Here is a 57,671-nt window from a genome sequence, read left to right as displayed (position 1 = left end):
GTCGCAGCGGGTTTCACCGCTTTCGGCGCGCCGTCGGCCTGCGGCTCGCTGGATGATTTCGTGGGAGCGCTCACAGTGTCCTCTTCACGTCCTTGTGGGTCCTGGGGTTCCTGGGCAAGAAAAAACCCCCGTCAGCTCTTGCTGCACGAGGGTTGCGCGTTGGGCTGGATAGCTTGAAATGCTAGTCAGGCACCAACGCGCCGACAAATTACTACGAGCATTCCGGGCTTTCCGGCGGTATTCATAGCGTCCGACGGTAGCCTTCGCACAGCTCAGCCGTCAAATCCGGGATGTGCTTGGCCGAGTGTGCGCTGGTGGCTTTCGATGTGTATCCAGGGTGACGACACGCCGCCGACGGCCGCCATCAGCGCACACGCGACGCCGCGACTGCTCGACTCGCGGCGATGCGATGATGCGAGGGTGGCTACTCAAGCGCCGGTAGTGATCAAGGTGTCGCCGATGGCACACTTCGCGGTCGGCTTTTTGACCCTGGGGCTGCTGGTGCCTGTCCTGACCTGGCCGGTGAGTGCCCCGGTATTGGTGATCCCGCTGCTGTTGTCGGCGATGATCGTGCGGCTTCGTACGGTCGCCGACGATCGGGGCGTGACGGCGCGGACACTGCTGGGCAGCCGGACGGTGGCCTGGGAGGACATCGATGGGCTGCGGTTTCACCGCGGGTCCTGGGCACGCGCCCGGCTTAAGAGCGGCGAGGATGTGCGGCTGCCCGCGGTGACCTTCGCGACGCTGCCGCAGCTGGCCGAGGCCAGTGCCGGGCGGGTGCCTAACCCTTATCGGTGAAAGGGCCAGGTCAGGCGAGCGGATTCACGCCGTTGAGGAACACCCAGACGGCGACACCAGCGGCGATGCCGACGAGCAGCGCGACGAATGACCCGATGAACGGCCGGTGCGCCCACCCTCGGCGCGCGTCGAGGCCGTAGCGACCCGGGCCGCTCAGGATGACGGCGACGGCCATCGCGACCAGCGTGATCTGGTATTCGTGCCCATTGGGCAGGAAGTAGGTGAAGGGGTGCGAATGCTGGGCCGACATGCTGGCCAGCAAGCCATTGATGAGGAAGGCCAGTGCTCCCGCGGCCGCCAGCGGGGTGAACAGCCCCAGCACCAGCAGCACTCCAGCGACGATCTCACCGCCGGCACTGACGTAGGCGAGGATGTCGGCGTGCTGGTAGCCGATGTCGGATAACGAGTGCCGGAATCCGGTCAGCCCCTGCCCGTCCCACCAGCCGAACACCTTCTGCAGTCCATGGGCGACCAGCACCGCACCCAGGCCGATCCGCAGGATGAGCAGACCGAAATTCTGGGTACCGCGCCGGCCGGCGGCCCGCAGGCGGTCTTCCTCTTCGTCGATGTCGATGGCGGCTGGCGCCGCCGGAATCTGCCGGCCGGCCGCCTGCGGCTGAACGTAGGGCAACGGCTCCTGAGCATCGAGCGCGTGGTACACCGAGCTGGCCGCCGTACTCGAGTTGTTCGGGTCGTACGGCGGGATGATGGTGGTGGTTCCGGTACCGGTGCCGCCGAAGTCACTGGAAAACCTGGCCGGAGTCAAGTCCTCTTCGGGGTCGACCAGGCTTGCCGAGACCGGTCGCCCCGCGGATGGACCGGGGGAATCGCCCGGCCGCTGCCAATGTGAGTCACTCGAACTGGTCACGGGTGTCAGGGTAAGGGCATTTTCGCCTGAATCGGGGATTTAGGCGGCGCTTCCGCCTGTTAAATCCGCAGTTCGCCCGCCAAATGGTTCCGATGCGCCGCTACGACCGGCTCGCCGGAGCAAGAATCCCCCCGTGGTTCAGGCAACGCGGTTGTCAGAGGCCCCCGCCACCACTGCCGCCGACGCCGCCGCCGGCGGTGCCGCCTGCCCCCTTGGTGTCTCTCGATAATCGGTTGCGCGATGACCTTGACGGCAGGTGGCCGGACGCCCGACAGGTAGCCTGTCGATCATGCGGATAAGGCGCTCGGTTCGATCCGGGCTCGCTGCACTGTGTGCGGTGATGCTGGTATCGAGCGGCTGCGCGCGCTTCAACGACGCACAGTCGCAGCCGTTCACCACCAACCCCGAACTCAAGCCACAGCCCAGTTCGACGCCTCCCCCGCCGCCGCCGTTGCCGCCGACACCGTTCCCCAAAGCCTGCCCGGCACCCGGGGTCATGCAGGGGTGCCTAGAGAGCACCAGCGGACTGATCATGGGCATCGATAGCAAGACCGCGTTGGTCGCCGAGCGCACCACCGGCGCTGTCAAAGAGATCTCCGTCAGCGCCGAGCCCAAGGTGAAGCTGGTCATTCCGGTAGACCCGTCGGGCGACGGCGGCTTGATGGACATCGTGTTGTCGCCGACGTACTCCCAGGACCGGCTGATGTACGCCTACGTCAGCACGCCCACCGACAACCGGGTCATCCGGATCGCCGACGGCGACGTCCCCAAGGACATCCTGACCGGAATTCCCAAGGGCGCCACCGGCAATACCGGCGCGCTGATCTTCACCAGCCCCACCACGCTGGTCGTGCTCACCGGCGATGCGGGCAACCCGGCGATGGCGGCCGACCCCAAGTCGCTGGCCGGCAAGGTGCTGCGCATCGAACAGCCCACCACCATTGGGCAGGCGCCGCCGACGACGGCGCTATCCGGCGTCGGGTCGGGCGGCGGGTTGTGCATCGATCCGGTCGACGGGTCGCTGTACGTCGCAGACCGCACGCCGACGGCGGACCGCCTGCAGCGCATCACCAAGAAATCCGAGGTGTCCACGGTGTGGACCTGGCCGGACAAGCCCGGCGTGGCCGGCTGTGCGGCCATGGACGGCACGGTGCTGGTCAACCTGATCAACACCAAGCTGACGGTGGCGGTCCGGCTTGCCCCATCGACCGGTGCGGTCACCGGTGAGCCCGACGTGGTCCGCAAGGACACCCACGCCCATGCCTGGGCGTTGCGGATGTCGCCGGACGGCAACGTATGGGGGGCGACGGTCAACCGAACCGCCGGTGACGCCGAGAAACTCGACGACGTGGTGTTCCCGCTGTTCCCGCAGGGTGGCGGCTTCCCGCGGAACAACGACGACAAGACGTAGCGGGCCCGTTGGTCACAGCCGTCACACCAGTACCAACGAGAGTTCGCCCACCCAATCTAGAAACTCGATAGCGCCCGCGATATCAACTCTCGGGCGCCGGTTAGGGCACGTCGAGGGTGAACCTCATGCCGTAGCGGCGCGCCTCTTGGGCCCGTTCGTTGGTGTAGAGCCGCTGCGGCGCTTCCTGGCCTGGCTCGAAGTCCTCGTCCATATCGGAGAGGTACAGCAAATCCTCCGACGACTCGGGCGCCCATACCGCGATGGGCTCCAATAGGTATGCCACGTGATCCCCGACCTCGCTTCGGCTCGCTATCCTGCCCAGCAACCAGGCGAGCGCATCGTCGAGAATCGGCATCCCCATCGGACCACCGCGCCACGAGCATTGCGCGAATTGGCTGGTCTGGTCCTCGGATTGGCTACTGAACAGCTGGGCCAGCACCTGTTGGCGGCGCGGCAGGGCGTGCACTGCCATATATTCGGACCGGCTCGCGACTTCGACGGTGTGACTGCTCATCGGCAGGCTGACCATGAAGCTGGGCGGCTGCACGCTCGTTTGGCTGGCGAACGTGACCACGCAACCCGATGGCTGACCGTCGGCCTGCGTCGTCACCACCAACACCGGAGAATCCAGCATGTCCATCAAGTCGCCGAACGATTCATCGATCACCTCACCATGATGGATGCGGACGGCGTCGTTGTGTTGCAGAACCGAATTACGGCTCGTGGCCCGGTTCGATCTCGATGACGTCGCAGAGGTGAATGAGGTCGTGGGATTCGTCGGCGAACCATGCGTCGGCGGGCTCGAGGAGATAGCCCAGATGGTCACCGAGGTCGATCCGCTGCACCGTCTTGCCGACGAACCACGCCGTCGCTTCGTCGAGTATCGGCATACCTTCTGGTCCGCTGTGCCATCGGCAGTGATTGAACTTGTTGATCTCGTCGCCGGTTTGACCACCGAATAGCTTGGCCAGGCTCAGGTTCCGGCGCGACAGCACGTGTACGGCCAGGTAATCCGATCGCCGCGCCACCGTGAACGTGTGGTTGGTCTGGGATAGCCCGACCAGGAACCTCGGCGGGTGGATGCTGGCCTGGGTGGCGAAACCGACCAGGCAGCCCGAGGGCTCACCGTCGGCCTGAGTTGTCGCGACGAGCACCGGGGCGTTCAAGATCCCGGTCAGCCGATCCAGCACTAGGTCTGCCCGCACGCCGCCAGGACGAGTTCGCGCACGCGCGCCGCGTCGGCCTGCCCGCGGGTGGCCTTCATCACCGCCCCCACGATGGCGCCCGCGGCGGCCACCTTGCCGCCGCGGATCTTTTCTGCCACATCGGGATTGGCGGCCAGGGCCTCGTCGACGGCGGCTTGGGTCAGTGAGTCGTCGCGGACCAGGGCCAAGCCGCGAGCGGTCATCACCTGCTCGGGCTCACCTTCGCCGGCCAGCACGCCCTCGACGACCTCGCGGGCCAGCTTGTTGGACAACTTGCCCTCCTCGACCAGCGCGATCACCGCGGCGACCTGGGCAGGGGTGATGGACAGCTCGTCGAGTTGGACGCCGGCCTCATTTGCCTTCTGCACCAAGAAGTTTCCCCACCAGGACCGGGCGTCCTTGCTGGGTGCGCCGTGCCCGATGGTGGCCGTCACCAATTCGACCGCCCCGGCGTTGACCAGATCGCGCATCACCTCATCGGAGATGCCCCATTCCTGTTGAATCCTCTTGCGGCTCAACCACGGTAGCTCGGGGATGGTGGCGCGCAGCCGTTCGACCAGCTCGCGGCTGGGTGCGACGGGCTCCAGGTCAGGTTCCGGGAAGTACCGGTAGTCCTGGGCGGTTTCCTTGGCCCGGCCAGGGCTGGTGTAGCCGGCCTCGTGAAAGTGTCTGGTCTCCTGGATGATCTGGCCGCCGGACTCCAACACCGCGGCCTGGCGCTGCATCTCGTAGCGGACGGCGACCTCGACGCTTTTCAGCGAGTTGACGTTCTTGGTTTCGGTTCGCGTACCGAATTCTGTTGTTCCGGTTGGCATCAGCGACACGTTGGAGTCACAACGCATCGAGCCCTGATCCATCCGGACGTCGGATACATCCAAGGCGCGCAGCAGGTCTCGCAATGCCGTCACGTAGGCGCGGGCGATCTGCGGTGCGCGTTCTCCGGCCCCCACGATGGGCTTGGTGACGATTTCGATCAGCGGCACACCGGCGCGGTTGTAGTCGATCAGCGACGTCGTCGCGCCGTGGATCCGGCCCGTCTCGCTGCCGATGTGGGTGAGTTTGCCGGTGTCCTCCTCCATGTGCGCCCGTTCGATCTCCACCCGCCAGGTGGTGCCGTCTTCCAGGGGAGCTTCTAGGTAGCCGTTGATAGCGATGGGCTCGTCGTACTGCGATATCTGGTAGTTCTTCGGCATGTCGGGGTAGAAGTAGTTCTTTCGCGCAAAGCGGCACCACGGCACGATTTCGCAGTTCAGCGCGAGGCCGATACGGATCGCCGATTCCACGGCGACCTCGTTGAGCACGGGCAGTGAACCGGGCAGGCCCAGGCACACCGGACATACCTGGGTGTTGGGTTCGGCGCCGAAGGCGGTCGCGCAGCCGCAGAACATTTTTGTCACGGTGGATAGCTCGACGTGCACCTCAAGGCCGAGCACTGGATCAAAGCGCGCCAGTACCTCGTCGTAATCCAGCAGGTCGGCCTCCGCAGCAAGACTCATGGCCTAGATCCTAGTGGCGAAGCGGGTCGCCACTAGCGCGACGCGGAGTGCCCGTCGACCACCCGCAGGTGACGCTCGAGGTGGTTGCCGGGAAACAGGTCAGCCAGCGCGGCGGCCAGCTCCAGATAGCAGCGCCGGCTCTTCCGGCTCAGCCGGTCCAGTCCGATCTCTTTGCCCAGCTGTACGTGCCGGTCGAACGGCAGCACCACGGTTGCGGCCACCTGAGCCGACAGTTGCTCGAGTTCCTTGCACGACAAGATGTCGAGTCCGCCGGGGGCAGTGTGGTTGATCGCCAGCACCGTCGACGCGACCAACTTCTGATATCCGTTGTGCCGCAACCACTCCAGCGTGGTCCTAGTCTTTCTGATGGCGTCGATGGAGGTGCCCGTCACCACCACGAGAGCCTGCGATTCCGGCAGCACCGCTTCCATCAAACTGGACTTGAGCGCCTTGACACAGTCCACCATCACTACCGAGTAGTGCTTGCGCAGTATCGAGAACGTCTTGACGACGTCGGGCCGCTCCACTCGCCAATTCGTGTGCGCATAGTCGGGCGGACCGAGAACTTCCAGTCCTGAGCTGTTCATGTAGGTATGCGCCCGCACATCCGGATAACGGGTGACCGAATAGTCGTTGAGCAGGTCGAACATGCTCAGCCGGCTGCGCCGACCGTGCCGTTCGGACAGGTCCCCGCCGTCGAGGTCAACGGCGATCACCCGATCGTCGCGCGCGTCGGCGAAAGTGGAGGCAAGCGCCTCGACCACTGTGGTCTTGCCGACTCCGCCTTTGAGGCTGAGCACGGCTATGGGAAATGCACTTCCGAGCGGGGCGCGGATGCGGTCGCGCAGCTCTAGCTCGCGGCCCTTGCCTGAGCCGACGTCCCTGCGAATGACGCGCGATACCAGCTCACGCCAGCCCGACCGGGTGGCGTCGTCGGCCTCCTCCTGGGTCAAACCGTCGAGCGCGGTTCCACCCGGGACCCGCTCTGGCCGGACCACCGGCATCCGCGGCCGTAGCGCCGACGGCGTCGGCGTGGATGCCGATTGCGGCTCTGGAGGCTGGCGGTGGACTGGTGCCCGGTAGATCTCGGGCACCGTGGTGGACGTCCAGTCCGATCTGCCGCGCCAGTTGGGCCGATCTCCCGATGGAGCGAACTGCTGAAAGTCTTCGCGCAAGCGACCGCGGTCACTCATACCCACCGGTATAGCCGATTCAGAGCCCCCGAAAACCCGGCAAACGTGCCGAATTCCGCAAACCCCCAGGACACCACTGCGGGCGCCACGCGGAATTCAGCTATTCGACAATTTCACGCCATCCGGGGTTCAACCGGAACGCGGATACGCGCCGATTTCGGCGACGGCATTTCGCTCCACGGCGCTGCTGGCGGCCAGGTCGACCAGCACCGCAGCCAGCTCGAGATAGCGGCGCCGGCTCTTGCGGTTCAGCCGCTCCAGAACGATCTCGGCGCCCTCGCGTACATGGCGATCGAACGGCAAAATGAAGACCGCCCCCACCCGACCGGACAGCTGGGCGAGTTCGGTGTTGGCCGCGGCTCTCGGCCTGGACCGGTCGGTGCGGTTGACCACCAGCACCGCCGATTCCAACAGTCGCTGATATCCGTTGTCGCGCAACAAGTTCAGCGTGGTTCGGGTCTTTCGCAGCGCGTCGACCGATGCACCGCTGACGATGACGAGAGCGCGGGACTCCACCAGGACCGCTCGCATCACACCGGAGTTCACCGACTTCAGGCAGTCAACCAGCAGTACCGAGTAGCTCTTTCCCAGCTTGGACAGCCCGCTGACGAAATCGTCGTGCTCACGTCGCCACTCACTGGGCGAGTATTTGGGCAGTCCCAGCACGTCCAGCCCCGAACCGTTGCGGTATGCGTGCGCGCGCTCGTCCAGATACGGGGGAACCGAACCGTCGGCGAGTGTCTCGGCCATGTTGATCTGGCGGCGCCGCCCGTGCCGTTCGGCGAGATCGCCGGTATCGAGGTCGATGGCGATGACGCCGCCGTTGCGGACGTCAGCAAGGGTGGACCCGAGCGCTTCGACGACCGTGGTCTTGCCCACGCCGCCTTTGAGGTTGAGAACCGCGATCGGGTAGGCGTTGCCTACCGGTCTGGAGGCCCGGTCGCGCAGCCAGTTCAGGTACAGCTCGTCGCGGCTCGGCCGGGAACGGATTTGCCTGATGCGCTCCAGCAGCCGCCGCCAGTCGAACCTGCCGGACCTCCAGGCCGGACTCGCGTCGAAATCGGGCGCTGCGCCGGACGCGACTTTCTCCGGTCCGGTGGACGCGGGCGTCGGCACCCGCCGGAATGGAGCGGTGGCCGGCCCGCCCGTCGCCATGGCCTGCCGTTGATAGGCGGGATTACTGAGCTGCTGAACCCGGCGCGGCACGGTCGCTACGTCGACCTGCTGGCGCACCCGCCTGTCTCGCCAGCGTGGCCGGGGCGTCGGAGGGCCTAGTGCCGCGGGCGACGGTAGCGATTGCGGAGCTGCCTCGCGATATGGATCGCGGTTGTTCATGTGTCATTGCGTTACCCGGTTTGCCGCACCGGAAACTTCGCGACGTTTCCTCATAGGAAACCCGAAGGTTCGGCTGCGGTAACCAAATCGGGTATTGAGCCGGCGGTGTCACCGCCGTAATATGCGAATAGAAATTCGCATTCTTGTTTGGCGCCATGGTTCCGAGCGAGGCGGCAAATAGCCTGCGCCAGAACACTTTTCGCGCGCCTTACGCCAGGCGGAAAGGATCCAGCAGTGCGGGATGCACCCATGCCGGCGCCGCCGCCCCAGCAGGCCCGCAGTCGCGCCGCGCTACGGCGGCTACTCACCTCGGCCGAAGAAGTCTTGGTCAGCGAAGGGCCGGAAAAGCTCACGATCGCGCGCGTCGCCAATCACGCCGGCGTCTCCGTCGGCGGCGTCTACCGACGGTTCGCAAGCAAAGAGCAGTTGATCGACGCGGTAAAGCTAGCGCTGGCAGAGCGACTGGAAGAGGCCGTCGGCGCGGCACTCGACCAGGCCGAGCCATCACTGGGTGGCGTCATCGACGCCTTCACCACGGCGTTGGCCGAAACCCTCAACCAAAGCGGCCGGCTCATTCCCGTCCTGCTAGCCAGTGGCCGCCGGGCCGACCCTCCCGAGCAGGGCATGCGCACCGTCACCGACTTGCAGCAGCGCTTCGTCGACGCGGCGGCGGCGCACCGGCAGCACATCGGCCACCCCGATCCCACGATGGCGCTCAACATCGCCTTTCGCACCGTGATTGCGGCCGGGACGCACCGCGCCGCGATGTCTCCCTGGTTGCCCGACGGCCTGACGTGGAAGGAGTGGGCCCGCGAAATCGCCGACATGGTCACCGCTCATCTGACTGCCAAGCGAAAACCCCCTGCTCGTGCCAGAAAACACTGCGAGGTAGGGCTCTCATGATGACGACGGTCAGGCGGTACTGGTTGCCGCTGCTGGTCTTGGTGGCGTTGACGCTAGGGGGTTTCGTGATCCACCGGATGCACGGGATTTTCGGCTCGGACAACGAGATCACCCGGGAAGGCTCCGGCATTGCCAAGGACCCGCCGCCGTTCAACCCCAAGCGGGTGACCTATGAGGTGTTCGGGCCACCTGGCAGCCTGGCGACCATCAATTACCTTGACCTGTCGGCGAATCCGCAAAGCGTCAAACAAGCCCCGCTGCCCTGGACGCTGACGCTCACCACGACGGCACCGGCCACCAGTCCGATCTTGTTGGCGCAGGGCGACGGCCACACCATCAGCTGCCGCATCACCGTCGACGGCAAGGTCAAGGACGAGAAGTCCGCGCAAGGCGTCGATGCGTTCACCTTCTGCCAGGTGAAGTCGGCATGAGAATCCCCCGGTTCATTCGCACATTCGCGCTGCCCCTGCTGCTGGGCTGGATTGCGCTGGCTGTGCTGCTCAACATTGCGGTCCCCGCACTGGAAGACGTGGGCCAGGAGCACTCGGTGTCACTGAGCCCCGCCGACGCTCCCTCGATGCAGGCCATGAAGCACATTGGGCATGTCTTCAAGGAGTCCGACTCCGACTCGTCGGCGATGATCGTGCTCGAAAGCGACCAGCCCCTTGGCGACGAGGCGCATCGCTACTACGCCGAGTTGGTCAGGAAGCTGCGGGCCGACAAGTCCGATATCGAGCACATCCAGGATTTCTGGGGTGACCCGCTGACCGCGGCCGGCGCACAAAGCCCCGACGGCAAAGCCACCTACGTCCAGCTGAATCTCGCCGGCAATCAAGGTGAAGCGCGGGCCAACGATTCCATCGCCGCGGTCCGCCGGATCGTCGCCAGCACGCCGCTGCCGTCCGGCCTGCACGTATACGTCACCGGCGGCGCCGCGCTGATCGCCGATCAGCACCAGGTCGGGGACAAAAGCCTGAAGTTGGTCACCGCGATCACCATGCTGGTCATCTTGGTCAGCTTGTTCATCGTCTACCGCTCGGTCATCACGGTCGGGCTGGTGTTGGTGATGGTGATGCTGGAGATCACGGCTGCCCGTGGCGTGGTGGCCGCCTTGGGGCACTACAACCTGATCGGGTTGTCGACGTTCTCGGTGAACCTGTTGACCATGTTGGGCATCGCGGCGGGCACCGACTACGCGATCTTCGTTCTGGGCCGCTACCACGAAGCACGCAACGCCGGCGAGGACCGCGAAACCGCTTTCTACACAATGTATCGCGGTACCGCACACGTCATTCTCGGTTCCGGTCTCACGATCGCCGGTGCGACGTACTGCCTGCACTTCACCCGGCTGCCCTATTTTCAGACGCTGGGCGTTCCACTGGCGATCGGGATCATGGTGGCGGTGCTGGCATCGCTGACCATGGCGCCGGCGATGCTGGTGGTCGGCAGCCGGTTCAAACTGTTCGAGCCCAAACGCGCTGCGCGAACACGTGGTTGGCGACGGGTGGGGACGGCGGTGGTCCGCTGGCCGGGACCGATCCTGGCCGCGGCCTGCGCCCTGGCGTTGGTCGGGCTCATCGCACTGCCGGGCTACCGGACCAGCTTCAACGACCGAAAGTACATGCCCGACAACATAATCGCCATGCAGGGATTCCAGGCCGCCGACCGGCATTTCTCCCAGGCACGGATGAATCCGGAGATTCTGATGGTGCAAACCGACCAGGATCTGCGCAACTCCGCGAACATGCTGATCATTGAACGCATAGCGCGCAATGTCTTTCACACCCCTGGCATCGCGCGTGTGCAGAGCATCACCCGGCCGCTGGGCACTCCTATCGACCACACGTCCATCCCCTATCAGATGGGGATGCAGGGCGTCGGACAGGAGTTGACGCGGGACTACATGCAGGCCCAGATGGACGACATGCTGGTGATGGCCGACCAGATGGAGACCATGATCGCCACGATGGAAACGATGATCGGGATCATGAAGGAACTCACCGGCGTCACCCACGACATCGTCACGCTGACCAAGACCATGGTGTCCCAGGTAAACGAACTACGCGACCACATCTCGGATTTCGACGATTTCTTCCGGCCCGTCCGCAGCTACTTCTATTGGGAGAAGCACTGTTTCGACATCCCGGTATGTGCGGCGCTGCGTTCGGTGTTCGACACGCTGGACGGCGTCGACACGCTCAGCGACGCAATCGGCGATCTCGTCCCCAAGATGGACAAACTCGACGCGGTCATGCCCGAAATGCTGAAACTGATGACTCCGATGATCTCGATGATGAAGTCGATGCACACCATGACGTTGTCGATGCACAGCACGATGGCAGGACTGCAGGACCAGGCTGCCGCGATGAGCGGCAAAGGCAACGCGATGGGCCAGGCCTTCGACAGATCCAAGAACGACGACTCGTTCTATCTGCCCCCGGAGGTCTTCGACAATCCCGACTTCAAGCGGGGCATGGACATGTTCATCTCACCGGACGGAAAAGCGGTGCGGTTCATCATTTCTCACCTCGGCGACCCCGCCAGCACCGAGGGTATCGGCCACGTCAACGCGATCCGCAACGCCGCCTTCGAGGCCATCAAGGGCACGCCCTTGGAAAGTGCCCGGATCTACATCGCGGGAACCGCGGCCACCGCCAAGGACATGAAAGAGGGCTCCACCTACGACCTGCTGATCGCCGGGGTGGGCGCGCTGATCCTGATCTTCATCGTCATGCTGATCCTGACGCGTGCGGTGGTTGCCGCGGCGGTCATCGTCGGGACGGTCCTGCTCTCACTCGGGACGTCGTTCGGCCTGTCCGTGCTCATCTGGCAGTACATCCTGGGCATCGATCTGCATTGGATGATCCTGGCCATGTCCGTGATCATCCTGCTGGCGGTGGGATCCGACTACAACCTGCTGCTGGTAGCGCGGTTCAAAGAGGAAATACACGCAGGCATCAAGACCGGCATCATCCGGTCCATGGCGGGCACCGGCGCCGTCGTGACCTCAGCCGGACTGGTCTTCGCGTTCACCATGATCACCATGGGGGCCAGCGCGCTGATCATCCTGGCTCAGGTGGGCAGCACCATCGGAATGGGCCTGCTGTTCGACACGCTCGTGGTGCGCTCGTTCATGACCCCGTCGATCGCGGCGCTGTTGGGACGCTGGTTCTGGTGGCCGCAGCAGGTCCGCAGTAGGCCACGCCCGGTCCCGCCGCCGGCTCAACCGCGGCACACATCGGAGCTGCTGGCCTCGGAGGCCTAACCGAAGAACGCGGCCGCGTCGTCATAGCGGCTCGGCGGTACCAGCTTGAGCTGGCGCACCGCGTCGGCCAGGGCCACCCGGCCGATGTCCTGACCGCGCAACGACACCATCTGACCGTATTCACCGGCGTGCGCAGCGTCGGCGGCATTGACCCCGAACCTGGTGGCCAGCACCCGGTCATAGGCCGTCGGAGTGCCGCCGCGCTGGACGTGACCCAGCACCGTCACCCGCACCTCCTTATTGATGCGCTTCTCCACCTCGTATCCGAGCTGCGCTGCCACACCGGTGAACCGCTCGTGGCCGAACTCGTCGATGCCGCCTTCGCGCAAGGCAATCGTGCCCGGGATCGGCTTAGCGCCCTCGGCGACCACACAGATGAAATGCGAATCGCCGCGCTGGAAGCGCTGTTTGACCAGCCGGCACACCTCTTCGATGTCGAAGGGCTGTTCGGGGATCAGCGTCATGTGCGCACCGGACGCCAGCCCGGAGTTCAGCGCGATCCACCCGGCGTGTCGGCCCATCACCTCCACCAGCATCACCCGCTGGTGGGATTCGGCGGTGCTGTGCAACCGGTCGATGGCCTCGGTGGCCACCGTCAGCGCGGTGTCGTGGCCGAAAGTCACGTCGGTGCAATCGATATCGTTGTCGATCGTCTTCGGCACTCCCACTACCGGAACGTTTTCTTCGGATAGCCAGTGCGCGGCCGTCAGCGTGCCCTCGCCGCCGATCGGGATCAGTACGTCGATGCCGTTGTCGTCGAGGGTCTGTTTGATCTGGTCCAGCCCGGCCCGCAGCTTGTCCGGGTGGGTGCGGGCGGTACCCAGCATCGTTCCGCCCTTGGCCAGCAGCCGGTCGTTGCGATCGTCGTTGCGCAACTGCATGCGCCGGTTTTCCAGCAAACCGCGCCAGCCGTCCTGAAAACCGACCACCGACGAGCCGTACCGGGCATCGCAGGTACGTACCACCGCCCGGATGACAGCGTTGAGGCCGGGGCAGTCGCCGCCTCCGGTGAGAACTCCGATCCGCATTCCCTTATCTTGCCCTGCTTGCGCGGATCGGGGGCACTCGCGGTTAGACCGCGGTCGGCAGCGGTCCGCGGGCGGCCTCGTAAGCCGCCCCCACCCGGTAGAGCCGGTCGTCGGCCAACGCGGGCGCCATGATCTGCAGGCCCACCGGCAGTCCGTCGTCCGGCGACAGCCCCGACGGAACCGACATGCCGCAGTGGCCGGCCAAATTCAGCGGCAGGGTGCACAGGTCGAACAGGTACATCGCCAGCGGATCGTCGACCTTTTCGCCCAGCCCGAACGCGGTGGTCGGGGTGGCCGGCGATACCAGCACGTCCACGGATTGGTAGGCCTCGTCGAGGTCGCGCGCGATCAGCGTGCGCACCTTCTGCGCCTGGTTGTAGTAGGCGTCGTAGTAACCGGCCGACAGTGCGTAGGCACCAATCATGATGCGCCGCTTGACTTCTGGACCGAAACCGGCGGCCCGCGTCATCGCCATCACCTCCTCGGCGCTGTGCGTGCCGTCGTCGCCGACCCGCAGTCCGTAGCGCATGGCGTCGAAGCGGGCCAGGTTGCTCGACACCTCCGACGGCAGAATCAGGTAGTAGGCGGCCAGCGCGTAATCGAAGTGCGGACAATCCACTTCGCTCACTTGGGCACCGAGTGCCTTGAGCTGCGCGACCGCGGCCTCGAACGAGGCCAGCACGCCCGGCTGGTAGCCCTCGCCGCTGTGCAGCTGGCGGACCACGCCGATGCGCACGTCGGTGAGGTCACCGGGCGCCTTTGCCGCGGTGACAACGTCAGGCACCGGCGCGTCTATGGATGTCGAGTCGCGCGGGTCATGGCCCGCGATCACCTGGTGCAGCAGGGCGGTGTCCAGGACGGTGCGCGCACAGGGGCCGCCCTGGTCCAGCGACGACGCGCAGGCCACCAGCCCGTAGCGGGAGACGGTTCCGTAGGTGGGTTTGACGCCGACGGTCGCCGTGAGCGCGGCCGGCTGGCGGATGGATCCGCCCGTGTCGGACCCGATGGCCAGCGGCGCCTGGAATGCGGCCAGCGCCGCCGCGCTGCCGCCGCCGGAACCGCCGGGCACCCGGTCGAGATTCCACGGGTTGCGGGTGGGGCCGTAGGCGGAGTTTTCGGTCGACGAGCCCATCGCGAACTCGTCCATATTGGTCTTGCCCAGGATCGGGATCCCGGCCGCGCGCAATCGAGTGGTCAGGGTGGCGTCATACGGCGAGCGCCAGCCCTCCAGAATCTTGGACCCGCAGGTGGTCGGCATGTCGATGGTGGTGAAAACGTCCTTGAGCGCCAGCGGCACCCCGGCCAGCGGCGACGGCAGCTGCTCGCCGGCGGCCAACGCCTTGTCGACGGCTGCAGCCGCGCTCAAGGCCTGGTCGGCCGCTACATGCAGGAAGGCGTGATACCGGTCGTCTGTTGCTTCGATTTGATCCAGGCAGGCCTGGGTGAGTTCGGTGGAGGAAATCTCTTTGGCGGCGATCTTGGCGGCCAGGGTGGCGGCGTCTTCTCGAATGATGTCGGTCACTGGCTCTCCCCGAGGATTTGCGGGACGGCGAAGCGGCCGTCGACGGCTTCGGGCGCGGCGGCCAGCGCCTGCTGCTGGGTCAGGCACGGCGCCGTCTCGTCCGGGCGCGTGACGTTGACGTCCTTAAGCGGGTTGTCGGTGGCTTCGACGCCGGTGACGTCGACGGCCTGGATTTGGCTGACGTGGGTCAAGATGGCGTCGAGCTGGCCGGCGAAGCTGTCCAACTCGGTATCGGTCAGCGCCAGCCGGGCCAGCCGGGCCAGGTGCGCGACCTCGTCGCGGGAGATCTGGGACACGAGCGAAAAGCCTAATGGGAAGCGGTCAGCGGGTCGTGGGTGGGCTTTAGGCGGTGGGCCGATGGAGGCCGACAGAACCTACCCGCTGGTGTGGGGCGCTCTCGATCTAATGGCCGGCGTCAGCTGATTCCTGGTTGTCGCCATAGGCGTTCGAGTTGTCCAGCAGTCGCTGCAGCCTTTCGATCGGATCGCCGGTTCCCAGGCGATGCCCGGGAGCTGCACCACTGCCGCCGGTGGGAAGCCGGTCGGGTGAGACCGGATTGAGCGCGCCAGCGCCGTTCGGTCCTGGGCCATTCCCGCCGTCCGGTCCGAACACCGGCCCTTCCGAGATACCGGTTTGCGGTAGCTGCGGCATGTTCGGTCCGGGCGCAGGCACTGTTCCCGTCGACCCCGGTCCGGTCGAGGGCGGCGGATCCGAGGGCGGCAGCCCTGGTAGAGGCGGCGCCGAAGGAAGCGGAGTGAGCGACGTCGGCGGCTCTGGGGACGTCACGGCAGATGCGGGTGGCGGCGCTGGGGCCGGCGGGCGGTGTAGTAGCTCCAGTTTTTGTTGCAACCGAGGTATCGCATGCTCCCGGATCGCGCGCCGATCAGCGTTGGGGTCGAGATTACCCGCGAAGCACCTTGCGGGTGCATCAGCAGCCAAAGCGATGGCCGTCGTGTAACGCCGCTCCGCCTCGCGCTTGTTCCCTGCGCGAGTGGCCAAGTCTCCCAAAGTCTCTCGAACCAGGAGAAGGTTGATTCGCAACGGGCAGGACTGGGACTCTGCGGTGCCGGCAAGGGCCTCCGAAAAGCGGTCGTCGGCTTCGCTGAGGCGTCCTTCCAACACAGCCAAGTCGCCGGCCACGAATGACGTCTTGGTCGGCTCGATCACATTGGCGATGCTGAGCATAGAAACGTCACGCCGCAGCGACTCGATATCGTGCTGGCTGAAATCGGTTGCGGCCGAGTTGCCGACGATCCCCACACTGATCATCTTCATTGCCGCCAACAGCAGGCCGAGGAGTATGGGGGCAGACGACAGATACAACCGTCTGCGCAGCCGGGTCCGTGCCGACACGGGCCGAAATCTATCGGACAGCGTCAACGCCCGAGGTCCCGCCGGGACATGCGATTGCGTCGATACTCGCGGATGGTCAGTCCAATTTCGGCAAGCAGCAGTGCAGCTGCGAAAAGCGTGAAAAGCCAGTACCACTCATGCCGTTCGATGAACTGCCCCACCAACCTGTCGCCGCGCCGCTGCATGTCGGCCGTTTGGTCGACGGCGGGCGCGACGCCGCTAATCGGCTGTCCACTCTCGCGGTGAAAGTACGGCACGTTCAGCTGCCCGGCAATGGCTTTCAGCCGGTCTTCATCGATCGTCGAGGTCAGCGGACCGTTTCCGTCCGGGTCGCCCTGATAAACCATTTCGCCGTCCAGCCAACCTTGCGGAATCGGTCCGCCCGCCGACGTCCCGTAGCCAAGCACAGCTCCTCCGGCGACCTTCGCCGGCCCGATATCGAACGAGGCCGCGGGTATGTGTGAACGTGCCGCGCCCTCCCCGAAGTAGAACACCAGGGTCTTCGAGTCAGGGAAAGTCTTGGCAGCCTCAACAACCTTGTCCCGTAGTATGTTTCGGGCCGCGGCGGCGTTCGCATGATACATCGCATCCGGAGCCACCAACGTGTACGGCGACAGTCCCTTGACGATGGACCGCAGGCTTGATGTGTCGTCGGACAGCGGCCAATCCATGGATGCCTTCCCGGCGTACGAAATCACCGCGAAGCGTGCATGGGGATACTCGTCGATCAGTGCGCCGAGGTCCGAGCGAATTCCTGACATTCGCGACTTGCCCTTCCCGAAATCCTCTACACGTGAGTTCACCGAGCGGTCGACAACGAAGAACACATTCACATTCGGGTCCACCCGCGCGACCGGATTGACGTCAACCGAAGGACCGGCCTGATCGCTGTCGAATCCAGGACGGCAGGCTGCCAGCAAGAGCAGAATGACCGCCAGCGTCAACCCACTCCACCGCGCCACCACCACTCGATATCGGCCTGAGGCGGTCCGCAGCAAGACTCGATACAGAGCAATCATGCGGATCAGCACCAACACCACGCCGACGATCAAGACCGATACCGCGGGCAGTACGGGATAGAACGTCATCGCCGCAACACCGCCAGAGACACGCATAGCAGGGCAGCGGCCACGACACTCGCGATCAACAGTGACTCCGGTGAGTCCCAGGATCGACTGGTGATGACCTTGCCGCCGGGCAACTCTACTTTCGGGGCGCTGTCCCGAATTTGGTCGAGGCGCCGGCTGAGCGTGGGGGCGGTGCCCGTATCGGTAAGCGCGGTACCGGCCGGGTTGTACAGAAAGAACTGGCCGCCACTGGCGATAGCCGTGGAGCGCAACTTGTCATTACTTTCCGTTGAGGGTGCCGCGACATCCGACCGGGCAACCACGTTGATTTGGATTCCCGCCTGATCGGCCATCTGTCTCACGTCTTCATTGGAGAACAGCGAGGCACGATGATCCGCGGGCCCTCGCATCTCGCTGTCTCCGATGTAGATCAATTGCCGCCGGTGTCCGCTTTTGGCTTGGTACGACGGGAAGCCCGTCATGCACAGTGCCAACACGTCATCCACGGTCGGGGCATAGTCGACATAGTCCAACGGCCGGGAAAACGCTTCGATGCCCGTTTTCAGTTCGGTGCGGTCAGCCTCGGCCACCGGCCTTCGCGTGTCCAGATCCTGCTGGATTCGGGCAAGGCGCACAAGCGTTTTCAAGCGGTCTGCGGTGTACTGATGGTCGCGGGTCAACGGGATGACCCGCAATGTCGCCGAGGTGACGCCGATGCGCGCGCTGTCGACAGGCTTGAGCTGCTGTGCATAGCTGGCGTAATAGTTGAAAAAGTCAGCCGTGGTGGGGTCGGTTACGGGTTCACCGACACACAACATGATGTCTTCGGGATGTGCGGTATCAAAGGCGTGCGTCGAGGATGACATCCCGACCGGTCGCGCGCTGGCGACCAAGGATGTGACGAACGCCGTCAACAGCAGCACGCCCGTGACAACGACCGAAAAGAAATAGATGCGGTAGACGCGGGCATACTCCGGAAGCCGGGTGAGTCGGTCGACGTGCGCCAATGGCCGAAGGACTCGGTGCAGCCGGGCCATCGGCAGCAGCGCAGAGGCGGCGACCGTGCCCGCCAGGCACAGCGTTCCGACCACGAGCACCGGCCACCATTTCAGTTCCACGAAGAGATCAGCTCCTCGGCCGAGCGTCCTAACCCGGCAACATCCACCCGCGCACCAGGGTTGAACCGAGCCTGGTTGAGACCGTCGAGCACCGGGGCCGCCGCGGCGAGCCGACCCCCGTACATTTGCCCAACGTGCATGTACTGAGCCCTGACTCCGGTTGTGACGTATAGGAAACTGCGCAGGATGCGGCTGATAGCTGCGCCGGCCTGAGTCGAAGTCAGCTCACCATCTCGATAGCGCGCATCAATTCTGCGAATTGCCCGCATAAACCGGCGACGATTAACGCGCGCATGAACAGCGCGAATCAACGGCGTTCGGCGCAACGTCGATGGAGGCAAGGTCCAGACGAAAACCGCTACACTCCAAGCGATTACGCTAACGATGAGAGCGGTGCCAAGGACCAGCCACCACGACGATATTTCCAGTGGTCCACCGATGAAACGGAGCAAATCATCAGCCGGCATTGCGGTAGGCTTCCGTCATCTCAACCATCTTGGAACGGATTTCGGCGCTCCCTGCGACCCGGACGAAACGTACATTATGTGTGGCGAGGAATTCCTCGAGTCGTGCGGCACGGCGCTGTTCGGCAAGACGATAGGCCGCTAGCACGCGCCGACCGAAAGCCGCTCCGCTGAGTACGAAACGCCCCGTGGCAACATCGAAGCCGTCCTGCTCGCCTACTGGCGACCCAATGGCCGGCATGTCTACGATCATCAACCAAATCAATTCGTGGCGTCCGCTCAATTGCTTGAGCACTTCGTCGAGTGCGGGGGTGATTTCCGGCTCATCGGAGACCACAACAAGCAGCACTCGGCGACGGTGTCCCCTGGCCACAAAGCCAAGCTGGCTGACGATGTCGCTGAGGCCGACATCACCGCTGCTAGTGCTGTGAAAACGCTCCAAGATACTTTCAACATGTGTCTCCCCACGGCGGCTGCGTATCATCGCGGAGCCGCGCGAATCTCCGAACACCATGCCGACTTCGTCACTTCGGCCCATCGAAATCAGGCCTATTGCACCCATCAGATTCGTGGCCACCACACGCTTGATTTCGCCACTTGCGGCCAGCGCCGCCATATTTCGGCCAGTATCAGCCACCAGAAGGATCTTGTGATGCTTTTCTGTGACGAAGCGCTTTATGAGCACCGACCCGGAGCGCGCCGACGCCTTCCAATCGATATCGCGGACGTCGTCACCGATGACATACGGGCGCAAGTCGTCGAGCTCGAGACTTCTGGTGTGCAGCAAGGCGTAGCGACCGCCTTCGAGCATGCCTCGGGTGTCGGTGCCGAAGAAGGATTTTGCGCGGTTAAGAAGTCGGCCCATGGTCGCCGGTCAGGGCACCCGAACAGCTTGCAGGACAGCGTCGATCACGATTTCCGGGGTGACGTTGACGTTGGCCGCCTCGAAACCCAGGATCAGCCGATGCCGCAGCACCCGATGGGCCACTTTGTGAATGTCGTCGGGTATCACGTGGTTGCGCCCTGACAATACGGCCAGCGCCCTGGCCGTCTTGCAAAAGGCGATCGTGGCGCGCGGGCTGGCGCCGTACTGTATGAGCCGGGCCAGCTGCTGCGGGAGAAACTGCCGCGGGTTTCGCGTCACGTGCACAAGCTGACTCGCGTACCGAATCAGCTCATGATCCATGTGAATGTTGCCAACGATGCGTTGCAACTGCACGATTTCGTCGAGACTCACTACCGCACGGGGCTTTTCGCCTCGGTTGTATACTCCCGCGTCGATCCGGACGATCACTTCAACTTCGTCATCCGGCAGTGGATAGCGAAGTACTTCCTTGAGCATGAATCGATCGGTTTGCGCTTCGGACAGCGGATACGTGCCTTCCTGGTCTACTGGATTTTGGGTGGCGATCACCAGGAACGGATCCGGGATGACATGGACCCGACCGGCGATGGTTGTCTGACGTTCCTCCATCGCCTCGAGCATCGCGCTTTGTGTCTTTGCGCTGGAACGGTTGATCTCGTCCAGCAGGACGATATTGCTGTGCACCGGGCCCAGTTGTGTACCAAAGGAATTGGTCGCGGAGTCGTAGATTTGCGTGCCCACGATGTCGCTGGGCAACAGGTCCGGCGTGCACTGGATCCGCTGGAACCCACCAGATATGGCATCGGCGACAACCCGCGCCGCCGTTGTCTTGGCCAGACCGGGAACGCCTTCGAGCAAGATATGCCCGCCAGTCAACATGCCGATCAACAATGACTCCCGCAAATAGTCCTGGCCGACGACTTTGGCTGCGAAGGCACGCGATATCTCGTCCACCACGCGGTAGGCGTGCTCCATCTCCTGCTGGTTGGGCTGAACGCGACTAGTGGTCATAATCACTCTCTGCGGATTTTCGAACTGACTCGTTACAGATCGGGCGGATGCGTGACGTGGGGTCGGCACAATTACCGAAGCGGCCCCACAACGGGCGGCTCCTTGCCCAGGTTGACCGCTGTCGCGACCGTAAGAGTGGAAATGAAGCTGGCCGTCTCGCCACGGACGGTCTGGGCCGTGAAGTTGTAGTGTGCGGTGCCGGTGACCATCACGCTTAGCGTCATGGGCACCAAGCTCTGGGTGACCGCACTCAGATCGATGGGACCGATAATCTCTGCCGTTGCCGGCTTAATCGGCGTGTCGATCTGCTGCGGCTTGCAGTTATAGAACTGCTCCGACCCGGGTGCGTTGAGGCAGCCCCTGATCCAGGTCTCCAATGCCGCCTTGACCGCCTCGTGGCCCGCCTCATTGACCGAGTACTCAACGTTGAGCGTCGTAGCCACATCCCCGATAAGCGAGTCGAGCAGCATGGGCGGCGCGTTGAGGTCGACATACCGGGTGGACTTCAGGTCGAGATATCCCGGAAATACATAAAAATTCGCATCCTGCCCGAGCGGCTTGCCCAGAATGGTCAGGCTGGTCGCTGGACCCCCCTGCAGAATTTGCGACATGGTTATGACGTTGACGGTGGCACTCGCTAGCTTCCAAACACCGCCGGACCGCTTGACCTGGATTTGGCCCTCCGAATGTTGGGGGCCAAAGTCGGCGGCGGCCTTCACAATAGCCAAGTCGCCACGCTCCGTCTTTGATGAATCCTCAAGTATGGCAATGCCTTTGATCGGCCAATGCTCGATCTGCAGCTTGAGCGCTTCGTTCGTCAGGTACTTCTTCGACGCGGGCTGGGCAACAGCAAGCGAGAGTGCGCCGTCGGCGTCGCCCTTCGCCAATGCCGCCAGATACGCCTTGACCACGTCACCAGCGCTTCCCGCGCCCGCCCTGTTCGAGCTTGCTTGGTTGCCGGTCGTCAAAACGATTGCCATGACAACGCCGACTACCACCAACACCACCGACGATGCGAACAGCGTGACGATAAGTGGCTTACGCCGTCTGCCCGGTGGGCGCGGAGGTGGCCCCCAAGTGCCGGGAAATCCGAACGCTGGCGGCGCATAGCCGGGCGTCGGCGGACTCCCGAATGGCACGGGACCACTCGGCGGAGCGTAGGCGTTCACCGGCGTATTCGCACCGCCCCAGGGCTGCGGCGGGCCGCCGGGCCACTGCTCAGCCGGCCCGGATTGCGGTCCGTACCAATTCTGATTTGTCACTCTGTCGCTTTCTGGTCAAGCACAGCCACGAAATGGGCCCTATTTGAAGGTGATCGCTGGCGGATTCTTCGTCAGATCAGCGGTGGCTGATACGCCCGCGGTGACTCGTCCTGATTTCGGCGGGCCCGAGGTCGACGTTGCCGTGAGCTGGAAATCGATGTCCCCGTATAAGCGCATTGTCAACGTCTCGGCATCGAAGAAGCCGAGCCGGATGTCGGTGTAATCGGTCGGCGCGGTCCATTGCGCCGTCCCATCAACCAAACTTCGATCGCGCACACCTTGCGGACAATTTACGGGCGCCAGCTGCACCGATTTTGCGCAGGCCTCGGCCGCGCTCTTCACGGCGGCCTGAACCCCGGCGCGACCCGCGTCGCTGAGGTCATAACTCATCATCAAGCTTGACGAGGCGCCGGCGATAGTCAATTCGTTTAGCAGGAGTGGATAGCTTGGAGGTTTCTGCGTGATATTCACGTTGCTATTCCCAAAATCGATCCAACCGGGAAATACATAGGTCTCTTCATTGGTGTCGAAAGGCTCCCCGAATAGCGTGAGCGTGCTGAGCGCTTTGACGTTGGACGATTTCAGAAACTTTAATTTGATGGCGCCTTCTTTGAGCTTCCAGCCCTTATCACCCATTTGTTCAAGCCAAAAAGATTCGTCTGACGTCTGGTCGCCAAAATTAACCGCAACATGCACCCGGTTGGAGTCGTTGTTCAGAATGCGAATATTGGTGATGGGCCACTTCGCAATCTGCTTCTTCAGCACGTCGTCAGTAAGAAATGATTTGGTCGCGGGCTGATCGCTGGCATACGAGAGCGCGCCCTGCGCGTCCCCGCGGGCGAGGGCCTCTAGGTAACCCTTGACCACCTCGGCCGCGGTGCGTGGCTTGTTCCCATCGCTTTGTGAGATGACAACTACTGTGACGGCCACTGCTGCGACGGCTATTGCCAGACCGCATGCGAGACCTACTATGAGCCGCCTACGGCTCTTCCGCGGGGCCGGACCGAATTGCGGCATGAGATGTTGCGGCGGATTTTGTTGATCAGCCCACGGCGGTCGCTGCCATCCGGGCGTTACCACCGGCGGTGCACCCGCTTGATTTGCCGCATGAGGCATGGGCACCGGCGGCGGATAGCCGGGCGGCAAAGGTGGCCCTGACCCAGGGTGGCCGAAGCCGCCGATGGGATTCGGGCCGCCAAAACGACCCGGCGAATTGGACCACTGATCCACAGCGAACTCCCTGATCAGACCATGTCGCGCACAGCGACTCGACACTGCGAGGCCCTGTTGATGGGCCGCTTCGTCGCACCCATGGCGACGAACTCGCAGAATCCTATTGGTACCGCGCCGCGCTAGCCACTCAGCGCTGCCGACCAAGGGGATGCTGGCTTCCCGCCCGCCCGCCGCGAGCGTGACGCTGGCGTCACGTTCGCCGCCGAGTGTGACGCTGACGTCACGTTCGTGGCCGAAATGCTGTGGATACATGGCTGTGCAAAGGTGAAGCCCGTGCCTTCGTATCTGTTGCGCATCGAGCTCGAGGACCGACCAGGGCGCCTGGGGGCGCTGGCGGTCGCGCTCGGATCTGTAGGCGCCGACATCCTGTCGCTGGACGTGGTCGAACGCAGCGGCGGATACGCGATCGACGACCTGGTGGTCGAACTGCCCCCCGGGGCGATGCCCGACACCTTGATCACCGCAGCCGAGGCGCTACCCGGTGTGCAGGTGGACAGTGTGCGTCCGCATACCGGTCTGCTGGAGGCACACCGTGAATTGGAGCTGCTCGACCACGTCGCCGCGGCCCGCGACAACGCGGCCAAGCTGCAGGTGCTGGCCGACCATGCGCCCAGAATCCTGCGGGTGAGCTGGTGCACGGTGTTGCGCAGCTCCAACGGAGAACTCTTGCGACTGGCCGGTAGCCCGGGCGCGCCGGAGACCCGGGCGGATTCTGCGCCCTGGCTGCCCATCGAGCGGGCCGTGTCGCTGGACGGGGGCGCCGAGTGGGTGCCGCAGGCCTGGCGCGACATGAACACCACCATGGTCGCCGCGCCGTTGGGCGATCCGCACACCGCGGTGGTGCTGGGGCGTCCCGGCCCGGAATTCCGGCCGTCGGAGGTGGCCCGGCTGGGCTATCTGGCCGGCATCGTCGCAACCATGCTGCGCTAGTGGCGATCGCAAGCGCAGCGAAGCTGGGCGCAGCGGGTCGCCACCATGGGGACTAGTGGCGATCGCAAGCGCAGCGAAGCTGGGCGCAGCGGTCGCCACCATCAGGCCCGTGGCGATCGCAAGCGCAGCGAAGCTGGGCGCAGCGGGTCGCCACCATGGGGGCTAGTGCGACTTCGCTGAAACGACCGGATCGTCGTCTTCCCACAACAGCAGCTGACGCACCGCCGGACGCGGCCCGTAGGGACGCAGCATGGTGCTGGCCGGACGCGGGCGCACCCGTTGCGGCCACCAGAACCAGCGCCCGAGCAGTGCGGCGATGGACGGCGTCATGAACGAACGCACGATCAGCGTGTCGAACAACAGACCAAGACCGATCGTCGTCCCGATCTGACCGAGCACCTGAAAACCGCTGAACACGAACGCGCACATGGTCACCGCGAAGACCAGGCCCGCAGACGTCACCACGGAACCGGATCCGGCCATGGCACGGATGATGCCGGTATTGAGGCCGGCGCCGATTTCCTCTTTGAACCGCGAGATCAACAACAGGTTGTAGTCCGACCCCACCGCCAAAAGCAGGATCACGGCCAGCGCCAGCACCACCCAGTACAGCTGAATGCCCAGCAGGTACTGCCACACCAGCAGCGACAGCCCGAAGGAGGCGCCCAGCGACAACGCCACCGTGCCGACTATGACAAGCGCGGCAACCAAACTCCGCGTGATCATCATCATGATCAGCAGGATCAGGGCCAGGGCCGCGATTCCAGCGATCATCAGGTCGTACTTCGCACCTTCCTGAATGTCCTTGTAGGTGGCCGCGGTACCCCCGAGATAGATCTGCGCGCCGGCCATGGGCGTGCCCTTCACCGCTTCGTGCGCGGCCTTGCGGATCGGCTCGATGTGCGAAATGCCTTCTGGCGTAGCGGGATCGCCTTCGTGGGTGATGATCATCCGGGCGGCCTTGCCATCGGGTGAGAGAAACAGTTTCAGGCCGCGTTTGAAGTCGGGGTTGTTGAAGACCTCCGGCGGCAGGTAGAAGCTGTCGTCGTTCTTTGCCACGTCGAACGCGCGCCCCAGCGCCGTCGCGTTCTCGATAGCGGCGGCCGTTTGTGCGTAGATACCCGAGAGTGTGGCGTAGTTCGCCAGAGTCAAGTCGTGATTGGTTTGCTGGCTTTCGATTTGGGGCGGTATCAGGGCCACCAGTTTGGGTTGCAGGGCGTCGAGCCGGTCCAAGGTGGCGGTGAGGTCTTCGAATTTCTGGCTGAGCTGATCGACGCCGTCGAGCGCGTCGAGGACCGACCTGATCGCAAAGCAGACCGGGATATCGAAACAGTGCTTCTCCCAATAGAAATAGCTACGAATCGGCCGGAAGAAGTCGTCGAAATTGGCGATCTTGTCTCTTAGCTCGTTGATGGTGGCGATGGTGTCGCGGAAGTTCTCGGCTTCGGTGTGGGTCGTGGCGGCCAACTCCTGCTGCAAGACGTACTGCTGCTTGAGAATGTTGATGGAGTTCGACAGCTCGCCGGCCTGTTTGAGCAAGTCGTTCGCGCGATCCCGTTGGTAGCCAAGGTTTTCGATCTGGTTGGCGCTTTGCGCGCTGATCTGAAACGCCAGCGAGCTGTGCGTGAGCGGAGTACCCAACGGCCTGGTGATCGACTGCACCTGGGCGATACCCGGAATGTGGAACACCGCCTTGGCCACCCGATCCAGGATGATCATGTCGGCCGGGTTGCGCATGTCGTGATCGGTCTCGATCATCATCAATTCGGGCTCCAACCGGGCCCGAGAAAAGTGTCGTTCGGCCGCGGCGTATCCGACATTGGCCGGGGCGCTGGCGGGCATGTAGGGACGGGTGTCGTAGCTCGTCTTGTAGCCGGGCAGGGCCAGCAGACCCACGAAGGCCAGCGCGCACGCCACCGCGAGAACCGGTCCGGGCCAGCGCACGATGCCGGTGCCGATCCGCCGCCAGCCGCGGGTTCTCATCTTGCGTTTGGGTTCGAAGACACCGACGCGGGCGCCAAGGGTCAATACCGCCGGCGCCAGGGTGAGTGCGGCCGCCAGCGCGATGAGAATGCCCAGCGCGGCGGGCACACCCAGGCTTTGGAAATACGGCAACCGGGTGAAGCTCAAACAGAAGACGGCACCGGCGACGGTCAGGCCCGACCCCAAGACGATGTGGGCCGTTCCGCGAAACATGGTGTAGTACGCGGTATCTCGCTCTTCTCCGGCGCCGCGGGCCTCTTGATAACGGCCGACGATGAATATCGCATAGTCGGTTCCGGCGGCGATGACGAGCAGCGTGAGCAGATTCGTCGAGTACGTCGAGAGCCCGATGATCCCGGCGTGACCGAGGACGGCGACGATGCCGCGCGCGGCGGCCATCTCGACGAGGACCGTCACCAGCACCAGGAGCATGGTGAAAAACGAGCGGTAAACGAAAAGCAGCATCAGCGCGATCACCCCGACGGTGATCGAGGTGACCTTCGCGGTTCCCTTGCTGCCCACGTCGAACTGATCGGAGATCAGCGGCGCCGCGCCGGTGACGTACACCTTCACCCCGGACGGCGGCTTGGTGTGGTCGATGACCTCGCGCACCGCACCCACGGACTCGTTGGCAAGTGCGGACCCCTGATTGCCCGCGAGGTTCAGTTGCACATAGGCCGCCTTGCCGTCGGTGCTCTGCGAACCCGCGGCGGTCAGGGTGTCGCCCCAGAAGTCCTGCACGTGCTCGACGTGCTTGCGGTCCTGCTCGAGTTTGCGAACCAAGTCGTCGTAGTAGCGGTGGGCATCGGCGCCGAGCGGCTGATCGCCTTCCAGCACAACCATTGCCGTGCTATCGGTGTCGAACTCCTTGAACACCTGGCCGATGCGCTTGGTCGCCTGCAGCGACGGCGCCTCGGGCGCGATCAGCGCGACGTTATGGGTCTTGCCGACCTCCTCCAGTTGGGGCACCAGGGCATTGGTGATCCCCGCCAGCACCACCCAGAACAGCAGGATCGGCACCGAGAGCCGGCGGATGGCGCGCGGTATCCGCGACGGTTGCTGCTCGCTCATCCGGACTTGTCCAGGCAGAAGGTGTAGGCACGGACTTTGTTCACGGTGCGTTCGTCCTTGACCTCTCCGTTGACGGTGATGCGGCAGCCCAGGGTGTCACCGTCGCCCTGCGCCACCACGTTGCCGACGACGGCCGGCTCGGTGGTGGTGATGGTGAACGACCAGGGCAGCGGCGCGTTGAGCACTTGCTGGGGTTGGGCGTTGACGTCCAGATAGTTGATGGTCGCTACGGCGCCGGGAGCGCCGAATACTTCCAGCACTACCTGCTTGGGGTTGAACGGGACGATCTCGTTGGAGATGCCGCCTTTGCCGGCTGTGTTGCTCTGGGAGCCGAAGATTCCGTGCAGCCGGTAGATGGCGAAGCCCGCTGCCGCGACGACGATCACCGCGACGAGTGCCATCCACCCCCGCTTCACCAGGGCTGCCATCGAAATCCCACTGAAATTCCGTTCACTCGTTGACCTTTCGACGAGCGGGCGACACGATCACGCTAGTGACTACGACAGTCACGGTACTGAACCGTACTACACAAGAGACGTCACCGTACACTTTCAAGCCAGGCTCAGTCGGTGGCGCGGGTGAGGCCGGGGATGATGAAATCGTCGACGAGGGCTTGCACTGTGCGACTTGTGGGCGGGCGGTCGTGCACGATGGCCCGAAATATCAAATACCCCGGCAACAGATCCCATAGATCATCGCTGATGGCGGACTCGGCGATCTCGCCGCGCTCGGCTGCTTGTCGAAGTACGTGCTGAATCAAAGCTTTGCGCTGATCGATGAATGCTGCATGGCGTCATTGAGCGCGGGGTGGCGCGAGATTTCGACAAGCACCGCGCGAATTGTGCTGGCCTGTTCGTTTCCTTGGCGGCAGCAAAGTTCGCCGATGGTGAGCAAGTCGCCGCGCAATGTGCCGGTGTTGGGGGGCACCGCGACTTGCCGAACCCCCTCGATGAATGCGGCCAACACAAGCTCGGCTTTCGACGGCCAGCGCCGGTACACCGTTGCCTTGCTGGCGTGGGCCGTATTGGCGACGGCGTCCACCGTCAGCCCGTCGTACCCGTGCTCCTGCAGCAGCTGCAAAGTCACCGCGAGCAATTCGGCCTCGCGCGGCGACCACGGCGACAAGTCCGCGGACCGTTCGGCAGCCTGTGTCATAGCGCCCACTATGGCACTTCTGCCGCTTCGCTGTCAGGGGGTTCTTCGGGCGGCCCGTGCTCGAGCAGCCTGCGGAAACCGTCCTCATCGAGAATGGTCACCCCGAGTTCAACGGCCTTGTCGTACTTGGATCCCGGCGAATCACCGGCGACGACATAAGAGGTCTTCTTCGACACGGAGCCGGCCGCCTTGCCGCCGCGGGCCACGATCGCCTCCTTGGCGTCGTCGCGGGAGAACCCGGTCAACGAGCCGGTGACCACGATGGTCAGGCCGGCCAGGGTGCGCGGAATGCTGTCGTCGCGTTCGTCGGCCATCCGCACTCCGGCGGCGCGCCACTTCTCGACGATCTCGCGATGCCAGTCGACGGTGAACCATTCGGTGACCGCAGCGGCGATCGTCGCTCCGACACCCTCGACCGCGGCCAGCTCCTCGGTGGAGGCGTCGACGATGGCGTCGATGCTGCCGAATTCGGTAGCCAGCGCACGCGCCGCCGTGGGCCCGACGTGGCGGATCGACAGCGCCACCAGCACCCGCCACAGCGGCGCGGCCTTGGCCTTGTCGAGGTTGGCCAGCAGCCGCTTGCCGTTGGCCGACAATTCGCCGGCCTTGGTGCGAAAAAGGTCGGTGCGCAACAGATCTTCTTCGGTGAGACCGAAAACGTCGCCCTCGTCGCCGATGACGTGCGCCTGTAGCAGGGCCGCGCCCGCCTCATAACCCAGCACCTCGATGTCGAGCGCATTGCGGCTGGCGACGTGAAATACCCGCTCCCGCAATTGCGCCGGGCAGCCGCGCGCATTGGGGCAGCGGATGTCGGCGTCGCCTTCCTTCTCGTGCGCTAGCGTGGTGCCACACTCGGGACACGTTGTGGGCATGACGAATTCGCGTTCCGACCCGTCGCGCAGGTCGACGACGGGCCCCAGCACCTCGGGGATGACGTCCCCGGCCTTGCGGATCACCACGGTGTCGCCGATCAGCACGCCCTTGCGCTTGACCTCCGAGGCGTTGTGCAGTGTGGCCTGACTAACCGTCGACCCGGCGACCTTCACCGGCGTCATGAACGCGAACGGGGTGACCCGGCCGGTGCGGCCGACGTTGACTTTGATGTCGAGCAGCTTCGTCTGGGCTTCCTCGGGCGGGTACTTGTAGGCGATGGCCCAGCGCGGGGCCCGCGACGTGGAGCCCAGCCTGCGCTGCAGCGCCACCTCGTCGACCTTGACCACCACGCCGTCGATTTCGTGGGCGACCTCATGGCGATGCTCGCCCCAGTAGTCGATGCGCTCCTGCACCCCGGCCAGGTCGGAGACCACGGTGGTGTGCTCGGAAACCGGCAGGCCCCAATCCTTTAACGCCAGGTAGGCATCGTGCTGGGTAACCGGACGAAAGCCCTCGGTGTGACCGAACCCGTGACAGATCATCCGCAGCCTGCGACGGGCGGTTACCGCCGGGTCTTTTTGGCGCAGCGATCCCGCCGCACTGTTGCGGGGGTTGGCGAACGGCGCCTTGCCCGCCTCGACCAGGCTGGCGTTGAGCGCCTGGAAGTCCTCCACGCGGAAGAAGACCTCGCCGCGCACCTCGAGGATCTCAGGGACCGGGTAAGCGGCACTGTCGGTGAGGCGTTGCGGAACGTCGTCGATGGTGCGGGCGTTCAGCGTGACGTCCTCACCGGTGCGGCCGTCGCCGCGAGTGGCCGCGCGGGTGAGGCGTCCGTCCCGGTAGACCAAAGACAGTGCGACACCGTCGATTTTCAGCTCGCACAGATAGTGCGCCGCGTCACCGACTTCGGCGTGCACGCGCCCGGCCCAGGCGCCGAGTTCCTCTGAGCTGAAGGCATTGTCGAGGCTGAGCATCCGTTCCAGATGCGCGGCCGATTCGAAGTCCGTCGCAAAGCCGGCACCGCCGACGAGCTGGGTGGGCGAATCGGGTGTGCGCAGCTCTGGATGCTGTTCTTCGAGCGCTTCCAGGCGGCGCAGTAGCTTGTCGAACTCCGCATCGGTGATGATCGGCGCGTCCCGCACGTAGTAGCGGAATTGGTGTTCGCGCACCTCCTCGGCCAGTTCCTGCCACTCGTGCAATACCTCGGGTGAGCTCACCCTGGCAGGTTATCTAAACGGGCCGACGGAGCCAGCCGCGGTCGTCACCGCCGGCGCATCAGTCACAATGGGCACTCTGGTCTCTCGGAGAAGAGTGGTCGATTTGCCTGCCTCACAGCGACAATCTGGATCCTACCGGGCGATGGCGGCCGAATTGTCGCTGTGAGGCAGGCAAACAGGTAGTCCCGTCGACCAGGGACTCCTGTGGCGGATGTGACTAGACGCCGGGGCCTCTCAGCCCTCCACATGAGCCCGCAGCCGGTCCATCGCGGCATCCCAGCGCAGCGACAGCTGCGCGAGGTAGTCGCTGGCACGGGCCAACGGTTCGGTTTGCACCATCCAAAGGCGCTCGCGTCCGCGCCGACAGCTGGTGACCAATCCCGCGGACTCCAATAGCTGCAAGTGTTTGGTCGCGGCTTGCCGGGTAATTGAAATACCCTGCGTTACTTGCGATGTCGAGCTTGGCCCGGCGTGGCACAACCTGACGATAATCCGCAAGCGATTCGGGTCTCCAAGCGCGTCGAAGAGCGGCGCCCCAACCGTGCTCACACCCGCGTGGCTTCCAGATACCTGCGCACCAGGTCGGTCTGAATCGCCCAGCCCTCGGAGTTGGCCCGGTAGGACTCATTGCGACGGTCCTCCCCAATGGCGTCGAAACCGGACTCGACGATGGTGAGCAGCACACCCTCGGGCGTCTCCGCCAACGTGAATTCCACCAGCGTGGTGGGCTCCTGGTCGTAGTCGGCGGCCGGGTCGATCGCGAAGGGATGCCAGCGGTAGGCAAATCGGCGCTGCGGTTCCACCGCGACGATCTGCCAGCTGCTTCGCACCCCGCTGTGTGGTTGCTGGCGCTTGCCGATCTTGTCGTCGACGATCGTCGGGGTGATGACGCCGGTGATGGACATTCCAGCGACGAAGGGCCCATCAAAGCGGATGCCGAACCAGCGCCCGAACTCCTCCGCGTCACTTATGGCCCGCCATACCCGGTCCAACGACGCACGCAACACCACGCGCTTCTCGATGCGGTCGGTACTCATACGCAACCTCCTGGTTGCCTTTCAGCACACCACATCACGCGGCAAAGCGCAACCTTTCAGTTGCTTATTCGATTGCGTCGGGGTCTGAGGCGAACGCTTCGGCGGCCTTGCGGGCCAGTCCGATCGCGGTGCGCGCCCACTGCTGGGTGGCACCTGCCAGGCCACAGGCCGGGGCGATGCCTACCCGATCGCGCAGCGCCGAGCGACCGAAACCGAGGCGATCGGTCACCGCGACCACCGCGGCGGCCAGCTCTTCTGCTGACGGCTTGCACTCCGGTGCGAGGGCAGGCACGACACCAAGCACAATGACGCGGCCCGATTCGACGAATTCCGCGATACTTTCCAGATCGGTTGCCCGCAGCGTGCCGGCATCCACCGAAATCGCACTAATTGCACTGCGCTGCAACAGCTCCCACGGCACCCCCGCACTACAGACATGCAGCACCACGTCCGCGCCCGCGGTTTGGACACAGGCGTCGAGCAGTGCGCCGGCCACCGCCTCGTCCAGCGGTGCCACCGGGCTCAGCTCGGTGACTCCGCTCAGCCGCCCGCCCAACGCCGCCGGCAGCGAGGGCTCGTCGAACTGCACCACCACCGGCGTATCGAGACGCCGCGCCAGCGCCGCACGGTGGGCCGCGATGCCTTCGGCCAACGACGCGGCCAGGTCGCGCACGGCGCCGGGATCGGTGATGGCCCGGTGGCCGTTGGCCAGCTCCAGCCCCGCTGCCAAGGTGACCGGGCCCGGAGCCTGCACCTTGACCACCCGTCCGGATCCGCGCAGGCCCGCGATTTCCCAGGCCTCCTCCAGCGCGTCCATGTCCTCGTCGAGCAGGCTGACCGCCCGCCGGGTCACCGCACCGGGCCGGGCGACGACGCGGTAGCCGCGCGGCATCGTGTCGATGGCTACGTCGATCAGCAGTGCACCGGCTCGCCCCAGCATGTCGGCGCCCACTCCCCTGGCGGGCAACTCCACGAGATGGGCCAACGCGCCCGCCAATTCACCGACCACGACTTCGGCCGCCGGCCGCGCGGCGACGCCCGGCCACGATCCGATGCCGGTGGCTGTCGCGAAATGAGGGGCGAAAACACTCACCGGGCAACCGTATTCGACGTCAGATCACGGGTGGGTCCCCAGGGGTGTTTACGCCTGGGCCGCACGGGTAGGTTCGACCCAAGAAGGGTGGCAGATGGCGAGACTGATACGGCCGCTGCTGTTGTCTTGCGCAACGTTGCTGGCAGTGGCGTGCACGCGGGTGGTGGGCGGTACGGCGTTGCCGGCATACGATGCCACTCCGCTGGGCGTGCTCGATACCGGCGCGCTGCTGTTGGACCAGTCGCGAATGCGTGCGATCACCGGCGCCGGTGAGCATTTGACGATCATCCCCTCGATGGATGGCAGGTCCCCGGTGGACATCGACGCGCTGGCCGAGACGGCGCCACCGGAATGCCGCTTCATCTTCGCCGAAACGGCGACCTTCGGCCCTGACCTTGCGGGGTTTCACAAGACCACGTTTCAGGATCCGCCGGACGGTCGCCTGATCTCCGAAGCTGCCGCAGCCTATCGGGATGCCGGCGCTGCCCGCCGGGCCTTCAACGCCCTGGTGACCTCGGTGGGCAACTGCGCGGCCACGTCCAGCGGCTGGCTGTTCGTCAGCCACTGGAAGGCCGACGGCGACTCCCTGACCCTGCGCCCCGGCGATTGCGGCCGCGACTACCGGATCCTGTCGGTGGCGTTGCTCGAAGTGACGTACTGCGGCTTCCCGCAATCGGTGTCCGACATCGTGATGACGAACATCGCCGCGAACGTGCCAGGCTGACTCGGTCCTTGTCAGGCCCGCGTCAACCGCGAGGTGCCGGCGATGGTGGCGCTGCCAAGCACTTCGTCGCCGTCTGGATCCGGCCGGTAGAGCACCGCAGTCTGGCCCCGCGCGACGCCCCGAAGCGGGGCATGCAAGCTGACAGCGAGTTCGTCGCCGCTCAATTCAGCTGTGGCACTGGCAGTTTCACCGTGCGCACGAACCTGCACTTCACACTCGAGCGGCCCCGCCGGTGCGGTTCCGGCGGTGAAGATCGGCGCCCGCCCGGTCAGCGCGTGCACGTCGAGCTCGGCCGCCTCCCCCACGTGGACTGTTGCGGTATCGGCGTCGATCTGGGTGACGTAGCGCGGACGGCCGTCCGGTCCCGGGCCGGCGATGCCCAGCCCCTTGCGCTGGCCGACGGTGAACCCGTGCACCCCGTCGTGTTCGGCGAGCACCGCGCCTTCGGAATCGACGACGGCACCGCGGCGCACGCCGATGCGTTCACCCAGGAATGCGCGGGTATTGCCCGACGGAATGAAGCAGATGTCGTGACTGTCCGGCTTGTCGGCGACGGCCAGGCCCCGGCGGGCAGCCTCGGCACGGATCTGCGGCTTGGGGGTGTCCCCGATCGGGAACGCCGCGTACCGCAGCTGCTCGGCGCTCAGCACCGCCAGCACGTAGGACTGATCCTTGTCGCGGTCGACGGCACGGCGCAGTCGCCCCCCGGACAACCGCGCATAGTGCCCGGTCGCCACGCAGTCGAAGCCCAGCGCCAGCGCTCGCACCGACAGGGCCGAGAACTTGATCTGCTGATTGCACCGCACGCACGGGTTGGGGGTTTCGCCCCGGGCATAGGACGACACGAAATCGTCGATCACATCCTGCTGAAACTTTTCCGCGAAATCCCATACATAAAACGGGATTCCGAGCACGTCGGCAACGCGGCGGGCGTCTGCCGCGTCTTCCTTGGAGCAGCAGCCGCGCGAGCCGGTGCGCAGGGTGCCCGGTGCGGCGGACAGCGCCAGGTGCACGCCGACCACGTCGTGACCGGCTTCGACCATCCGGGCGGCGGCGACCGACGAGTCGACACCACCGCTCATCGCGGCGAGAACCTTCACCTACGGAGCCCCCGCGGCGGCCAGAGCGGCCCGCCTGGCGCGCGCCACCGCACCCGGTAACACTTCCAGAGCCGCGTCGACATCGGCGTCAACACTGTTGTGCCCCAATGAAAGACGCAGCGACCCGCGGGCGCTGGCGGGGTCGGCGCCCATCGCGATCAACACATGCGACGGCCGCGCAACGCCGGCCGTGCAGGCAGAGCCGGTCGAACATTCGATTCCGTTGGCGTCCAACAACATCAACAGCGCATCGCCTTCGCACCCCCGGAAAGTGAAGTGCGCGTTGCCCGGTAGCCGCTGGGGGTACCTCCCGCTTGCGGGGGACGGATCGTGAGCACCGTTGAGGCGAACATCCTCGATTTCGGCGAGCACACCGTCGACCAGGCGGTCCCGCAACACGCGTAGCCGGGCGCTGTTGACGTCCAGCCCGTCGACTGCGATCCGGGCGGCGACGGCCATTGCGACCGTACCGGCGACATCCGGTGTGCCGGAACGGATATCGCGTTCCTGACCGCCGCCGTGCAATAGCGGCACGCAGGCCACGTCGCGGCGCAACAGCAGGGCGCCCACGCCGGGCGGGCCACCGAACTTGTGCGCGGCCACGCTCATCGCCGACAGCCCGCTGGCTCTGAAATCGACCGGCAGCTGTCCGACCGCCTGAATGGCGTCGCTGTGCATGGGGACGCCGAATTCGGCTGCGACAGCGGCCAGCTCGACGGTGGGCATGATGGTGCCCACCTCATTGTTGGCCCACATCACCGATACCAGCGCGACATCATCGTGGTCCTGCAGCGTCTCGCGCAGCGCCGCGGCCGACACCGAGCCGTCGGCCGCGGTGGGCAACCAGGTCACCTGGGCGCCTTCATGTTCGGCGAGCCAGTTGACCGCGTCCAGCACGGCGTGGTGTTCCACCTCGGTGGTGACGATGCGCCGACGGCCGGGTGCCGCGTCGCGGCGCGCCCAGTAGATTCCCTTGAGCGCCAGGTTGTCGCTCTCGGTGCCCCCGGCGGTGAAGACCACCTCGGATGGGCGCGCCCCCAGTTTGTCCGCGATCAGCTCCCGGGATTCCTCGATCCGCCGGCGCGCCGCACGCCCGGAGGTGTGCAGCGACGAGGCGTTACCCACGGTGCCCAGGACGGCCGTCATCGCCTCGATGGCCGCGGGGTACATCGGGGTGCTGGCAGCGTGATCCAGGTAGACCATGACCCGCCCCACGATACCGGCCGGTTAGGCGACCCCAAACTCGCGAGCGGGCGGGAAAGCTGCACCATCAGCCACTTCAGCCACACGGGCACCCTCGCACCCTGGATACCCAATCCCAGAACGCGATAGCGCGGGCGCTATCAGCCTCGAGTGCTGCCCTATCCGCCGTGGTTCCCCGGCCTGTATGGCCGACTGGCAGCGCCTGGCCAAATCGCGGCGGTCGGTGCCCGGCAGCTGTAACGACTCCACCCGCAAACAGGCCACCGTGCGGCGCACCCGCAGCAGCCGGTAGACCGACCGCAACAAGGTGTCGTCGCCGACGTAGGCCGGCGCGGTCGACACGCTGCCGTCGACGTGGTGATACGACAACCGCAGCGGTTGTACGGGGCGGCCGGCGTCGATCGCGGCCTGAAACATCGCCGGATAGAAGCTCCCGTACGCCCGGCCGCACCATGTCGTGCCCTCGGGAAAAGCCACCACCGTGTGACCGGCGAGCAGCCGGCGGGCGACGGTCTCGACCACGACGGGCAGCCGTCGCAGACTGGACCGCTCGATCGGGATGATCTTCAGGATGCGCGCCACGATTCCCGTCGCGCGTCCGGTGAACATGTCGGCACGGGCGACAAACGATCCCGGCAAGACCGCGCCAATGGCGAACGCATCCAGCCAGGACATGTGGCCGCTCACCACCAGTACGCCGCGCAGATTTCGAATAGGGCTGCCCGACACCGTGATTCGGACACCGAGGCAGCGCAGCACCAGTCTGCAGTAGGCGCGCTGGGCGTGGGTGCGGCCGGGCAGCGGCACCCCCAGCAGCGGCACCCCCGGTGCCAGCAACAGCACCAGCGCCACGCGCAGCGCTACCCGCAGCGCCACCAGCACCGGCCGGGAGGAGGGTGTGGCGTCCATGCCCACACAGTTGATGTCACACGATGCGCGGGGTAGCCAGGAGTGTCCGAGGGCTGCGGGGGCGCGCACCGGGCTGGTCATCGAGACGCGCCGCCCGCCATTTCGGCCGCCGCCGACACCGAGCGCAGTCGCTTGAGATATCGGGTGTCGGCGTCGCGTTTTGCCAGCAGCACGCAGAAGTCGCCGACACCGAAATCCGGATCGTGCGCGGGCTCGCCGCACACTCGAGCGCCCAACCTGAGGTAACCGCGCATCAGCGCCGGAATCGTCGGCCGAGCCGGCGCGTCGATGTCGCCCAGTCCCCTGCCGTCGATGGACACGGGCCGGTAGGGCCGCACCCGGTACTGCGCCGGGTGGCGGCTCAGCACGAAATCGCGCACGCCGCGGATCTGGCTTCCGGGTACGTCGCCCTCGCTGCACACCGGTACCGACACGCAACCGGTCACATAGTCGTAGTCGCAGCGGTCCAGATAGGCCAGGATGCCCGCCCACATGAGCAGCACCACCCCGCCGTTGCGGTGTCCGTCGCGGACCACGGCGCGGCCCATCTCGACCAACGAGGGCCGCAGCGAATCGAACGCGCGAACGTCGAACTCGGTGGCGGTGTAGAGCCCGCCGGCGGCGATGGCGCCCGGCGGCGGCAACATCCGGTAGCAACCAACCAGCTCGCCCGTGTCGTCGTCGCGGACCAGCAGATGGTCGCAGTACTCGTCGAACCTGTCGACGTCGCGGCTGTCGCTCGCGGTGGGTAACGCAAACCCCGGGGTACTGCTGAATACGTCGTAGCGAAGCCGCTGTGCGGCTTCGATGAGCGACGGGTCGGTGGACAGCAAGAGCGAATAGCGCGGCCCGGCAGACGGCCCCGTCGCCGCGTCACGTGGTTTCTCGCTGGGTATGAGGACAGAAGCAATGCTCATGAGAAACAACGTGGCCCAGGCGGTCAGCTAACCGGCATCGACGCTGTGACATGTCGGTGCACGTCAGATGACTAGATGTCGCAGCAACCGGCCGGCATTCACACCAACATTGCCGGACGTTGAATGTGGTCTCACCATTGGCCGAATACTTGCCCAGATCAGCCGCACTGGCGCCAGTTAAGCCAAACGCCGACGGAACCTGCGATCGCGATACTGTGCTCCTTGTCCGGCTAGATGGCGATACGCTGACCCGATGTCGTTTCTGATAGCCGTACCCGAGTTGTTAGGCCTGGCCGCAAGGGATTTGGAAGGCGTCGCAGCGACGCTGAACGCCGCCAACCTGGCCGCAGCCCTCCCGACCACAGGCTTGGCGGCCGCCGGCGGTGACGAGATATCGACGGCAATCGCGGCGGTGTTTGGCAGCCACGCCCGGCAATACCAGGGGCTTAGTGCCCAAGCAAACTCGTTTCATCAGCAGTTTGTCCGCGCATTGAGCAGCGCCGCAGGACAGTACGCCGTTGCCGAGGCGCTCAACACTTCCCCACTGCAGAGCGCGCTGGATCTGCTCAACGCGCCCACCCAGACGCTGCTGAACCGGCCGCTGATCGGGAACGGCGCCAATGGCACCAGTCCCGGCCAGCCCGGCGGCCCAGGCGGGCTGTTGTACGGCAACGGCGGTAATGGCGCGCCCGGGACGAACGCTGGGGTGGCCGGCGGAGCAGGCGGCGCCGCGGGATTGATCGGCAACGGCGGCAACGGCGGCGCCGGCGGGCCCGGCGCGGCCGGCGGTTCCGGCGGAAGCGGCGGCTGGCTATATGGCAACGGCGGCAGCGGCGGCGCCGGGGGTGCGGCCCTGCCGGCAGCGACCGGCTTCAACGGGGCCAATGGCGGGGCCGGCGGGGCCGGTGGAGCTGCCGGTTCGTGGGGTGCCGGCGGCGCCGGCGGTGCCGGTGGTGGCGGTGGTACCGCCGCAGGAACCGGTCCTGGCAATCCCGGCGGCGCCACCGGCGGCAACGGCGGTGCGGGCGGGACCGGTGGCCACGGCGGATGGCTGGTAGGGGACGCCGGGGCCGGTGGACAAGGCGGTGCCGGCGGTGACGGCAATGATGCTGCCAACGGCATTTCCGGCGGCGTCGGCGGTGCCGGCGGGGCCGGCGGCGCAGCGGGATTGTTCGGCGCCGGCGGACAAGGTGGCACCGGCGGGACCGGCGGGCTTACCGGGCTCGCCCGCAGCGGCCAGGGTGGCGCCGGCGGTGACGGCGGCGGTGGCGGGTGGCTGTACGGAAATGCCGGGGCCGGCGGCCAGGGCGGCGACGGCGGGTCGGCAACCTACACCGGCCCCAGCGGCGGACTTGTCATCGGCGTGACCGCCGGCAGTGGCGGCGCCGGCGGAGCCGGCGGCGCCGCCGGGCTGCTCGGTGCCGGCGGAGCCGGAGGTGGCGGTGGTGCCGGCGGGTTGTGCGCCAACCAGGCAGCCGGTGACGGCGGCCAGGGCGGCGATGGTGGCCGCGGGGGTTGGCTGTACGGCACCGCCGGTTCGGGTGGGCAGGGCGGCGTCGGCGGCAGCGCGACATTCACCACCGGCAAAGGCACAACCACCACTGGTTTTGCGGGCGGCAACGGCGGCGCGGGCGGCAGCGGAGGTGCCGCGGGGCTCTTCGGCCTAGGCGCATCTGGCGGCTCAGGCGGAGCCGGAGCGCAAAGTGGGGCCGCAGCCGGTGGGAGCGGCGGGGCGGGCGGCGCCGGCGGTGCGGGCGGAATGCTCTTCGGCACCGGCGGTATCGGCGGGCATGGCGGCGCCGGCGGAGATGGTCTCAATGGACCGGGTGGCGCCGAGGGCACCGGCGGCAGCGGCGGTAACGGTGGTAGCGGCGGCGTCGGCGGGCTATACGGCAATGGCGGCGCGGGCGGCGCTGGTGGTGGCGGTGGCACTACCTATGTGGGCGGGTTGAGCGGCGGCAATGGCGGCAACGGCGGCAACGGCGGGGCCGCACAGGTGATCGGCGCCGGCGGTGCCGGCGGGTCCGGCGGCGTCGGCGGCACCGCCGCAGCCGGTGGGAACAACGGCGAAAACGGCCAAGCCGGCGTCACCGGCACCGACGGCCTGCTGGCCGGCTGACCGGCCAGCAGACGCACGAAACTCAGCCCTTGCGCGCCTTGATCGCATCCGTCAGCTGGGGAGCCACCTTGAACAGATCGCCGACCACGCCGTAGTCGGCGATCTCGAAGATCGGCGCCTCTTCGTCTTTGTTGACCGCGACGATGGTCTTGGACGTCTGCATGCCCGCGCGGTGCTGGATCGCCCCGGAAATGCCCAGCGCGATGTAGAGCTGCGGCGACACCGTCTTACCGGTCTGGCCCACCTGGAACTGGCCCGGGTAGTAGCCGGAGTCGACCGCGGCACGCGATGCGCCCACAGCCGCCCCCAGTGAGTCCGCCAGCGCCTCGACCACGCTGAAGTTCTCCGCGCTGCCCACACCGCGGCCACCCGACACCACGACGGTGGCTTCGGTGAGCTCCGGCCGGTCGCCGGCCACCGCGGGCTCCCGCGACGTGACCTTGGTGGCGTTCTCGGCGGGAGCCGGCACCTCCACGTTCACCTGCTCGCCGGCGCCGGCCTGCGGCTCGGCTTCAACGGCTCCGGCCCGCACGGTGATCACCGGGGTGTCGCCGTTGGCCTGCGCGTCGACGGTGAACGCGCCACCGAAGATGGAGTGCACGCCAACCCCGCCCTCTTTCACCTCGACGACGTCGACCAGGAGTCCCGACCCGATGCGGGCCGCGAGCCGGCCGGCGATCTCCTTGCCGTCGGCGGAAGCGGCCAACAGCACGCCCGCCGGCGATGCCGATTCGGCCAGGGATGCCAGGACGTCGACAACCGGAGTGATCAGATACTGGTCGACGACGTCGGACTCGGCGACGTAGATCTTCGCGGCGCCGGCCTCCTTGAGCCCGTCCACCAGCGGTGCGGCGCTGCCCGGGGGGCCGATGACGACCGCGGACGGCTCGCCCAGCACGCGGGCGGCGGTGATCAGTTCGGCGCTGACCTTCTTCAGCGCGCCTTCGGCGTGCTCAACGAGCACCAGTACTTCAGCCATGGTTTATTCGCTCTTCTCGTCTCAGGGGCTCGGTTAGATGATCTTCTGGCTGACCAGGTACTGGGCGACCTGGTTGCCGCCCTCGCCCTCGTCGGTGACCTTCTCACCCGCGGTCTTGGGCGGCTTGGGCGTCGACGACAACACCGTCGAACCCGCATTGGCCAGCCCGACCTCGTCGCCCTCGACCCCGATCTCGGCCAAGGTCAGCACGGTCACTTCCTTCTTCTTGGCGGCCATGATGCCCTTGAAGGACGGGAAGCGCGGCTCGTTGATCTTCTCGTTGACGCTGACCACTGCGGGCAGCGTCGCCTCTAGCGTGAAGACGCCGTCGTCCGTCTCGCGCTCGCCGGTGACCTTGCCGCCCTCGACAGACAATTTGCGCAGGTGGGTGAGCTGCGGCAGGCCCAGATACTCGGCGATGATGGCCGGCACCGCGCCGCCCACCCCGTCGGTGGCCTCGTTGCCGGCGATCACCAGCTCGGTGCCCTCGATGGTGCCCAGCGCGCGGGCCAGTGCCCATCCGGTCTGGATCACGTCAGAACCGTGCATGCCGTCGTCCTTGAGGTGGACGGCCTTGTCGGCGCCCATCGACAGCGCCTTGCGGATCGCCTCGGTGGCGCGCTCGGGGCCCGCGGTCAGCACGGTCACCGACCCGTCGCCGCCCTCCCGCTCACGGATTTGCAGCGCTTCTTCCACAGCGCGCTCGTTGATCTCGTCCAGCACCGCGTCGGCGGCCTCGCGGTCCAGCGTGTAGTCGCCGTCGGTCAGCTTGCGCTCCGACCAGGTGTCTGGGACCTGCTTGATCAGCACCACGATGTTCGTCATGGTTGTGGTTCGTCCTCCTCGAAGGCGTCCGCAGCGCTCGACTGCCGGACCTCGGTCACGCGATTCGCAACCGCACGCGGAAATGTTACTAGACGGTAACTTTGTGCAGACTGCCCTCACACCATAGCGGGTAGTGCTGGTCATTCCTTCCCCTGCACCCGGTGCCAGGTTCGCGAATCGGATGCCAGGGGTTAGCCTGCCTTAGCAATGAGCGCATTCGTTCCCGACGTTCCCCGCGACGTGCCCGCCGATACTTCGGGGGCCGTCGATACCGTGCTGACGCTGACGGGCGAGCGCACCATTCCAGACCTGGACATCGAGAATTACTGGTTTCGCCGCCACGAGGTGGTCTACGAACGGCTGGCCTCCCGCTGCGCCGGCCGTGACGTGCTCGAAGCCGGCTGCGGCGAAGGTTATGGCGCCGATCTGATCGCCGGCGTCGCCCGCCGCGTCGTGGCGGTCGACTACGACGACGCCGCGGTGGCCCACGTGCGCAGCCGCTACCCGCGGGTCGAGGTGATGCAGGCAAACCTCGCCGAGCTGCCGCTGCCCGACGCGTCGGTGGACGTCGTGGTGAACTTTCAGGTCATCGAGCACCTGTGGGACCAGGGCCAGTTCGTGCGCGAGTGTGCGCGGGTGCTGCGGCCCGCCGGGCTGCTGATGATGTCCACCCCCAACCGGATCACCTTCTCCCCCGGCCGCGACACCCCGATCAACCCGTTCCACACCCGCGAGCTCAATGCCCGCGAGCTCGCCCAACTACTGGTGGACGGCGGCTTCACCGACGTGTCGATGAGCGGGCTGTTTCACGGGCCTCGGCTACAGCAGATGGACGCCCGCCACGGCGGCTCCATCATCGACGCGCAGATCGCGCGGGCGGTCACCGGCGCACCCTGGCCGCGCGAGCTGGCCGCCGACGTCGCGGCGGTCACCACCGCCGACTTCGACATCAGCACCCGCGCTATCGACGGCAGCCTGGACCTCATTGCGATCGCGGTGCGCCCTTGAGCACGGCGAGTTCCGGGACAACCCCGGTGCCCGGCCTGTTCACCCTGGTCCTGCACACCCATCTGCCCTGGCTGGCGCATCACGGCCGCTGGCCGGTCGGCGAGGAATGGCTCTACCAGTCGTGGGCGGCGGCCTACCTGCCGTTGTTCCGGGTGCTGCGGACCCTGGCCGACGAGGACCGCCACGGACTCATCACGCTGGGCATGACGCCGGTGGTCAACGCCCAGCTGGACGACCCGTACTGCCTCGACGGCATGCACCATTGGCTGGCCAACTGGCGGCTGCGCGCTGAGGAGGCGGCCACCGTACGGACGGCACCCAGCTCGAAATCGGCCGGCTATCCGTCCTGCACACCAGAAGCGTTGCGGGCCTTCGGCATTCGCGAGCGCGCCGAGGCCGGCCAGGCCCTCGACGACTTCGCCACGCTATGGCGCCACGGCGGCAGCCCGCTGCTGCGCGGCCTGATCGACGCCGACACCGTCGAACTGCTCGGCGGGCCCTTGGCCCACCCGTTCCAGCCGCTGCTCGCCCCGCGGCTGCGCGAGTTCGCGCTGCGCGAAGGCCTCGCCGATGCCCGGCAGCGGCTGGCGCACACCCCGACTGGTATCTGGGCGCCCGAATGCGCCTACGCCCCGGGCCTGGAAACCGAGTACGCGGCTGCCGGCATCTCCCACTTCATGGTCGACGGCCCGTCGCTGCACGGCGACACCGCGCTGGGCCGGCCGGTGGGTGGCAGCGACGTGGTGGCCTTCGGGCGCGACCTGCAGGTCAGCTACCGGGTGTGGTCGCCGAAATCCGGCTATCCCGGTCACGCCGCCTACCGCGATTTCCACACCTACGACCACCTCACCGGCCTCAAACCGGCCCGGGTCACCGGCCGCAATGTGGCATCGGACGCCAAAGCGCCCTACGACCCCGAGCGTGCCGACCGCGCGGTCGACGTGCACGTCGCCGACTTCGTCGACGTGGTACGCAGCCGGCTGCTCTCGGAGTCCGAGCGCATCGGCCGGCCCGCTCACGTGGTGGCCGCCTTCGACACCGAACTGTTCGGCCACTGGTGGTACGAAGGCCCGACGTGGCTGCAGCGGGTGCTGCGCGCGTTGCCCGCAGCCGGGGTACGGGTGGGGACGCTGCGCGACGCGCTCAACGATGGATACGTCGGCGAGGCCGTCGAATTACCGCCCAGCTCTTGGGGTTCGGGCAAGGACTGGCAGGTGTGGAACGGCGACCAGGTGGCCGATCTGGTCCAGCTCAACAATGAAGTGGTCGACACGGCGTTGACCACGGTCGACAAGGCGCTGGCGCAGACGGCATCGCTGGACGGACCGCTGCCCCGCGATCACGTGGCCGACCAGATTCTGCGCGAGACACTCTTGACCGTTTCCAGTGACTGGCCGTTCATGGTGAGCAAGGATTCGGCGGCCGACTACGCGCGTTATCGCGCCCATCTGCATGCACACGCCACCCGGGAGATCGCCGGGGCGCTGGCGTCGGGCCGCCGCGACAGCGCACAGCGCCTGGCCGAGGGGTGGAACCGCGCCGACGGCCTGTTCGGCGCTCTCGACGCACGAAGGCTCCCCCGGTGACCCTCTTTTGCCGCGAGCGTGCGTGTCGGCCCGCCGACACGCCGCTCCCGGCGGCATTCTGCGCACGCTCGCGACCGAGTTTTCCCAGGGGGCTACGCCGGTGAAGATCTTGATGGTGTCGTGGGAGTCCCCGCCGGTGGTCATCGGCGGGCTGGGACGGCATGTGCACCATTTGTCGACCGCCCTGGCCGCGGCCGGACACGACGTCGTGGTGCTGTCGCGCCGCCCCACTGGCACCGACCCCAGTACCCACCCCTCTTCCGACGAAATCAGCGAGGGTGTGCGGGTCATCGCGGCCGCCCAGGACCCACACGAGTTCAGCTTCGGCAGCGACATGATGGCCTGGACACTGGCGATGGGCCACGCCATGGTCCGCGCGGGCCTGAGCCTGAAAAGGCATGGCAGCGACCGCCTTTGGCGCCCCGATGTGGTGCATGCCCACGACTGGCTGGTCGCCCATCCCGCGATTGCGGTGTCCCAATTCTATGACGTGCCAATGGTTTCCACCATCCACGCAACGGAGGCCGGCCGGCATTCGGGTTGGGTGAGCGGGCCGATCAGCCGCCAGGTGCACGCCGTCGAGTCGTGGCTGGTGCGCGAATCCGATTCGCTCATCACATGTTCGGCGTCGATGCGCGACGAGATCACCGAGTTGTTCGGCCCGGGGCTGGCCGAGATCTCGGTGATTCGCAATGGGATCGACGCGCGGCGCTGGCCGTTCGCCGCCCGTCGCCCCCGCACCGGCCCGCCCGAGCTCCTCTACGTCGGGCGGCTGGAGTACGAGAAGGGGGTACACGACGCGATCGCCGCGCTGCCCCGGATCAGGCGTACGAATCCCGGTACCACGCTGACCGTCGCCGGCGACGGCACCCAACAGGACTGGCTCATCGAGCAGGCGCGTAAACACAAGGTACTCAAGGCAACTCGGTTCGTCGGCCACCTCGAGCATGCCGAACTGATGGAGGCATTGCACCGCGCCGATGCCGCCGTGCTGCCCAGCCACTACGAGCCGTTCGGGCTGGCCGCTCTGGAAGCCGCCGCCGCGGGCACGCCGCTGGTGACCTCGAACATCGGCGGCCTGGGCGAAGCGGTGATCAACGGCGTCACCGGTGTTTCCTGCCCGCCCCGCGACGTGGCGGCCCTGGCCGCCGCGGTGCGCACCGTGCTCGACGATCCGGCCGCCGCGCAACGGCATGCCCGCGCCGCCCGGGAACGTCTGACCTCCGACTTCGATTGGCAGACGGTGGCCGAGGAAACCGCGCAGGTATACCTGGCCGCCAAGCGTGGCGAACGACAGCCGCAACCCCGGCTGCCCATCGTCGAGCACGCATTGCCCGACCGCTAAACGACGCGATCCCGGTAACGTCGGGTTGATGGGGCTGGAGTATGTAAGCGTGGTCGATGCGCCACGCGATGAGGTGTTCGCCTGGCACGCTCGGCCCGGGGCGTTTCGCCGGCTGTCGCCGCCCTGGCAGCCGATGCGGTTGGTCACCGAGGCGGCATCGCTCAAGGACGGCCGGTCGACGCTGGCGTTTCCGGGCGGCGTGCGCTGGGTCGCCCACCATCAGGCCGATTCTTACGATCCGCCAAGGCGTTTCGTCGACACCATCGGCAGCGACGGTCTGTCCTCACTGCCGCCGCGCATTGTCGGGCGGTGGCGTCATACCCATGAGTTCGAGGACGCCGCCGACAACCGCACCCGGGTCATCGATCGGGTCGATACGCCGGTACCGGGGTTTGCGCTGCGCGCCATGTTCGCCTACCGGCACCGTCAGTTGGCCGAGGATCTTGCCGCCCACCGGATGGCCGCCGAACATGGCCTGGCCCCGACGACGGTCGCGGTGACGGGCTCGTCGGGACTGGTCGGTTCGGCGTTGACGGCGTTCCTGAGCACCGGCGGTCACCGCGTCGTCCGGCTGGTCCGGGGCAACCCGCGCAGCGCAGACGAAAGACGCTGGAACACCGATGATCCAGACCCGGATCTACTCGCCGGCGTCGATGCCGTGATTCACTTGGCCGGCGCCTCGATCGCCGGCCGGTTCACCGACAAGCATCGAAATGCCGTCCGCGCCAGCCGGATTGGTCCGACACGGCGGCTGGCCGAGCTCGTCGCACCCACCCAGATTTTCATCTCGGCTTCGGCGGTCGGGTACTACGGATACGACCGCGGCGACGAAGTTCTGACCGAGGACAGCGACCGCGGCGACGGCTTTCTGGCTGACGTCGTCGCCGATTGGGAGGACGCGACCATCCCGGCCGAGCAGACCGGGGCCCGGGTGGTGCGCGTGCGCACGGGCATCGTGCAATCCCCACTCGGCGGCACGCTACGGCTGATGCGTCCGCTGTTCAGCGCGGGGCTCGGCGGCCGGCTGGGCAACGGCCGTCAGTGGCTGTCGTGGATCGGCATCGACGATCTGGTCGACATCTATCACCGCGCGCTGTGGGACAGCTCGCTATCGCGTCCGGTGAACGCCGTTGCGCCGCAACCGGTTCGCAATGCCGACTACACCCGCACACTGGCTCAGGTGCTGCGCCGGCCCGCGGTGTTACCGGTGCCCCCGCTGGGTCCCCGGCTGCTGCTCGGCGCCCAGGGCGCGCGTGAACTCGCGTGCGCCAGCCAACGGGTGAGTCCGGACCGGTTGAACCGCTTCGGGCACCGGTTTCGCCATCCCGACCTCGAGTCGGCGTTGCGGCACATGCTTGGCCGCACCGAGCTCAGGGCACCCGCCGCACCGTAAGCGGTCCTTTCGATACGTCACGCGCGATCGCGCCGACGAATGACCGGGGACGAAGTACCGGGCTGCGGGTCCCCGCTTGCCGCACGAACCCGTTGAGGAAGTCCGTCAAAGCCTCCGGCGCCGACCACCGCGGCGACCAGTCAAGCTCGGCGTGTGCGCGATCGGTAGCCAACAACGGCGCCGAGAAAGCCAGATCCAGCCAGCCGCGGTCAATCGGCTGCACTCTGGTCCGCCAGGATGCCTGCACCAGCGACCCCAACACACCCGACGGTAGGTGAACGGGCTTGGCGGACAGGGCCTCAGCGATGTCGTCGCGGTGCACCGGGGGCTCAGCGGCGAGGTTGTACGGGCCCAGCGCGCGACGCTCGATCGCCCTCAGGCAAGCGTCGGCCACATCTTCGGCGTGCACCATCGACACCTTCAGTGAGCGGTCCAGTGGCAGGACGGGCAGCCATCGCAACCACGTGGGATCGACGTAGGCCGGCACGGTGTAGCGACGCAGACCGGCCGCGGCATGGTGCTGCAGGATGAAACCCGGACGCAGCCGGGTAATACCCACCCCATAGGGCTCATCGAGTTCATAGCCGTCAAGCATCTGCTCGACCGCGGATTTGGCCGTGCTGTAGGCGGAGGTAGGCACGCCCGCCGTCGACCAGGACTCGTCGACTTTCTGTCCGTACCGTCCGGGCGCGTAGGCCCCGACGGAAGACATGTGCACCAGGTGAGGTACTTCGGCGAAGTGGGCCGCGCGCAACACCGCCGCGCTTCCACCGATGCCGACGGCATCCAGATATCGGGTGTTACGGGTCGGCTGAAACTCCCACGCCAGGTGAACCACACAGGCGGCACCGCGAAAGACGTTGCACAGCTCGAGTTCTGCGCCGGTGGCGGCCACGTCGAGTTGATGCCACTCGACGGATTTGTACACGCCTTCGCGGGGAGGTTTCCGCCTTGCTATGCCGACGATTTCACAACGGCCGCCCGCTTCGGCGAGCCTGTTCAGCAGCGCCGTGCCGAGGTTGCCACTGGCACCAGTGATGACGATTCGTTTGCGCACCTGTCACCTCCTTCGCTCGAGATCCAGCCGATGGTGCGTACCTCGGAGGGCGACTGCTGCGAAGTGGGTGGGCGGATATCGAGGTAAAGCTGCTTCATGACGTCCTGCCAGGATTCCGCCTCGGGAAACGCGCCCGAACCGCCGTCGAGCAGGCCGACGATCACGGCGTGGTGGTCATCGGTCAGCGTGTACACGGGCCCGCCGAATTTGTCGGCGGGCATATCGCTAATGACAAATCTGCCATTACTGATCGAGTCGACCCGACCACAAGTTTGGCCGGCCGACAATCCGAAATGACACACCGGGAGGGCCGGCAAAGCGCGCAATCCCGGCGTCGACTGCAATTGACGTCCAGCGGGCAGCATCTGAGTGGGAGTCACGCCGGGCGCCAGCTTGATGACTTCATAGTTAATGCCCGGAATAGAACCATCCGGGGCCGTTTCGCTGGCGATATTCCGTCGGGCGAGCATCACGCTGCCCACCACGTTCTGGTGGCTGTCGGTTGCGACCTCTCCCCCGTCACACCTGCCGGTGGTCAACGCGATCCGCGCCCGCGGTTCGACGAAGCCGATGACGCATACCGTGCTGCCCTGGTGAATCTCCATACCTGGAAACACCGTGACGCCGGGGGTGGCGTGCGCGCGTCCCGGTGCGCAGAAAGTTGCCAATGCGACGGTAGCCGCAATTGCGATTACCGGGCCCAGTAGAAGACGGCGTGCGTGGCTTACAGTTCCCACGTGATCGCACCGTCCCTTGCGTTTAATGGGCGTTTAATGGCGATTTCGCACCCAGCCATTACAGGGCGCACCCGTGCCGTCCATATTTGAGCGGTATTACCCCTTCCCGGCACCCTCAAACAATCGCCGCGGGGATCGCGAAAAACCGCCGCGGCGTCCGTTAATCCGCGCGCGCACCTCGAAGGTCATTGAACGAAGGGTATTGGCGAGGCAGAGCCGGAAAACGAAGCGTCGGCGGCCGGGGCGGCCAGTCGCAGGGGTCGAAACAATCTGTGCGCCTTACTATTTCAGTCGCGCACAAACGCGCCGCAGGACGGCCATCGCGTCTTTCTCGCCGCCACCGTCGGGGACTACGCTCCTTCCTAGGTTGAGTTCACAGCTGATAGTCGCGGGAGCGGTTGTACGACAGCTGTCACTCTCGTGCCCACACCAAATTTTGATGGGCCACAAACATGACTTTCTCACCCAGTACTGACTCGTCGGCAGAATCGCCTTGCCGCTACGCCGCCGACTGCGCTCCAGCGCGAGTGCACGTATATGCGCGCAGCATCGCCACGGTGGTGCGCGTCGATGGTGAAATCGACGCGTCCAACGCCGAGCACATCGCCCGGGAAATCCGCCGTTTCGCGCGGTTGAAGACGCCGCTGATCCTTGACTTCAGCCACCTGAAATTCATTGCTATTGACGGATTTCGCGCCTTGCTGACGGTCAACGACGAGCACCAGCGAGCCCGGATGTACTGCAGCGTGGTCCCCGGTCCGGCGATGCGCCAGCTGCTGCGGATTGTGACCGATCACGGCCTCACAGTTGCCGATTCGGTTCCTGAGGCCCTGCAGCTGATCGACGACGTCATCCAAGCGCGCCGCCGGTTCGTCTTCGAGCTGACGCGGCAGGGTAAGCCGCCCCAACTTGAGCCGCTCACGCGCGCTGCCGGAGATTGAATCGGCCATAAAACGAAGAGTTCGCAGCTCGTTACCTACCGTGGCCGAGCCGCAATCCCTTATCCCCCTTGGTGTCCCAGCCGCGGGCTAGCGGAAGGCCGTTTCGTTCGCCCGGCTTGCCGCTTCCGGCTGGGACTAGGATTCACACCAAGGTTGAGTCCGCAGCTGATAACCCCCTCGCCTGATGGGCACGATCGAAATGCATGTCTTAGGTACACCGGAACACCAGCAGCACCGCCCTCGTCGCCGCGGCGGAATCGACTGCGCCGGCGCTCGGGTCTTTGTCTACGCGCGCAGTTTGGCCACCGTCCTGCGGTGTGACGGAGAAATCGATGCGACGAACGCCGCCCGGATCGGGACGGAGATTCGCCGGCTTTCCAGGGCCCCGCTGATCCTTGATCTCAGCCGTCTGGATTTCCTTGGTGTTGAGGGGTTTTGGGAGTTACTCACCCTCGACCGCGAACATCGAGCGCTTGGGCTGCACTGCACCGTCGTCGCGGGTATCGCCATGCGTCCGCTGCTGCGTGTCGCGAGCGGCCACGGTATGCGCGTCGTCGAATCGGTCCCTGAAGCTTTGCAGGTCATCGAGCAGGCGCTCGGGGAACGCCGTCAGTTCGTCTCCGACATGGTCGGCGGTTCGGCCCGCTGAACCGGCACGTCTGGCGACTGCTTACGTCGCCAAAAGAACCACGCCCCAACGAATACCGTCGTCGCCGCTGCGATTCCGGCCGGCCACAGCACGAGCTGAACAAGCCAGATACGCCTTTGCAACCGCACCACTTTCCGCTCGGCCCGCCCTAGTCGCCGAGCCGCCACCTTCACATCCACAGCCACGGCTGTACCCCATTAGCAGATTTTTATTCGGGCAGCCGGGCGCGACTGAGACGACAGTCACTGGACACGGCATCTGTGCTGTTCCATCCGGTTGCCGGGCAGCTTTTGGGCACATGCGCTGGGCTGCTGAGGTTTCCGGTGGACGCGCATTGGGAATTGAGATAGCTGGGCGGACAATTCCGCCGTATTGCCAATAAGCAACGGAAGGCAGACATGGCACAGAAGAGTGGACCCCTGGAAGCCGTCAGCGGCATCGTCGAGGGCGTCAAGGGTGCGATCAAGCAGGTCGTCGGTTTAGTGTTCGGCAACGAGCGGTTGGCGCAGGAGGCGAAGGCTCAGCAGGACAAGGCCGACGCGCAACGCAACGCCGCTAAGCGTGAGGCCGAGGCCGAGTCGGCCCGCGGAGCCGCAAAGGCCGCGGAATCACGCCAGAAGGCGCGTCAATAGCTATTGAACGCAGTGGGCCCGGCCGGCAATCGGTCGGGCCCACTGCGTCCCTAGCGCTGGTCCCTGCCGTCCCGGCTCTGTGCGTAGGCGCGCTTGCGTAAGCCGGCCAGCCAATCCGGATACAGGCTGACGCCCGGCGGGGTGTTGAGGACCGGGTCGAAAGACACGTCGTCATCGAGCCCGGGCGAGGCGACCTTCGTCAACTTGACATGAGCAAGCGGCTCGAAATGCCCGGTGCCGCAGGCTTGGTCGATTTCCATTTCGATCCCGCCGTCCTCGATGCGGTCGCGAACCGCAGCCAGCGACAAGCCGGGGCCGTCGACGGGTGTGGTGATGCGCGCCCGCAGCCACCAGCGTTTGCCGTGGTACTGCAGCGGCATGAGCGTGGTCATGGTCTGCGACGTCCACGAACCCACCGGCCGAAGCGCCAGGACGCGACCGATCGCACCCGAGGCCGCCGAAACCAGCAACATGTCCCACGGCTTGGTCGCGTGGTCGAGACCCGGCACCCGGAGGGCTAGGCCCATCGCGTCGGGTATGGGGCCAGGTGTGCCGACGGCTTTCGAAAGACGGGCGACGACGTCGGAGGTGGGGACGGGTAATCCCTGGTAATAAGGGGCAACGCGCTCGATCGATCCTTGCGCCAGCACGCCCAGCGGGTGGAAGAACCGCTTTCCCCGGATCGCGGCTCCCCATTGAAACGGCAGGGTGACGAGGTTGGAAACGTTCACGTGCGGCGTGTTCCCGCAGACGAGCGAATGAAACCCACTGTGTAGCAACGTTGCTCCGCTGGGCCGCTCCCGAGCCGAGCTGTCGCACCGAATTTGCTCAAATATCTCGCTCGTCGCCGCCCCGACGGCGTCGGCGAAGGCCCAGTGCAAGCAACCGGAAAAATCTCCGAGGCGCTGGAAACCATCGAGCGGGCGCGCAGCCATCTCTACAGCTTCCATCAGCTCACCGGCTGTGCCTTCCGGCCAACCGAATCTGTACCGCACAAACGCTTGCTTTTGCCGCCGCCGTCTCGTGGATCCTGCTGGCGTGGCGACGTTTGGCCGGCCTTGCCTCCAACACCGGGCCGGTGGCATTAGGACCGTCATCGATGCGCCGATAGGCTGGTGCTTCTGATGAAGGATGCGCCAAAGGTGACCAAGCGCCGCGCTAACAATCCAGCGCCCAGCCGGGCGGAGCTGGAACGGCAGCTGTCGGCCGATATACGCGCAATCACCGCACAGTCGGATCGCGTTGGCCGGCACTACGCGCGTCTCAACGAGGTAAGCAGCAACGACTTTCACGCCCTGCTGCACATCATGGTGGGTGAGACCGCGGGCGAACCGTTGACTTTGGCTCAGCTGCGACAGCGGATGGACGTCTCACCAGCGGCGATCACCTACCTCGTGGACCGGATGATCGAAGCGGGCCACATCCGTCGCGAGCCTGACCCGGACGATCGCCGCAAGTGGCTGCTGCGTTACGAAAATAGCGGTATGACGCTGGCGCACAGGTTCTTCAGGCCGTTGGGCGGCCATCTCAGCGCGGCCCTGGCCGATCTATCCGATAAGGACCTCGTCGCCGCTCACCGGGTGTTCCTGGCGATGATCGAGGCGATGGGAACGTTCGAAGACCAACTGCTAAGCGACGGCGCCAAGCGTTCAACGAACGGGGCGCGGGCGCGACGGCGGCAGAGCTCACCCGGGTAGCACCGGCCCCACCCCCGACAGCAAACGCTGTCGATCAAGTCCGCGCCGCACCCCACACCTGCTTGATTCGATTGTGTCGCTCATGGGCCGGGTTGTCGATGGCGCGGGATCGGTGGTCGGATCCCGGCGCGGTACCGAGGAACCCGGGCCCAGCGTCGTCTCCTTTCTGAAGTGCCTAACGCGTTCCCAGCCTCGCGCGCCGGCGCTCGTTAGATAATAATTTGAATGTTTAACCTGCTTAAATAGACCGCGCGGCGCGGCTTCGGTCCGCACGCAGGTAACCTGCTACGGGCAGCAGGACAACGGATGGGAGCCGCGCGATGGCAGTTCAAGACGCCTCAGGCAGGCATTTCCCCTACCGGTATGACGCCCGCCTGGCTCCGTTGTGGTTGCCGTTTCGGTGGCCGGGCGAGCAGGGCGTGCGGTTGACCGACGACGGGCGGTTCATTGCCCGCTATGGACCATTGCGCGTCGAAGCGCCCTTGTCCAGCGTGGCCGATGCACATATCACCGGGCCGTATCGGTGGTGGACAGCCGTGGGCCCCCGGCTGTCCTTCGTCGACGACGGGCTCACCTTCGGCACCAACGCCCATGCCGGGGTATGCATTCACTTCGTGCCGTCGATTCACCGGGTGATCGGCTTCAAGGACCACTCGGCGCTCACCGTTACCGTCGCCGACCCCGACGGGTTGGTTGCCGCGCTCAAAGGCAATGCCTAGAACCATCCGCTCGAACACTCTGGCGCAGCTCAATTCAATGTTCACGGAGGGCGCGGCGATCTTCGGAATGCCGGCTGCGGCCAGTCTGTCCGGCGGGGGTCTCCTGGATCCGTCATCCGAATCCCCAGGTGCCGCAACGGAAGCATAACCCGGATTGGCGCATCATTTCAGTTGATTAATGTTTCAGGAACTGAAATGCTTGGCGGGTGGTGTGGGCGGGACTCGCCGCCGGGGTGACGGGCCGGCGCTCATGGCTTCTCACGTTGGGCGCATTCTTACTGGCCGGCGCTTTCATGATGCTGGTGGGCGCCAATTCGGCGGCAAGCCAGGCGCCGGTGTCGCTACCTGCCGACTCCGACTCGGCCAGGGTCGAGGCGCTGGCCGCTCAGTTTCCCGGCGGTGCACAGGCTCCGGTGCTGCTGGTGGTCAGTCGCGCTGACAATGGCGCGCTGGACAGTGCGGATCTAAGCGCTACCGAACAAGCCCGCGCCCGGATGCAGGCGCAAGCACCGGCACCCGGTCCGCCGATTGTCGTCTCCGCCGACGGCAAGGCCGCGATCGCGCCGGTAGCGCTGAACGCCGAACTGTCCGGACTGGCGCTGAGCGACGCCGTCATCGCGCTGCGCGGCGCCGCGAACACCGGTCTGCCGCCCGGCCTGCACGCACACGTCACCGGTGGACCGGCATTCGGCGCCGATATCGCCAACGCGTTCAGCGACGCCAATGTCACCTTGCTGGCCGTGACGGCGTCGGTGGTGGCGCTGCTGCTGATCGCCACCTACCGCTCACCCGTGCTGTGGCTGATTCCGTTGTTGGTGATTGCGTTGGCCGATCGGGTTGCGACGTCGGTCGGCACCTTGGTGGCGTCGCTGACCGGTCTGAGCTTCGACGGCGCGACTTCCGGTATCACCAGCGTGCTGGTGTTCGGCGCGGGAACCAACTATGCACTGCTGCTGATTTCGCGCTACCGGCAAGAACTTCGGCGCCACAGCGAACACCGTGAAGCGTTGCGCCGCGCGGTGCGGATGGCCGCACCGGCGATCGCAGCCAGCAATGCCACCGTGGTGCTGGCCCTGCTCACCTTGGTGTTCGCTGCCACACCGAGCACCCGCAGCCTGGGCGTGCTGGCCGCGTGCGGGCTGATCGTCGCCGCCCTGTCGGTGCTGGTCATGCTGCCACCGCTGCTGGCGCTGTGTGGGCGACGATTGTTCTGGCCCTTCATTCCGCGCCCCGACGACGGGGCAGCCCCGGATTCGGGCTTCTGGCACGGCATTGCGACCCGGGTGGCCCGCCGGCCGGTCGCGGTCGCGGCCGTCACCGTCACGATTCTGCTGGTACTGGCCGCCGGCCTGCTGAGCACGCGCATCGGCTTGTCCCAGACCGAACAATTCCGGGTCAAGGCCGACTCGGTCTCCGGGTTCGATGTGGTTGCCGCACATTTCCCGGCCGGCCTGACCAACCCGACACTGGTCGTGGCCCCTACCGCCGCGGGGGACCAAGTAGGGCAGGCCATCGACGCCACCCCCGGCGTCGTCTCCGTCACCGATGCCGGTCAGTCCAAGGCCGCACTGACCAGGTGGTCGGTGGTGATCGACGCCCCGCCCTCGTCAGAGCGCGCTTTCAATACCATTGCGGCACTGCGTCTTTCGACCAAGAGCGTAACCGCCGAAGCGCTGGTGGGCGGCCCGGACGCACAGGGGCTCGACGTGCGCGACGTCGCGGCGCACGACCGGCACTTGCTGATCCCGGCGATTCTGGCCGTCATCCTGGTTGTGCTCTATGTGCTGCTGCGATCCGCGCTGGCACCGCCGATCCTGCTGGCCGCAACGATCCTGGGGGCCCTGGCCGCGCTGGGTCTGGGCGGATGGGCCAGCATGCACGTCTTCGGATTCCCGGCACTGGACAACAGCACTCCGCTGTTCGCGTTCTTGTTTCTGGCAGCTCTCGGGGTGGACTACACGATCTTCCTGGTCACCCGTGCTCGCGAGGAGAGCGCCCGGCGGGGCGCCCGCGACGGCATGGTCCGCGCGGTCTCGGCCACCGGCGGCGTCATCACCAGTGCGGGAATCGTTTTGGCGGCCGTGTTCTGGGTATTGGGAGTATTACCGCTTATCGTGATGACCCAACTCGGCGTCATCGTCGGCCTGGGGATCCTGATCGACACTTTCGTCGTGCGCACCCTGGTCATCCCAGCGTTGTTCGCCCTGATCGGTGACCGCATCTGGTGGCCTACTGACCCGAACGGTACTGCGCCACAAGAACACTCAGCGAGCGGAGAATCCGATGGATAGCAAGACGGTAGCCGGCACCGCGCTGGCCGTGGCCGCGGCAGCGGGCACCGGAAGCATCGCCAGCCCGCGCCGCGACGCGTCCTGGTTCAACCGGATTCGCAAGCCTTCGTATCAGCCGCCCAGCGTCGTCTTCCCGGTGGTTTGGACCAGCCTGTACACCGACATCGCGGCCACCTCCGCGGTCACCATCGACCGGTTTCGCAGCGACGGACAACCCGCAAAGGCACGCAGCTATGCGGCGGCGCTGGGCGCAAATCTGGTGCTGAACGCCGGCTGGAGCTGGCTGTTCTTCGGCTTCCACAAACTGGGTGCATCCGCGCTGGCCGCCGTGGCACTGACCGTGAGCAGCGCCGATTTGGCCAGGCGCGCCGCGCAGGCCGACCCGCGGGCGGGGCGTGCGCTGTTGCCGTATCCCTTGTGGTGCGCCTTTGCCACAGTAATGGCCACCCACATCTGGCGTCTCAACCGCTAGCGCCCAAACATGCCCGCACTGTTGTGGTTTCGGCGTGATTTGCGGTTGGCAGATCATCCGGCGCTGGCCGCCGCCGCCGCAGCCGGGGAGGAGGTGCTGGCCTGCTTTGTGCTCGATCCGCGTCTGGAAGCGTCGTCGGGACGGCGCCGCCTGCAATTCCTGGGCGACTCGCTGCGGCACCTGAACGACGAACTCAGTGGCCGGCTCCTGGTGCTCCGCGGCCGGCCGGATAGCCGAATTCCCCAGATCGCCAAGCACATTCAGGCCTCGGCGGTACACATTACGGAGGATTTCGCACCGTTCGGGCGACGCCGCGACGAACGGGTGCGCACAGCGCTGGGCTCGGTGCCGCTGGTGGCGACGGGATCGCCTTATCTGGTCTCCCCCGGTCGCGTCACCAAAGACGACGACACCCCTTACCGGGTGTTCACGCCGTTTTTTCGGCGCTGGCGCGAATCCGGTTGGCGCGCACCGGCACAATCGGGTGCCGAGTCCGCCCGCTGGGTCGACCCGGCCGACGTGAAGCTCACACCCTGCGCTATTCCCGACCCCGGCGTCCGGCTGGATGCGGCTGCCGGTGCGGCGGCGGCCCTTTCGCAATGGGCCCGCTTTGTCGCCGACGGACTCGAGCGCTACGCCGACGACCGCGACCGCCCCGACCTCGCGGGCAGCAGCCGGATGTCGGCCCATCTCAAGTTCGGCACCATCCACCCGCGAACCATGGTCGCCGACCTGAACCTGCGGCGCAAAGGGGACTCAGCTTACTTGCGCGAGTTGGCCTTTCGCGACTTTTATGCCGCGGTGCTGTATCACTGGCCGGACAGCGCCTGGTGGAATTGGAACCGCGACTTCGACGCGATCCAAACCGACACCGACGCCGAGGCCAAACGCCAGTTCGAAGCCTGGAAGGCCGGCGAAACCGGATTCCCGTTGGTGGACGCCGGGATGCGTCAGCTCCGCGAGACCGGTTTCATGCACAACCGGGTGCGGATGATCGTCGCCTCGTTTCTGGTCAAAGACCTGCACCTGCCGTGGCAGTGGGGGGCGCGCTGGTTTCTCGATCAGCTCGTCGACGGCGAAATGGCCAACAATCAGCACGGCTGGCAGTGGTCGGCCGGGTGCGGCACCGACGCCGCGCCGTACTTTCGGGTGTTCAACCCCAGCACGCAGGGCCAAAAGTTCGATCCCACAGGCAATTACATCCGCCGCTGGGTTCCCGAGCTGCGCGACGCCGCCGACGTCCACCTCCGCAAGGGGCCGCGGCCATCGGGATATCCCACGCCGATCGTCGACCACGGCGCGGAGCGGGCCGAAGCGCTGCGCCGCTACGGAAACATCGGCTGACACTGCAACCCTTCAGACAACCCTTGGCGCTTTTACGCCGAATCGCTTTCACAACAAGCCGTTGGCATGCCATTATCAGCCGATTCACAGTTGTCGGAAGCCCCGGGAGGCGCTATGGCTCACTCGTTCGTTCGGACATTGCTGGTCTCAGGTGCCGCTGTCGGCCTGATGGCCAGCGCCGGGGCTTGCTCGTGTTCGATCGGATCGTCGCCGCACTCGGTGAGCAAGAGCGACGTCATCGGCCAGATCACCGCCAAGATGACGGACG

Annotated in this window: 53 protein-coding genes and 2 pseudogenes (2 of these 55 only partly in view); 21 read left to right on the top strand and 34 right to left on the bottom strand. The window is 65.9% G+C overall.

All coding sequences use genetic code 11. The annotated features are described in order from the left end of the window. Positions 1–74: the 5' portion of an acetolactate synthase large subunit gene (locus BST12_RS05910; protein WP_083112074.1), read on the bottom strand. 1,783 nt of this gene lie to the left of the window's left edge; 74 of the gene's 1,857 nt are visible here — the first part of the coding sequence; the start codon lies at positions 72–74; its stop codon lies beyond the left edge, outside the window. 346 nt (positions 75–420) lie between these two features. Here BST12_RS05910 and BST12_RS05905 point away from each other — a divergent pair, with 346 nt between their 5' ends. Next, positions 421–798, top strand: a complete 378-nt coding sequence (locus tag BST12_RS05905; RefSeq protein ID WP_245850093.1) for a PH domain-containing protein — start codon at positions 421–423, stop codon at positions 796–798. 10 nt (positions 799–808) lie between these two features. On the opposite strand, the gene BST12_RS05900 is transcribed toward BST12_RS05905, so the two are convergent. Next, positions 809–1,666, bottom strand: coding sequence for a DoxX family protein (locus tag BST12_RS05900; protein WP_083112073.1), 858 nt, complete (start codon positions 1,664–1,666; stop codon positions 809–811). A 289-nt stretch (positions 1,667–1,955) separates the two neighbouring features. Between BST12_RS05900 and BST12_RS05895 the strand changes: the two genes are divergently transcribed. Further along, complete coding sequence (locus BST12_RS05895; RefSeq protein ID WP_083112072.1) at positions 1,956–3,077, top strand: PQQ-dependent sugar dehydrogenase; 1,122 nt, start codon at positions 1,956–1,958, stop codon at positions 3,075–3,077. A gap of 100 nt (positions 3,078–3,177) precedes the next feature. On the opposite strand, the gene BST12_RS05890 is transcribed toward BST12_RS05895, so the two are convergent. From BST12_RS05890 to BST12_RS05870, 5 genes are all read right to left on the bottom strand, one after another. Continuing rightward, positions 3,178–3,717 (bottom strand): flavin reductase family protein, encoded by a 540-nt coding sequence (locus BST12_RS05890; RefSeq protein WP_083112124.1) that lies wholly within the window; start codon positions 3,715–3,717, stop codon positions 3,178–3,180. A gap of 73 nt (positions 3,718–3,790) precedes the next feature. Beyond that, on the bottom strand, positions 3,791–4,282 hold the full coding sequence (locus BST12_RS05885; RefSeq protein ID WP_083112071.1) for a flavin reductase family protein: 492 nt from the start codon (positions 4,280–4,282) through the stop codon (positions 3,791–3,793). Further along, entirely contained in the window at positions 4,267–5,778 is a 1,512-nt protein-coding gene (gatB, locus tag BST12_RS05880; protein WP_083112070.1) for an Asp-tRNA(Asn)/Glu-tRNA(Gln) amidotransferase subunit GatB, read from the bottom strand. The genes BST12_RS05885 and gatB overlap by 16 nt, the downstream gene beginning before the upstream one ends. 32 nt (positions 5,779–5,810) lie before the next feature. Next, a complete protein-coding gene (locus BST12_RS05875) occupies positions 5,811–6,971 on the bottom strand; it encodes a MinD/ParA family ATP-binding protein (RefSeq protein WP_083112069.1) in 1,161 nt (386 codons plus the stop codon). 129 nt (positions 6,972–7,100) lie between these two features. After that, positions 7,101–8,204, bottom strand: a complete 1,104-nt coding sequence (locus tag BST12_RS05870) for a MinD/ParA family ATP-binding protein (RefSeq protein WP_245850091.1) — start codon at positions 8,202–8,204, stop codon at positions 7,101–7,103. Positions 8,205–8,540: 336 nt separating this feature from the next. Between BST12_RS05870 and BST12_RS05865 the strand changes: the two genes are divergently transcribed. The 3 genes from BST12_RS05865 to BST12_RS05855 are packed head-to-tail and all read left to right on the top strand — an operon-like array spanning position 8,541 to position 12,474. Further along, a complete protein-coding gene (locus BST12_RS05865) occupies positions 8,541–9,209 on the top strand; it encodes a TetR/AcrR family transcriptional regulator (RefSeq protein WP_083112068.1) in 669 nt (222 codons plus the stop codon). Further along, positions 9,206–9,640 carry an MmpS family transport accessory protein gene (locus BST12_RS05860; protein ID WP_139801507.1) on the top strand — a complete coding sequence of 145 codons (435 nt, stop codon included), beginning with the start codon at positions 9,206–9,208 and terminating at the stop codon, positions 9,638–9,640. Before BST12_RS05865 ends, BST12_RS05860 begins: the two co-directional genes overlap by 4 nt. After that, a complete protein-coding gene (locus tag BST12_RS05855; protein WP_083112067.1) occupies positions 9,637–12,474 on the top strand; it encodes an MMPL/RND family transporter in 2,838 nt (945 codons plus the stop codon). The genes BST12_RS05860 and BST12_RS05855 overlap by 4 nt, the downstream gene beginning before the upstream one ends. On the opposite strand, the gene BST12_RS05850 is transcribed toward BST12_RS05855, so the two are convergent. The 11 genes from BST12_RS05850 to BST12_RS31890 all read right to left on the bottom strand — a co-directional run bounded on the left by BST12_RS05850 (position 12,471) and on the right by BST12_RS31890 (position 23,094). After that, positions 12,471–13,502: an ATP-dependent 6-phosphofructokinase gene (locus BST12_RS05850; RefSeq protein ID WP_083112066.1), complete on the bottom strand. Its 1,032-nt coding sequence runs from the start codon at positions 13,500–13,502 to the stop codon at positions 12,471–12,473. The two genes, BST12_RS05855 and BST12_RS05850, sit on opposite strands and share 4 nt — an antisense overlap. 43 nt (positions 13,503–13,545) lie before the next feature. Beyond that, on the bottom strand, positions 13,546–15,024 hold the full coding sequence (gatA, locus tag BST12_RS05845; protein WP_083112065.1) for an Asp-tRNA(Asn)/Glu-tRNA(Gln) amidotransferase subunit GatA: 1,479 nt from the start codon (positions 15,022–15,024) through the stop codon (positions 13,546–13,548). Beyond that, complete coding sequence (gene gatC / locus BST12_RS05840) at positions 15,021–15,320, bottom strand: Asp-tRNA(Asn)/Glu-tRNA(Gln) amidotransferase subunit GatC (protein ID WP_083112064.1); 300 nt, start codon at positions 15,318–15,320, stop codon at positions 15,021–15,023. The genes gatA and gatC overlap by 4 nt, the downstream gene beginning before the upstream one ends. Positions 15,321–15,426: 106 nt before the next feature. After that, positions 15,427–16,377, bottom strand: coding sequence for a hypothetical protein (locus tag BST12_RS05835; protein WP_083112063.1), 951 nt, complete (start codon positions 16,375–16,377; stop codon positions 15,427–15,429). A gap of 23 nt (positions 16,378–16,400) precedes the next feature. After that, the gene (locus BST12_RS05830; RefSeq protein ID WP_139801506.1) at positions 16,401–17,429 is read right to left on the bottom strand and encodes a vWA domain-containing protein; all 1,029 of its coding nucleotides are present in this window, start codon (positions 17,427–17,429) and stop codon (positions 16,401–16,403) included. A gap of 32 nt (positions 17,430–17,461) precedes the next feature. Continuing rightward, a complete protein-coding gene (locus BST12_RS05825; protein ID WP_083112061.1) occupies positions 17,462–18,562 on the bottom strand; it encodes a hypothetical protein in 1,101 nt (366 codons plus the stop codon). Further along, entirely contained in the window at positions 18,553–19,029 is a 477-nt protein-coding gene (locus BST12_RS05820) for a hypothetical protein (RefSeq protein ID WP_083112060.1), read from the bottom strand. The genes BST12_RS05825 and BST12_RS05820 overlap by 10 nt, the downstream gene beginning before the upstream one ends. After that, entirely contained in the window at positions 19,019–19,891 is an 873-nt protein-coding gene (locus BST12_RS05815) for a DUF58 domain-containing protein (protein WP_083112059.1), read from the bottom strand. Before BST12_RS05815 ends, BST12_RS05820 begins: the two co-directional genes overlap by 11 nt. A 9-nt stretch (positions 19,892–19,900) precedes the next feature. Then, complete coding sequence (locus tag BST12_RS05810) at positions 19,901–20,902, bottom strand: AAA family ATPase (protein ID WP_083112058.1); 1,002 nt, start codon at positions 20,900–20,902, stop codon at positions 19,901–19,903. Positions 20,903–20,973: 71 nt separating this feature from the next. Further along, a complete protein-coding gene (locus tag BST12_RS05805) occupies positions 20,974–21,909 on the bottom strand; it encodes a DUF4878 domain-containing protein (protein ID WP_083112057.1) in 936 nt (311 codons plus the stop codon). Positions 21,910–22,203: 294 nt separating this feature from the next. Beyond that, positions 22,204–23,094 (bottom strand): DUF4878 domain-containing protein, encoded by an 891-nt coding sequence (locus tag BST12_RS31890; RefSeq protein ID WP_170062056.1) that lies wholly within the window; start codon positions 23,092–23,094, stop codon positions 22,204–22,206. Positions 23,095–23,670: 576 nt separating this feature from the next. On the opposite strand from BST12_RS31890, the gene BST12_RS05795 reads away from it, so the two are divergent. Continuing rightward, a complete protein-coding gene (locus BST12_RS05795; RefSeq protein WP_139801505.1) occupies positions 23,671–24,327 on the top strand; it encodes an ACT domain-containing protein in 657 nt (218 codons plus the stop codon). A 162-nt stretch (positions 24,328–24,489) separates the two neighbouring features. Here BST12_RS05795 and BST12_RS05790 read toward each other — a convergent pair whose 3' ends face one another. From BST12_RS05790 to BST12_RS05760, 7 genes and pseudogenes are all read right to left on the bottom strand, one after another. Continuing rightward, on the bottom strand, positions 24,490–27,381 hold the full coding sequence (locus BST12_RS05790) for an MMPL/RND family transporter (RefSeq protein WP_083112056.1): 2,892 nt from the start codon (positions 27,379–27,381) through the stop codon (positions 24,490–24,492). Beyond that, positions 27,378–27,809, bottom strand: coding sequence for an MmpS family transport accessory protein (locus BST12_RS05785; protein ID WP_211281215.1), 432 nt, complete (start codon positions 27,807–27,809; stop codon positions 27,378–27,380). The genes BST12_RS05790 and BST12_RS05785 overlap by 4 nt, the downstream gene beginning before the upstream one ends. A gap of 134 nt (positions 27,810–27,943) precedes the next feature. After that, positions 27,944–28,548, bottom strand: a pseudogene (locus BST12_RS05780) (TetR/AcrR family transcriptional regulator). Then, entirely contained in the window at positions 28,545–30,626 is a 2,082-nt protein-coding gene (gene ligA / locus BST12_RS05775; protein ID WP_083112054.1) for an NAD-dependent DNA ligase LigA, read from the bottom strand. Before ligA ends, BST12_RS05780 begins: the two are co-directional and overlap by 4 nt. 234 nt (positions 30,627–30,860) lie before the next feature. Next, the gene (locus BST12_RS05770; RefSeq protein ID WP_139801504.1) at positions 30,861–31,175 is read right to left on the bottom strand and encodes an ArsR/SmtB family transcription factor; all 315 of its coding nucleotides are present in this window, start codon (positions 31,173–31,175) and stop codon (positions 30,861–30,863) included. Then, positions 31,172–31,663 (bottom strand): SRPBCC family protein, encoded by a 492-nt coding sequence (locus BST12_RS05765; protein WP_083112052.1) that lies wholly within the window; start codon positions 31,661–31,663, stop codon positions 31,172–31,174. Before BST12_RS05765 ends, BST12_RS05770 begins: the two co-directional genes overlap by 4 nt. A gap of 64 nt (positions 31,664–31,727) precedes the next feature. Next, positions 31,728–32,756 (bottom strand): uroporphyrinogen decarboxylase/cobalamine-independent methonine synthase family protein, encoded by a 1,029-nt coding sequence (locus BST12_RS05760; protein WP_083112051.1) that lies wholly within the window; start codon positions 32,754–32,756, stop codon positions 31,728–31,730. Positions 32,757–32,850: 94 nt separating this feature from the next. On the opposite strand from BST12_RS05760, the gene BST12_RS05755 reads away from it, so the two are divergent. Next, positions 32,851–33,480 carry a sensor domain-containing protein gene (locus BST12_RS05755; protein ID WP_083112050.1) on the top strand — a complete coding sequence of 210 codons (630 nt, stop codon included), beginning with the start codon at positions 32,851–32,853 and terminating at the stop codon, positions 33,478–33,480. Between the two features lie 11 nt (positions 33,481–33,491). Here the strand turns inward: BST12_RS05755 and mnmA are convergent, their stop codons facing one another. The 4 genes and pseudogenes from mnmA to BST12_RS05735 form a co-directional block, all read right to left on the bottom strand. Further along, positions 33,492–34,580, bottom strand: coding sequence for a tRNA 2-thiouridine(34) synthase MnmA (gene mnmA, locus BST12_RS05750; RefSeq protein WP_139801503.1), 1,089 nt, complete (start codon positions 34,578–34,580; stop codon positions 33,492–33,494). Further along, a complete protein-coding gene (locus tag BST12_RS05745; protein WP_083112049.1) occupies positions 34,581–35,783 on the bottom strand; it encodes a cysteine desulfurase family protein in 1,203 nt (400 codons plus the stop codon). A gap of 126 nt (positions 35,784–35,909) precedes the next feature. Continuing rightward, positions 35,910–36,761: pseudogene (locus BST12_RS05740) on the bottom strand (lysophospholipid acyltransferase family protein); the annotation flags it as partial. 8 nt (positions 36,762–36,769) lie between these two features. After that, a complete protein-coding gene (locus BST12_RS05735; RefSeq protein WP_083112047.1) occupies positions 36,770–37,609 on the bottom strand; it encodes a GNAT family N-acetyltransferase in 840 nt (279 codons plus the stop codon). A gap of 253 nt (positions 37,610–37,862) precedes the next feature. Between BST12_RS05735 and BST12_RS05730 the strand changes: the two genes are divergently transcribed. Continuing rightward, complete coding sequence (locus BST12_RS05730) at positions 37,863–39,728, top strand: PE family protein (RefSeq protein ID WP_083112046.1); 1,866 nt, start codon at positions 37,863–37,865, stop codon at positions 39,726–39,728. Positions 39,729–39,750: 22 nt separating this feature from the next. On the opposite strand, the gene BST12_RS05725 is transcribed toward BST12_RS05730, so the two are convergent. Both BST12_RS05725 and BST12_RS05720 read right to left on the bottom strand, forming a co-directional pair. Further along, a complete protein-coding gene (locus BST12_RS05725) occupies positions 39,751–40,707 on the bottom strand; it encodes an electron transfer flavoprotein subunit alpha/FixB family protein (RefSeq protein ID WP_083112045.1) in 957 nt (318 codons plus the stop codon). 33 nt (positions 40,708–40,740) lie between these two features. Next, entirely contained in the window at positions 40,741–41,532 is a 792-nt protein-coding gene (locus tag BST12_RS05720) for an electron transfer flavoprotein subunit beta/FixA family protein (RefSeq protein WP_083112044.1), read from the bottom strand. 207 nt (positions 41,533–41,739) lie between these two features. Here BST12_RS05720 and BST12_RS05715 point away from each other — a divergent pair, with 207 nt between their 5' ends. From BST12_RS05715 to BST12_RS05700, 4 genes are all read left to right on the top strand, one after another. Further along, positions 41,740–42,540: a class I SAM-dependent methyltransferase gene (locus BST12_RS05715; protein ID WP_083112043.1), complete on the top strand. Its 801-nt coding sequence runs from the start codon at positions 41,740–41,742 to the stop codon at positions 42,538–42,540. After that, complete coding sequence (locus BST12_RS05710) at positions 42,537–44,126, top strand: 1,4-alpha-glucan branching protein domain-containing protein (RefSeq protein WP_139801502.1); 1,590 nt, start codon at positions 42,537–42,539, stop codon at positions 44,124–44,126. Before BST12_RS05715 ends, BST12_RS05710 begins: the two co-directional genes overlap by 4 nt. Positions 44,127–44,226: 100 nt before the next feature. Next, a complete protein-coding gene (locus tag BST12_RS05705; RefSeq protein WP_083112118.1) occupies positions 44,227–45,471 on the top strand; it encodes a glycosyltransferase family 4 protein in 1,245 nt (414 codons plus the stop codon). A 28-nt stretch (positions 45,472–45,499) separates the two neighbouring features. Further along, a complete protein-coding gene (locus BST12_RS05700) occupies positions 45,500–46,864 on the top strand; it encodes a TIGR01777 family oxidoreductase (RefSeq protein ID WP_083112041.1) in 1,365 nt (454 codons plus the stop codon). On the opposite strand, the gene BST12_RS05695 is transcribed toward BST12_RS05700, so the two are convergent. Further along, complete coding sequence (locus BST12_RS05695) at positions 46,842–47,921, bottom strand: NAD-dependent epimerase/dehydratase family protein (RefSeq protein ID WP_083112040.1); 1,080 nt, start codon at positions 47,919–47,921, stop codon at positions 46,842–46,844. The two genes, BST12_RS05700 and BST12_RS05695, sit on opposite strands and share 23 nt — an antisense overlap. Continuing rightward, positions 47,864–48,658, bottom strand: a complete 795-nt coding sequence (locus BST12_RS05690; protein ID WP_443677790.1) for an Rv1815 family serine proteinase — start codon at positions 48,656–48,658, stop codon at positions 47,864–47,866. Before BST12_RS05690 ends, BST12_RS05695 begins: the two co-directional genes overlap by 58 nt. Before the next feature lie 557 nt (positions 48,659–49,215). On the opposite strand from BST12_RS05690, the gene BST12_RS05685 reads away from it, so the two are divergent. The 3 genes from BST12_RS05685 to mbp1 all read left to right on the top strand — a co-directional run bounded on the left by BST12_RS05685 (position 49,216) and on the right by mbp1 (position 50,880). Then, a complete protein-coding gene (locus tag BST12_RS05685; RefSeq protein WP_245850089.1) occupies positions 49,216–49,599 on the top strand; it encodes an STAS domain-containing protein in 384 nt (127 codons plus the stop codon). A gap of 184 nt (positions 49,600–49,783) precedes the next feature. Then, a complete protein-coding gene (locus BST12_RS05680) occupies positions 49,784–50,248 on the top strand; it encodes an STAS domain-containing protein (RefSeq protein ID WP_245850087.1) in 465 nt (154 codons plus the stop codon). A 398-nt stretch (positions 50,249–50,646) separates the two neighbouring features. Continuing rightward, positions 50,647–50,880 (top strand): microaggregate-binding protein 1, encoded by a 234-nt coding sequence (mbp1, locus tag BST12_RS05675; RefSeq protein ID WP_083112038.1) that lies wholly within the window; start codon positions 50,647–50,649, stop codon positions 50,878–50,880. 50 nt (positions 50,881–50,930) lie between these two features. Here mbp1 and BST12_RS05670 read toward each other — a convergent pair whose 3' ends face one another. Beyond that, positions 50,931–51,611, bottom strand: a complete 681-nt coding sequence (locus BST12_RS05670) for a phosphodiesterase (protein ID WP_083112037.1) — start codon at positions 51,609–51,611, stop codon at positions 50,931–50,933. A 393-nt stretch (positions 51,612–52,004) separates the two neighbouring features. On the opposite strand from BST12_RS05670, the gene BST12_RS05660 reads away from it, so the two are divergent. From BST12_RS05660 to BST12_RS05635, 6 genes are all read left to right on the top strand, one after another. Further along, on the top strand, positions 52,005–52,577 hold the full coding sequence (locus BST12_RS05660; protein ID WP_276029341.1) for a MarR family winged helix-turn-helix transcriptional regulator: 573 nt from the start codon (positions 52,005–52,007) through the stop codon (positions 52,575–52,577). A gap of 320 nt (positions 52,578–52,897) precedes the next feature. Continuing rightward, complete coding sequence (locus tag BST12_RS05655) at positions 52,898–53,296, top strand: hypothetical protein (protein ID WP_083112035.1); 399 nt, start codon at positions 52,898–52,900, stop codon at positions 53,294–53,296. A 206-nt stretch (positions 53,297–53,502) separates the two neighbouring features. After that, the gene (locus tag BST12_RS05650) at positions 53,503–55,587 is read left to right on the top strand and encodes an MMPL family transporter (RefSeq protein WP_083112034.1); all 2,085 of its coding nucleotides are present in this window, start codon (positions 53,503–53,505) and stop codon (positions 55,585–55,587) included. Beyond that, positions 55,580–56,059, top strand: coding sequence for a TspO/MBR family protein (locus tag BST12_RS05645; RefSeq protein ID WP_083112033.1), 480 nt, complete (start codon positions 55,580–55,582; stop codon positions 56,057–56,059). The genes BST12_RS05650 and BST12_RS05645 overlap by 8 nt, the downstream gene beginning before the upstream one ends. 9 nt (positions 56,060–56,068) lie before the next feature. After that, positions 56,069–57,403, top strand: a complete 1,335-nt coding sequence (locus BST12_RS05640) for a cryptochrome/photolyase family protein (protein WP_083112032.1) — start codon at positions 56,069–56,071, stop codon at positions 57,401–57,403. A 114-nt stretch (positions 57,404–57,517) separates the two neighbouring features. Continuing rightward, positions 57,518–57,671, top strand: partial view of an anti-apoptotic protein gene (locus BST12_RS05635; RefSeq protein WP_083112031.1) — the 5' portion only. The gene runs 392 nt beyond the window's last position; only the first 154 of its 546 coding nucleotides appear in the window; its start codon is at positions 57,518–57,520; its stop codon lies beyond the right edge, outside the window.

Origin of the sequence: Mycobacterium angelicum, assembly GCF_002086155.1 — a bacterium.
Classification (GTDB): Bacteria; Actinomycetota; Actinomycetes; order Mycobacteriales; family Mycobacteriaceae; genus Mycobacterium; species Mycobacterium angelicum.
This window is presented reverse-complemented; position numbering and strand designations above follow the sequence as displayed.

Bases quoted from the DNA above. Each gene is read 5' to 3' on its own strand.
- BST12_RS05895 (WP_083112072.1), top strand. From the start codon at position 1,956: ATGCGGATAAGGCGCTCGGTTCGATCCGGGCTCGCTGCACTGTGTGCG.
- BST12_RS05890 (WP_083112124.1), bottom strand. From the start codon at position 3,717: ATGGACATGCTGGATTCTCCGGTGTTGGTGGTGACGACGCAGGCCGAC.
- gatB (WP_083112070.1), bottom strand. From the start codon at position 5,778: ATGAGTCTTGCTGCGGAGGCCGACCTGCTGGATTACGACGAGGTACTG.
- BST12_RS05875 (WP_083112069.1), bottom strand. From the start codon at position 6,971: ATGAGTGACCGCGGTCGCTTGCGCGAAGACTTTCAGCAGTTCGCTCCA.
- BST12_RS05860 (WP_139801507.1), top strand. From the start codon at position 9,206: ATGATGACGACGGTCAGGCGGTACTGGTTGCCGCTGCTGGTCTTGGTG.
- BST12_RS05855 (WP_083112067.1), top strand. From the start codon at position 9,637: ATGAGAATCCCCCGGTTCATTCGCACATTCGCGCTGCCCCTGCTGCTG.
- BST12_RS05850 (WP_083112066.1), bottom strand. From the start codon at position 13,502: ATGCGGATCGGAGTTCTCACCGGAGGCGGCGACTGCCCCGGCCTCAAC.
- BST12_RS05820 (WP_083112060.1), bottom strand. From the start codon at position 19,029: ATGCCGGCTGATGATTTGCTCCGTTTCATCGGTGGACCACTGGAAATA.
- BST12_RS05815 (WP_083112059.1), bottom strand. From the start codon at position 19,891: ATGGGCCGACTTCTTAACCGCGCAAAATCCTTCTTCGGCACCGACACC.
- BST12_RS05810 (WP_083112058.1), bottom strand. From the start codon at position 20,902: ATGACCACTAGTCGCGTTCAGCCCAACCAGCAGGAGATGGAGCACGCC.
- BST12_RS05790 (WP_083112056.1), bottom strand. From the start codon at position 27,381: ATGAGCGAGCAGCAACCGTCGCGGATACCGCGCGCCATCCGCCGGCTC.
- BST12_RS05785 (WP_211281215.1), bottom strand. From the start codon at position 27,809: ATGGCAGCCCTGGTGAAGCGGGGGTGGATGGCACTCGTCGCGGTGATC.
- BST12_RS05765 (WP_083112052.1), bottom strand. From the start codon at position 31,663: ATGAGTACCGACCGCATCGAGAAGCGCGTGGTGTTGCGTGCGTCGTTG.
- BST12_RS05755 (WP_083112050.1), top strand. From the start codon at position 32,851: ATGGCGAGACTGATACGGCCGCTGCTGTTGTCTTGCGCAACGTTGCTG.
- BST12_RS05745 (WP_083112049.1), bottom strand. From the start codon at position 35,783: ATGGTCTACCTGGATCACGCTGCCAGCACCCCGATGTACCCCGCGGCC.
- BST12_RS05735 (WP_083112047.1), bottom strand. From the start codon at position 37,609: ATGAGCATTGCTTCTGTCCTCATACCCAGCGAGAAACCACGTGACGCG.
- BST12_RS05730 (WP_083112046.1), top strand. From the start codon at position 37,863: ATGTCGTTTCTGATAGCCGTACCCGAGTTGTTAGGCCTGGCCGCAAGG.
- BST12_RS05725 (WP_083112045.1), bottom strand. From the start codon at position 40,707: ATGGCTGAAGTACTGGTGCTCGTTGAGCACGCCGAAGGCGCGCTGAAG.
- BST12_RS05720 (WP_083112044.1), bottom strand. From the start codon at position 41,532: ATGACGAACATCGTGGTGCTGATCAAGCAGGTCCCAGACACCTGGTCG.
- BST12_RS05715 (WP_083112043.1), top strand. From the start codon at position 41,740: ATGAGCGCATTCGTTCCCGACGTTCCCCGCGACGTGCCCGCCGATACT.
- BST12_RS05700 (WP_083112041.1), top strand. From the start codon at position 45,500: ATGGGGCTGGAGTATGTAAGCGTGGTCGATGCGCCACGCGATGAGGTG.
- BST12_RS05680 (WP_245850087.1), top strand. From the start codon at position 49,784: ATGGGCACGATCGAAATGCATGTCTTAGGTACACCGGAACACCAGCAG.
- mbp1 (WP_083112038.1), top strand. From the start codon at position 50,647: ATGGCACAGAAGAGTGGACCCCTGGAAGCCGTCAGCGGCATCGTCGAG.
- BST12_RS05660 (WP_276029341.1), top strand. From the start codon at position 52,005: ATGAAGGATGCGCCAAAGGTGACCAAGCGCCGCGCTAACAATCCAGCG.
- BST12_RS05655 (WP_083112035.1), top strand. From the start codon at position 52,898: ATGGCAGTTCAAGACGCCTCAGGCAGGCATTTCCCCTACCGGTATGAC.
- BST12_RS05645 (WP_083112033.1), top strand. From the start codon at position 55,580: ATGGATAGCAAGACGGTAGCCGGCACCGCGCTGGCCGTGGCCGCGGCA.
- BST12_RS05640 (WP_083112032.1), top strand. From the start codon at position 56,069: ATGCCCGCACTGTTGTGGTTTCGGCGTGATTTGCGGTTGGCAGATCAT.